This window comes from Ruegeria sp. HKCCD6119, from assembly GCF_013110585.1.
GTDB lineage: Bacteria > Pseudomonadota > Alphaproteobacteria > Rhodobacterales > Rhodobacteraceae > Ruegeria.
Window position 1 is genome coordinate 115,343 of sequence record NZ_WVQV01000007.1, and the last position, 56,362, is coordinate 171,704.

The 56,362-nt window shown below is 57.2% G+C and carries 58 protein-coding genes (2 of these 58 cut by a window edge); 23 read left to right on the top strand and 35 right to left on the bottom strand.

The features are described 5' to 3' along the window. The 5 genes in view from GS611_RS15490 to GS611_RS15510 are tightly spaced (at most 10 nt apart) and all read left to right on the top strand, a layout consistent with a single transcriptional unit that may run on beyond the window. Window positions 1-192 carry the end of a cupin gene (locus tag GS611_RS15490; RefSeq protein WP_171637126.1) on the top strand. The gene continues 774 nt to the left of window position 1, outside the view, so 192 of the gene's 966 nt are visible here — the last part of the coding sequence; its start codon lies off the left edge, out of view; its stop codon occupies window positions 190-192. After that, window positions 189-791 carry a trans-aconitate 2-methyltransferase gene (locus GS611_RS15495; RefSeq protein ID WP_170346854.1) on the top strand — a complete coding sequence of 201 codons (603 nt, stop codon included), beginning with the start codon at window positions 189-191 and terminating at the stop codon, window positions 789-791. Before GS611_RS15490 ends, GS611_RS15495 begins: the two co-directional genes overlap by 4 nt. A 10-nt stretch (window positions 792-801) precedes the next feature. Next, complete coding sequence (locus GS611_RS15500) at window positions 802-1,926, top strand: cobalamin-independent methionine synthase II family protein (protein WP_171637128.1); 1,125 nt, start codon at window positions 802-804, stop codon at window positions 1,924-1,926. Beyond that, the gene (locus GS611_RS15505; protein ID WP_171637129.1) at window positions 1,923-2,618 is read left to right on the top strand and encodes an alpha/beta fold hydrolase; all 696 of its coding nucleotides are present in this window, start codon (window positions 1,923-1,925) and stop codon (window positions 2,616-2,618) included. The genes GS611_RS15500 and GS611_RS15505 overlap by 4 nt, the downstream gene beginning before the upstream one ends. Continuing rightward, on the top strand, window positions 2,615-3,310 hold the full coding sequence (locus tag GS611_RS15510; RefSeq protein WP_171637132.1) for an RraA family protein: 696 nt from the start codon (window positions 2,615-2,617) through the stop codon (window positions 3,308-3,310). The genes GS611_RS15505 and GS611_RS15510 overlap by 4 nt, the downstream gene beginning before the upstream one ends. Before the next feature lie 280 nt (window positions 3,311-3,590). Here GS611_RS15510 and GS611_RS15515 read toward each other — a convergent pair whose 3' ends face one another. Continuing rightward, the gene (locus GS611_RS15515) at window positions 3,591-7,052 is read right to left on the bottom strand and encodes an indolepyruvate ferredoxin oxidoreductase family protein (RefSeq protein WP_171637134.1); all 3,462 of its coding nucleotides are present in this window, start codon (window positions 7,050-7,052) and stop codon (window positions 3,591-3,593) included. Window positions 7,053-7,180: 128 nt separating this feature from the next. On the opposite strand from GS611_RS15515, the gene GS611_RS15520 reads away from it, so the two are divergent. Continuing rightward, a complete protein-coding gene (locus GS611_RS15520; protein WP_171637228.1) occupies window positions 7,181-7,648 on the top strand; it encodes an Lrp/AsnC family transcriptional regulator in 468 nt (155 codons plus the stop codon). Window positions 7,649-7,842: 194 nt separating this feature from the next. On the opposite strand, the gene GS611_RS15525 is transcribed toward GS611_RS15520, so the two are convergent. From GS611_RS15525 to GS611_RS15550, 6 genes are all read right to left on the bottom strand, one after another. Beyond that, window positions 7,843-8,022, bottom strand: coding sequence for a hypothetical protein (locus GS611_RS15525; protein WP_171637136.1), 180 nt, complete (start codon window positions 8,020-8,022; stop codon window positions 7,843-7,845). Between the two features lie 85 nt (window positions 8,023-8,107). Then, window positions 8,108-9,772: a Na/Pi cotransporter family protein gene (locus tag GS611_RS15530; RefSeq protein WP_171637137.1), complete on the bottom strand. Its 1,665-nt coding sequence runs from the start codon at window positions 9,770-9,772 to the stop codon at window positions 8,108-8,110. A 241-nt stretch (window positions 9,773-10,013) separates the two neighbouring features. Then, entirely contained in the window at window positions 10,014-11,366 is a 1,353-nt protein-coding gene (locus GS611_RS15535; protein ID WP_171637139.1) for an aspartate aminotransferase family protein, read from the bottom strand. A 106-nt stretch (window positions 11,367-11,472) separates the two neighbouring features. Further along, window positions 11,473-12,921 (bottom strand): phosphonoacetaldehyde dehydrogenase, encoded by a 1,449-nt coding sequence (gene phnY, locus GS611_RS15540; protein ID WP_171637141.1) that lies wholly within the window; start codon window positions 12,919-12,921, stop codon window positions 11,473-11,475. Window positions 12,922-12,939: 18 nt separating this feature from the next. Further along, window positions 12,940-14,184: a phosphonoacetate hydrolase gene (gene phnA / locus GS611_RS15545; RefSeq protein ID WP_171637143.1), complete on the bottom strand. Its 1,245-nt coding sequence runs from the start codon at window positions 14,182-14,184 to the stop codon at window positions 12,940-12,942. Window positions 14,185-14,202: 18 nt separating this feature from the next. Further along, window positions 14,203-15,390, bottom strand: a complete 1,188-nt coding sequence (locus GS611_RS15550; protein ID WP_171637145.1) for a 2-aminoethylphosphonate--pyruvate transaminase — start codon at window positions 15,388-15,390, stop codon at window positions 14,203-14,205. 120 nt (window positions 15,391-15,510) lie between these two features. On the opposite strand from GS611_RS15550, the gene GS611_RS15555 reads away from it, so the two are divergent. Continuing rightward, window positions 15,511-16,401 (top strand): LysR substrate-binding domain-containing protein, encoded by an 891-nt coding sequence (locus GS611_RS15555; RefSeq protein WP_171637147.1) that lies wholly within the window; start codon window positions 15,511-15,513, stop codon window positions 16,399-16,401. A 24-nt stretch (window positions 16,402-16,425) separates the two neighbouring features. On the opposite strand, the gene GS611_RS15560 is transcribed toward GS611_RS15555, so the two are convergent. From GS611_RS15560 to glyA, 7 genes are all read right to left on the bottom strand, one after another. Next, a complete protein-coding gene (locus GS611_RS15560; RefSeq protein WP_171637149.1) occupies window positions 16,426-18,447 on the bottom strand; it encodes a putative 2-aminoethylphosphonate ABC transporter permease subunit in 2,022 nt (673 codons plus the stop codon). Next, window positions 18,444-19,559: a putative 2-aminoethylphosphonate ABC transporter ATP-binding protein gene (locus GS611_RS15565; protein WP_371732276.1), complete on the bottom strand. Its 1,116-nt coding sequence runs from the start codon at window positions 19,557-19,559 to the stop codon at window positions 18,444-18,446. Before GS611_RS15565 ends, GS611_RS15560 begins: the two co-directional genes overlap by 4 nt. Window positions 19,560-19,691: 132 nt before the next feature. After that, window positions 19,692-20,711 carry a putative 2-aminoethylphosphonate ABC transporter substrate-binding protein gene (locus GS611_RS15570; protein ID WP_171118362.1) on the bottom strand — a complete coding sequence of 340 codons (1,020 nt, stop codon included), beginning with the start codon at window positions 20,709-20,711 and terminating at the stop codon, window positions 19,692-19,694. Between the two features lie 269 nt (window positions 20,712-20,980). Then, window positions 20,981-21,820, bottom strand: a complete 840-nt coding sequence (locus tag GS611_RS15575; RefSeq protein ID WP_171637153.1) for a hypothetical protein — start codon at window positions 21,818-21,820, stop codon at window positions 20,981-20,983. Then, window positions 21,817-22,221, bottom strand: coding sequence for an FAD-dependent oxidoreductase (locus tag GS611_RS15580; RefSeq protein ID WP_371732281.1), 405 nt, complete (start codon window positions 22,219-22,221; stop codon window positions 21,817-21,819). The genes GS611_RS15575 and GS611_RS15580 overlap by 4 nt, the downstream gene beginning before the upstream one ends. 57 nt (window positions 22,222-22,278) lie before the next feature. Further along, complete coding sequence (locus tag GS611_RS15585) at window positions 22,279-23,034, bottom strand: DeoR/GlpR family DNA-binding transcription regulator (RefSeq protein WP_171637155.1); 756 nt, start codon at window positions 23,032-23,034, stop codon at window positions 22,279-22,281. A gap of 161 nt (window positions 23,035-23,195) precedes the next feature. After that, window positions 23,196-24,461, bottom strand: coding sequence for a serine hydroxymethyltransferase (glyA, locus tag GS611_RS15590; RefSeq protein ID WP_171637156.1), 1,266 nt, complete (start codon window positions 24,459-24,461; stop codon window positions 23,196-23,198). Between the two features lie 109 nt (window positions 24,462-24,570). Here glyA and GS611_RS15595 point away from each other — a divergent pair, with 109 nt between their 5' ends. The 10 genes from GS611_RS15595 to pqqE all read left to right on the top strand — a co-directional run bounded on the left by GS611_RS15595 (window position 24,571) and on the right by pqqE (window position 32,750). Next, complete coding sequence (locus GS611_RS15595; RefSeq protein ID WP_171637158.1) at window positions 24,571-25,455, top strand: LysR family transcriptional regulator; 885 nt, start codon at window positions 24,571-24,573, stop codon at window positions 25,453-25,455. 220 nt (window positions 25,456-25,675) lie between these two features. Further along, window positions 25,676-26,422, top strand: coding sequence for an ABC transporter ATP-binding protein (locus GS611_RS15600; RefSeq protein WP_171637160.1), 747 nt, complete (start codon window positions 25,676-25,678; stop codon window positions 26,420-26,422). Beyond that, entirely contained in the window at window positions 26,419-27,210 is a 792-nt protein-coding gene (locus GS611_RS15605; protein WP_171637162.1) for an ABC transporter permease, read from the top strand. The genes GS611_RS15600 and GS611_RS15605 overlap by 4 nt, the downstream gene beginning before the upstream one ends. Then, window positions 27,207-28,808, top strand: coding sequence for a HAMP domain-containing sensor histidine kinase (locus tag GS611_RS15610; RefSeq protein ID WP_171637163.1), 1,602 nt, complete (start codon window positions 27,207-27,209; stop codon window positions 28,806-28,808). The genes GS611_RS15605 and GS611_RS15610 overlap by 4 nt, the downstream gene beginning before the upstream one ends. Window positions 28,809-28,812: 4 nt before the next feature. After that, the gene (locus GS611_RS15615; RefSeq protein ID WP_171637164.1) at window positions 28,813-29,496 is read left to right on the top strand and encodes a response regulator transcription factor; all 684 of its coding nucleotides are present in this window, start codon (window positions 28,813-28,815) and stop codon (window positions 29,494-29,496) included. 102 nt (window positions 29,497-29,598) lie between these two features. After that, the gene (gene pqqA, locus GS611_RS15620) at window positions 29,599-29,700 is read left to right on the top strand and encodes a pyrroloquinoline quinone precursor peptide PqqA (protein WP_117873022.1); all 102 of its coding nucleotides are present in this window, start codon (window positions 29,599-29,601) and stop codon (window positions 29,698-29,700) included. Between the two features lie 23 nt (window positions 29,701-29,723). After that, window positions 29,724-30,620, top strand: coding sequence for a pyrroloquinoline quinone biosynthesis protein PqqB (gene pqqB / locus GS611_RS15625; protein WP_171637165.1), 897 nt, complete (start codon window positions 29,724-29,726; stop codon window positions 30,618-30,620). Further along, the gene (pqqC, locus tag GS611_RS15630) at window positions 30,617-31,366 is read left to right on the top strand and encodes a pyrroloquinoline-quinone synthase PqqC (protein ID WP_171637166.1); all 750 of its coding nucleotides are present in this window, start codon (window positions 30,617-30,619) and stop codon (window positions 31,364-31,366) included. The genes pqqB and pqqC overlap by 4 nt, the downstream gene beginning before the upstream one ends. Next, entirely contained in the window at window positions 31,366-31,638 is a 273-nt protein-coding gene (gene pqqD / locus GS611_RS15635) for a pyrroloquinoline quinone biosynthesis peptide chaperone PqqD (RefSeq protein WP_171637167.1), read from the top strand. The genes pqqC and pqqD overlap by 1 nt, the downstream gene beginning before the upstream one ends. Then, on the top strand, window positions 31,638-32,750 hold the full coding sequence (gene pqqE, locus GS611_RS15640) for a pyrroloquinoline quinone biosynthesis protein PqqE (RefSeq protein WP_171637168.1): 1,113 nt from the start codon (window positions 31,638-31,640) through the stop codon (window positions 32,748-32,750). The genes pqqD and pqqE overlap by 1 nt, the downstream gene beginning before the upstream one ends. A gap of 2 nt (window positions 32,751-32,752) precedes the next feature. On the opposite strand, the gene GS611_RS15645 is transcribed toward pqqE, so the two are convergent. The 7 genes from GS611_RS15645 to GS611_RS15675 are packed head-to-tail and all read right to left on the bottom strand — an operon-like array spanning window position 32,753 to window position 37,926. Further along, window positions 32,753-33,349 (bottom strand): ABC transporter ATP-binding protein, encoded by a 597-nt coding sequence (locus tag GS611_RS15645; protein WP_171637170.1) that lies wholly within the window; start codon window positions 33,347-33,349, stop codon window positions 32,753-32,755. Then, window positions 33,346-34,095, bottom strand: a complete 750-nt coding sequence (locus tag GS611_RS15650) for an ABC transporter permease (RefSeq protein ID WP_171637172.1) — start codon at window positions 34,093-34,095, stop codon at window positions 33,346-33,348. The genes GS611_RS15645 and GS611_RS15650 overlap by 4 nt, the downstream gene beginning before the upstream one ends. A gap of 6 nt (window positions 34,096-34,101) precedes the next feature. Further along, a complete protein-coding gene (locus GS611_RS15655) occupies window positions 34,102-35,067 on the bottom strand; it encodes an ABC transporter substrate-binding protein (protein WP_171637174.1) in 966 nt (321 codons plus the stop codon). Window positions 35,068-35,087: 20 nt separating this feature from the next. After that, window positions 35,088-35,336 (bottom strand): PepSY domain-containing protein, encoded by a 249-nt coding sequence (locus tag GS611_RS15660; protein ID WP_171637177.1) that lies wholly within the window; start codon window positions 35,334-35,336, stop codon window positions 35,088-35,090. A 15-nt stretch (window positions 35,337-35,351) separates the two neighbouring features. Further along, window positions 35,352-35,789 (bottom strand): hypothetical protein, encoded by a 438-nt coding sequence (locus GS611_RS15665; RefSeq protein ID WP_171170174.1) that lies wholly within the window; start codon window positions 35,787-35,789, stop codon window positions 35,352-35,354. 19 nt (window positions 35,790-35,808) lie between these two features. After that, window positions 35,809-36,780 (bottom strand): YVTN family beta-propeller repeat protein, encoded by a 972-nt coding sequence (locus tag GS611_RS15670; RefSeq protein WP_171205913.1) that lies wholly within the window; start codon window positions 36,778-36,780, stop codon window positions 35,809-35,811. A 12-nt stretch (window positions 36,781-36,792) separates the two neighbouring features. After that, on the bottom strand, window positions 36,793-37,926 hold the full coding sequence (locus GS611_RS15675; protein ID WP_171637232.1) for an ABC transporter substrate-binding protein: 1,134 nt from the start codon (window positions 37,924-37,926) through the stop codon (window positions 36,793-36,795). Between the two features lie 366 nt (window positions 37,927-38,292). On the opposite strand from GS611_RS15675, the gene GS611_RS15680 reads away from it, so the two are divergent. Genes GS611_RS15680 through GS611_RS15690 form a run of 3 tightly spaced genes read left to right on the top strand, consistent with a single transcriptional unit; the run spans window position 38,293 to window position 40,578 of the window. Then, entirely contained in the window at window positions 38,293-38,832 is a 540-nt protein-coding gene (locus GS611_RS15680; protein WP_171637179.1) for an SRPBCC family protein, read from the top strand. Continuing rightward, window positions 38,819-39,763, top strand: coding sequence for a YncE family protein (locus tag GS611_RS15685; RefSeq protein ID WP_371732278.1), 945 nt, complete (start codon window positions 38,819-38,821; stop codon window positions 39,761-39,763). The genes GS611_RS15680 and GS611_RS15685 overlap by 14 nt, the downstream gene beginning before the upstream one ends. Continuing rightward, a complete protein-coding gene (locus GS611_RS15690; RefSeq protein WP_171637180.1) occupies window positions 39,760-40,578 on the top strand; it encodes a quinoprotein dehydrogenase-associated SoxYZ-like carrier in 819 nt (272 codons plus the stop codon). Before GS611_RS15685 ends, GS611_RS15690 begins: the two co-directional genes overlap by 4 nt. Window position 40,579: 1 nt before the next feature. Here the strand turns inward: GS611_RS15690 and GS611_RS15695 are convergent, their stop codons facing one another. The 7 genes from GS611_RS15695 to GS611_RS15725 form a co-directional block, all read right to left on the bottom strand. Continuing rightward, window positions 40,580-41,134 (bottom strand): PQQ-dependent catabolism-associated CXXCW motif protein, encoded by a 555-nt coding sequence (locus GS611_RS15695; protein ID WP_171637181.1) that lies wholly within the window; start codon window positions 41,132-41,134, stop codon window positions 40,580-40,582. Then, complete coding sequence (locus tag GS611_RS15700) at window positions 41,131-41,973, bottom strand: substrate-binding domain-containing protein (RefSeq protein WP_371732279.1); 843 nt, start codon at window positions 41,971-41,973, stop codon at window positions 41,131-41,133. The genes GS611_RS15695 and GS611_RS15700 overlap by 4 nt, the downstream gene beginning before the upstream one ends. Next, window positions 41,957-42,460, bottom strand: a complete 504-nt coding sequence (locus GS611_RS15705; RefSeq protein WP_171637183.1) for a c-type cytochrome, methanol metabolism-related — start codon at window positions 42,458-42,460, stop codon at window positions 41,957-41,959. The genes GS611_RS15700 and GS611_RS15705 overlap by 17 nt, the downstream gene beginning before the upstream one ends. Before the next feature lie 69 nt (window positions 42,461-42,529). Further along, entirely contained in the window at window positions 42,530-44,332 is a 1,803-nt protein-coding gene (xoxF5, locus tag GS611_RS15710) for a lanthanide-dependent methanol dehydrogenase XoxF5 (RefSeq protein ID WP_171637184.1), read from the bottom strand. A gap of 134 nt (window positions 44,333-44,466) precedes the next feature. Further along, window positions 44,467-44,823, bottom strand: a complete 357-nt coding sequence (locus GS611_RS15715) for a cytochrome c family protein (RefSeq protein ID WP_171637185.1) — start codon at window positions 44,821-44,823, stop codon at window positions 44,467-44,469. Between the two features lie 55 nt (window positions 44,824-44,878). Then, window positions 44,879-45,712 carry an S-formylglutathione hydrolase gene (gene fghA / locus GS611_RS15720; protein WP_216598307.1) on the bottom strand — a complete coding sequence of 278 codons (834 nt, stop codon included), beginning with the start codon at window positions 45,710-45,712 and terminating at the stop codon, window positions 44,879-44,881. Window position 45,713: 1 nt separating this feature from the next. Continuing rightward, window positions 45,714-46,826, bottom strand: coding sequence for an S-(hydroxymethyl)glutathione dehydrogenase/class III alcohol dehydrogenase (locus GS611_RS15725; protein WP_171637187.1), 1,113 nt, complete (start codon window positions 46,824-46,826; stop codon window positions 45,714-45,716). A gap of 165 nt (window positions 46,827-46,991) precedes the next feature. Here GS611_RS15725 and GS611_RS15730 point away from each other — a divergent pair, with 165 nt between their 5' ends. Next, window positions 46,992-47,606, top strand: a complete 615-nt coding sequence (locus tag GS611_RS15730; RefSeq protein WP_171637189.1) for a hypothetical protein — start codon at window positions 46,992-46,994, stop codon at window positions 47,604-47,606. A gap of 30 nt (window positions 47,607-47,636) precedes the next feature. Further along, the gene (locus GS611_RS15735) at window positions 47,637-48,416 is read left to right on the top strand and encodes a pentapeptide repeat-containing protein (protein ID WP_171637191.1); all 780 of its coding nucleotides are present in this window, start codon (window positions 47,637-47,639) and stop codon (window positions 48,414-48,416) included. 5 nt (window positions 48,417-48,421) lie between these two features. Here the strand turns inward: GS611_RS15735 and GS611_RS15740 are convergent, their stop codons facing one another. Then, window positions 48,422-49,453 carry a quinoprotein relay system zinc metallohydrolase 2 gene (locus tag GS611_RS15740; protein WP_171637192.1) on the bottom strand — a complete coding sequence of 344 codons (1,032 nt, stop codon included), beginning with the start codon at window positions 49,451-49,453 and terminating at the stop codon, window positions 48,422-48,424. 122 nt (window positions 49,454-49,575) lie between these two features. On the opposite strand from GS611_RS15740, the gene GS611_RS15745 reads away from it, so the two are divergent. Further along, on the top strand, window positions 49,576-50,388 hold the full coding sequence (locus GS611_RS15745) for a quinoprotein dehydrogenase-associated SoxYZ-like carrier (RefSeq protein ID WP_171637193.1): 813 nt from the start codon (window positions 49,576-49,578) through the stop codon (window positions 50,386-50,388). A gap of 15 nt (window positions 50,389-50,403) precedes the next feature. Here GS611_RS15745 and GS611_RS15750 read toward each other — a convergent pair whose 3' ends face one another. The 6 genes from GS611_RS15750 to GS611_RS15775 all read right to left on the bottom strand — a co-directional run. Then, a complete protein-coding gene (locus tag GS611_RS15750; RefSeq protein WP_171637237.1) occupies window positions 50,404-50,757 on the bottom strand; it encodes a hypothetical protein in 354 nt (117 codons plus the stop codon). A 32-nt stretch (window positions 50,758-50,789) separates the two neighbouring features. Continuing rightward, window positions 50,790-51,464, bottom strand: coding sequence for a hypothetical protein (locus tag GS611_RS15755; protein WP_171637194.1), 675 nt, complete (start codon window positions 51,462-51,464; stop codon window positions 50,790-50,792). A 45-nt stretch (window positions 51,465-51,509) separates the two neighbouring features. Then, window positions 51,510-53,765 (bottom strand): PAS-domain containing protein, encoded by a 2,256-nt coding sequence (locus tag GS611_RS15760; RefSeq protein ID WP_171637195.1) that lies wholly within the window; start codon window positions 53,763-53,765, stop codon window positions 51,510-51,512. Window positions 53,766-53,767: 2 nt separating this feature from the next. Beyond that, window positions 53,768-54,925, bottom strand: coding sequence for an FIST N-terminal domain-containing protein (locus tag GS611_RS15765; protein WP_171637196.1), 1,158 nt, complete (start codon window positions 54,923-54,925; stop codon window positions 53,768-53,770). Between the two features lie 9 nt (window positions 54,926-54,934). Next, window positions 54,935-55,654 carry a response regulator transcription factor gene (locus GS611_RS15770; RefSeq protein WP_171637197.1) on the bottom strand — a complete coding sequence of 240 codons (720 nt, stop codon included), beginning with the start codon at window positions 55,652-55,654 and terminating at the stop codon, window positions 54,935-54,937. Between the two features lie 101 nt (window positions 55,655-55,755). Further along, a protein-coding gene (locus tag GS611_RS15775; protein ID WP_171637198.1) for a BatD family protein crosses the window boundary here: on the bottom strand, window positions 55,756-56,362 show its 3' portion. The gene runs 584 nt beyond the window's last position; the window shows 607 of its 1,191 coding nt (coding positions 585-1,191); its start codon lies beyond the right edge, outside the window — the gene reads right to left on this strand; its stop codon occupies window positions 55,756-55,758.

The following is a 56,362-nucleotide window of genomic DNA, read 5'->3' on the forward strand; positions in this document are numbered from 1 at the left end:
GTGGTTCTGATGCCGGCCAGCGGTCACTGGCGTGTTGCGATCGACGGGTACGAGACAACAATCTCGGTGGGCGACACGGCCTTGGTTCTTCCCGGCGAAACCTACGGCATTCAACCGTCGATGACCGGACAGGCGGGCCTGTACCGCATCACCGCAACCGATGACCCGGCAGGAGCGACCTGGACAGGATGAACGCGGACCCGAATGACACCCACGCGGTTTATGAACGGCAGGCCACCGAATATGACAGGCGCCGTTCCAAAGCCCTGTTCGAAGCGCGCTGGCTGGCGCGCTTCACGGCCAGCCTGAAACCGGGTGACCGCGTATTGGACCTGGGCTGTGGTTCGGGCGACCCCATCGCACGTTGGTTCATGGCCGAAGGGTTTGACGTCACGGGTATCGATTTTTCCGACGCAATGCTTGCCATTGCACGCGACCGTTGGCCCGATGGGGACTGGCGCAACGCGGATATGCGGAACTTTGAACTGGATCAACAGTTCGACGGCATCATCGCCTGGAACAGCTTTTTCCACCTTACGGCGGATGAGCAGAAAGACTGTATCGCCCGGATGGCGCGCCATTTGCGGCCTAAGGGAATGCTCATGCTGACCGTCGGACCTCGTGCCGGAGAGGTCAGCGGAACAGTGGGATCAGAGCTTGTCTACCACGCCTCGCTGTCCCCGGCCGGTTACGCCGGGTGTCTCGAGGAAAACGGGCTGCAAATGACCGGATACCTGGCCGAGGACCCAGAAGCCCAAAGCCACACGATCCTGATGGCACGAAAAATTTAAGGAGGTCCCCATGACCGTAAAAACAACACATGTTGGCTCTCTGCCCCGAACGCAGGACGTCGTGGATTTTATTTTTGCCCGCGAAAACGATGAACCCTATGACACAGGCGCCTTTGATGCCTGCATGGCCAACGCCGTGGCCGAAACGGTGCGCAAACAGGTCGAAGCCGGTGTTGATATCGTCAGCGACGGCGAAACTTCGAAAATCTCCTATGCGACCTATGTCAAGGATCGCTACACCGGGTTTTCGGGCGACAGCCCTCGTAACGCGCCGGCAGACTTGAAAATGTTCCCCGGCTTTCTGCAAAGACTGGCCGATGACGGCGGTACGCCACAATACGCAAGGCCGATGTGCACGGGCGAGGTGCGATCAAAAGGGCAAGGCGAGTTGCAAAAGGACATCGCCAACCTCAAGGCGGCCATGGCGCGGCACGGGGCCGAGCGCGGTTTCATGAATGCCGCGTCTCCCGGAGTGATCTCGCTGTTTTTGCAGAATGATTTCTACCCTACGCGTGAGGCTTATCTGGCAGCGTTGGCCGACGCGATGAAGGACGAATACGAAACCATCGTCGCCGCCGGGTTGGACCTGCAACTGGATTGCCCCGATCTTGCCCTGTCACGCCACATGCTGTTCACCGACCTGTCGGATGAGGCGTTCATCAAGATTGCCGACATGCATGTCGAGGCCCTGAACCACGCGCTTCAGAACGTCCCGCAGGATCGGGTACGGGTACATATTTGCTGGGGCAACTACGAAGGCCCTCATTGCTGCGACATCGCCATGGACAAGGTCTTCAGCACCCTGATGGCAACCAAGTCGCGCTATGTCCTGTTCGAAACGTCCAATCCGCGGCATGCCCATGAATGGACTGTCTTCCGGGACCGCAAGGCCGAGATTCCCGATGACAAGGTTCTGGTGCCCGGCGTGGTCGATACCACGACCAATTTCGTCGAACATCCCGAACTTGTGGCCCAACGGATTGACCGGTTCACGGAAATCGTGGGACCGGACCGGGTGATCGCGGGCAGCGATTGCGGCTTTGGCACTTTTGCGGGTTTCGGCGCCGTCGATCCCCAGATCGCCTATGCCAAGCTGGCGGCGTTGTCCGAAGGGGCAAAGCTGGCTTCGGCATGAAACCTCTGATCTTGTTGCCGGGCATGATGTGTGATGCCCGGCTTTTTGGCCCCCAGATCAATGCTCTGTCGGGCAGAATGCCCGTAATGACCTTTCCGTTGTCTCATCACGACAGCATAGAGGCCATGGCCCAGGATATCCTTGGAAATGCGCCGCCGGTCTTCGCGCTGGCCGGGCTGTCCATGGGGGGTATCGTGGCGATGGAGGTCACGCGCCAAGCCCCCGAACGTGTTTCCCGTCTGGCCTTGCTTGACACTAATCCACTGGCGGAAAAGCCAGAGGTAAAAGCGCGTCGTACGCCGCAGATGTCCGCCGTTCGCAAGGGTCAGCTGAGGACCGTGATGCGTGACGAGATGAAGCCCGGGTATCTGGCTGACGGACCGAACCGGGGGGCGATCCTGGATCTGTGCATGGCAATGGCCACCGACCTGGGCCCAGACGTTTTCATACGTCAGTCCAAGGCACTTATGAACCGACCGGACCAAAGCGAGACACTGACGGCCTATGCCGGACGGGCTCTGGTTTTGTGCGGGCATGAAGACCGGCTTTGCCCAGTTGAACGCCACCGACTTATGCATGACCTGTTGCCACGAAGCGCGCTTGAGATCATCGGCGACGCGGGCCATCTCCCGACATTGGAACAACCTGAAAAAACAACAGCGGCGCTGTCCCGCTGGCTGGAGGACACATGACACCGTCCCTTTTGTCTTTGCTTCGCAAAGTCGATACGCCAACTGTCTGCAATGCCATCGAGGTGGCACAGGGCAGGCGCGGGTTCGACAGGTTCACACGTGGCACCATGCTAAGCTCGGCCCCCGAAGGGCCTGCCATCGTCGGCTATGCGCGCACCGCCAAAATTGCTGCGGTCAATCCCCCGACCGAGCCGCCCGAAGTCATCAAAGCCCGACGTATGGCCTATTACAGGTACATGGCCGAGGCACCCGGCCATTCAATCGCCGTGATCGAGGATCTGGATTATCCCGATTGCATCGGCGCATATTGGGGTGAGATCAATACGACGGTTCACAAGGGTTTCGGCATGTCTGGCGCTCTGACCAACGGTGTCATGCGGGATCTCGGGGATTTGCCTTCAGGGTTCCCGGTTGTCGCTGGTTCCATCGGCCCGAGCCATGGTTTCGTCCACGTCCGCGAGATTGACACTCAGGTTTCGATTTTTGGTCTGACAGTTGACCCCGGTGATCTGGTTCACGCCGATCGTCATGGTGCATTGGTCATACCGAATGATGTCGTTGATCAATTGGAAGGTGCCATCCAAAAACTTTTGGCGACAGAACGTATTGTTCTGGACGCAGCCCGCGAGCCCGCGTTTGATTTCGAAGCATTCGAAACCGCCTGGGCCGCCTTTGAAAAAGCAAGGGTCTGATCGCAGGGGTCGGAAACAATGAAAGCCGGCTGGGTGAAAAGCACTTACAAGTCCCTTTCTCGTCAACCCAGAGCAAGACGGCCTCTGCCAACGCAATGCCCGTGACGAAGTGTTACCCACATCCGTCTGTCCGGTGGCCGCGTCGCGCCGCTGCTGGTGACGCCCGAACGCAAACCGGACCGTTTCAGATAGAAGTCCATTACACCGGAGTGTAAGGGGGTTCAGATCCGTTCAGCCCCGTGTACAATCCGCGTTTCCAGACAGGTTCCGGAAAGAACAATCAAACCTTGTGAAAAGCGGCGCCCTGCGCATCCCTTCGCTGTTCTCCGATCACGTTCAGCATGGCATCTACATCTGCACGTACGGTTTGTGTTGCCGCTTCGCGCACCGGGCCAAAACCGCGGATATCCAGCGGGGCTGACAGGATTTTCAGGCAGGTTTCCGCCTCCAGCTCGGGGCTGACTTTTTCAATGCGATCCAAGACAGCCAGAAACCAGGCCAGGGTTTCGTTTTCAAGCTTGCGGTCCCTTGAAAACCGGAATGGATCAAGCCAGCCGCCGCGAAGCCTGCGTGCACGCGAAAGGAGCCTCAGAACGGGGGTCATCCAACCACCAAAGCTTCGCTTGCGCGGTCGCCCGCGTTCATCCTTGCGACCGCTCAGAACCGGTGGCGCGAGGTGGTACTTGATCCGAAAATCCCCTTCGAACTCGGACCGCAGTTGTTTCTCGAATTGTTTCGATGTCAGCAACCGAGCAACCTCGTATTCGTCTTTGATTGCCATGAGGCGAAACAGGGATTTTGCCGCAAGCGAAAGCGCTTCCTCGCGTATCTGGTCAGGCAGTGCTGCGGACAGACGGGCCAGGCGATCCCGGTACTTTTGCGCATAACCGTCATCGTGATAGGTCGCCAATTCATCGGACCGGTAATCGATTATCTGCTGCGATGTTTCTTGCGAAAAGCTCTTTTCCCTCGCATTCAGCATCTGCGGGTTTGCAGCGATCACCCGCCCCAGATCAAAGGCCATTATGTTGGCCTCGATCGCGGTTCCATTGAGCTTGATCGCCTGTTTGATTGCAACCTCACTGATTGGAATGTTCCCCAGCTGCCACGCGACACCAAACAGCAAGGTATTGGCAAAGACCGAATCCCCCAGCAAATCCACAGCCAACTGGTTTGCATCCAACGCGAAGACATTTTCTTCGCCGACGGTCCGGCGTATCAACGCTTCTCTTTCGTCGACCTTGAGCTGGGCATCGCGGTGCAGAACAAGGTCGCCTGTTGGCATTTCCGCACGGTTCAGTACGACCTTTGTGCCCTTGCGATAGTGAACCGAGGCTTTGGGCGCCGAAGACACGACCACGTCACACCCGATGACGGCGTCGGCGCTATTGGCCTCAATTCGGACCTGATTGATTTCTTCGGGCGTGCGGGCAATGCGAACATAGCCGACAACCGTGCCGAATTTCTGGGCGAACCCGGTGAAATCCAGCACGCTGGTGCCTTTGCCTTCCAAATGCGCCGCCATCGTCAGAACGGCGCCCACCGTTACGACACCGGTGCCGCCGACCCCACCGACCAAAAGATCGTACGGCGCGTGCAGGTCAGGAAGCTGCGGGTCGGGAACCTTGGCAAGAAGCGACGGGATATCCAGTTTCTGCTTGGGTTCCTTTCGCCGCATTGCCCCTTCCACGGTAATGAAACTGGGGCAAAACCCGTTCAGGCAGGAAAAGTCCTTGTTGCACGAGTTCAGGTTGACCTTCCGCTTGCGGCCCAATGGGGTTTCCAGGGGTTCGATACTCAGACAGTTGCTTTCGACCGAGCAATCGCCGCAGCCTTCGCACACCGCGGGGTTGATGAAAGCAAACCGCTTGGGGTCTTCTGTTTTGCCACGCTTGCGGCGACGACGTTTCTCGGTGGCGCAGGTCTGCTCGTAGATTAAAACCGTCACACCTTGGATGTCACGCAACTCACGCTGCACGGCATCCATCTCTTCCCGGGGGTGAAAGCTCGTTCGTGCCGGAAAATCGCTGGAATCGAATTTCGTAATATCGTCTGAAACCAACGCGATCCGGTCCACACCTTCTGCGCGACAGGTCTGGGCGATCCCGGAAACGCTGATAGGGCCATCAACAGGCTGCCCCCCCGTCATTGCCACTGCGTCATTGTAAAGGATCTTGTAGGTGATGTTCGTACCCGCCGCCACGGCTTGGCGAATGGCAAGCGACCCGGAATGATACCAAGTGCCCTCGCCAAGGTTTTGAAAGATATGTTTGTTGCCATTGAATTTCGAGGCAACAACATGCGGCACACCTTCCCCACCCATCTGCGCATAACCGACCGTGTTGCGATTCATCCAACTTGCCATCACGTGACAGCCGATGCCTGACGCAGCCATGCTTCCATCGGGGACTTTGGTGGATGTGTTGTGGGGACAACCCGAGCAAAAATACGGAGCCCTGACCGCACCCGGAACATTCAGAACGGATGGCGGTTCGTCCGTCAGCGCCTTCGCCTTTTCAAGGAAGCCCTCTTCCGGGAAAAAACGGTCGAGTCGCTCTGCAACGACTGGGATCAGGTTCAACGGGCTCAACTCTCCGGTCCAGGGAATCAACGGATCGCCCGCTGCGCGGTGTTTTCCGACCATCTTTTCGGGTTTGTCCCCCGGCCAGTCATAGAAATATTCCTTGAACTGGCTTTCGATGATCCCGCGTTTTTCCTCGACGACCAGCACCTCTTTTTTACCACGGACGAAAGACAGCGCATCGCGCCGCGCCAAAGGCCAAACCATCCCGACCTTGTAGATGTCGATGCCCAAACGGCGGCATCCGCTTTCGTCGAGCCCCAGAAGGCGCAGCACTTCCATCAGGTCCAGATGGCTTTTGCCCGTTGTGACAATCCCGAATGGGGCATCCTTGATGTCATAGATGCGCCGGTCGATCGGGTTCGCCTCGACAAAAGCCTCGACTGCCCGCAACTTGTGTTCGATCCGCGTCTCGATGGCCGGGCTTGGCAAATCGGCGCTGCGCACGTGCAAGCCGCCCGGCGGCAGATCTATTTCCGGCAAGGTAAATTTACGGTCCGGCTTCAACCGCACGGATTGCCCGCTTTCCACGGTTTCCGAAATCGCCTTGAACCCGACCCAGGTGCCCGAGTATCGGCTCAGCGCGATCCCGTATTCACCGAACTCCAGGTATTCAGCCACGTTGGCCGGGTTCAGCGTTGGCATGAACCAGGTCATGAAGGCGACGTCGGACTGATGCGGCATTGAAGAAGACACGCAGCCATGATCGTCACCCGCGACAACCAGTACCCCGCCCTTCGGCGACGAGCCATATGCATTGCCATGGCGCAACGCGTCCCCTGAACGGTCAACTCCGGGGCCCTTCCCGTACCACATCGAAAACACGCCCTCGACCTCACAATCGGGATCAAGCGAGGCCTGCTGGGCACCAAGAACCGCTGTTGCGCCGAGGTCTTCGTTTACGGCCGGCATGAATGTGATCCTGGCCGCCTCGGTTTCCTCTTTCGCTCGCCACAGCTCCAGATCCAACCCACCAAGAGGAGACCCCCGATATCCGGAAATGAACCCGGCCGTGTTGTTTCCTGCTGCTGCGTCCCTGCGGGCCTGGTCTAACATGATGCGCACCAGAGCTTGCGTTCCCGTCAGGAAAACACGACCCTTTGAGGCTTTGTATCGGTCCGACAGGGCGTAAGTATCGAATTTCAGGGACTGGTCAGTCATGAACACCTCGCCTTTTTTTGGATATTTTACCGGAAATTTTTGAAGAATCTGTTCTGTCTTCCCGACGTTTCCTAGAATTCTTGAAAAATCATCTCTTCTTTTGTCGCGATTTGGGGTATTTTTCTCGGATGCTTCTCGACTCACGTGACTGCCAACTTCTCGCGCTGCTTCAAAAGGACTGTCGCATCTCAAATGCTGACCTTGCACAACGGGTGGGCATGTCATCCTCTGCTTGCTGGCGTCGAGTCCGTGTGTTTGAAGAGGCCGGCCTGATTTCGCAGTACCGTGCCGAATTGTCGCCTGAACACGCCGGGCTTTCGTTTCAGGCCCTGGTGCATGTTCATCTGACCCGGCACAATCCGGAACATCTTGAACGGTTCATTGCAGCGATCGAGAAGCGCCCGGAAGTCATGGAATGCTACGCAACGACCGGGCAGGCAGATTACCACATGCGGGTGATCTGCAAGGATATCGGGGCTTACAACGTTTTTCTTGAAGAATTCCTGTTTCGCCTGCCGGCGGTGGAAAGCGCGCAAACAAATGTCGTTCTGCGCGAAATCAAACGCAGCAACGCCCTGCCCATTCCTTCCTGTTGAGATCGGTTCCCGGGTGGGGCTTTCCGGCTGGTATCGGCTTTGTTGCAAAGCTTTGAACGCACCAAGCGAAAGATCCACTCGAACCCGTTCCCAAGCTACGATTTGGCCCGCCAAACTCCACGGAATTGATGTTCATAGAATTTTTCACGCATCAGGTCTGGGAGCGCCCCCAAAAACCGTCGCGCAATTCAGCTTCAAGGCAGGTAAAACGTGGTTGCCTTTTCGACCGCAACCTTTTGGATTCCGCCTTCTGCGCCGCCCTCTGGGCGGAAGCTTCCATCGACGCCGAACAGCCGCAAAACCGAATTTCGAAACTGAAGCCATTTTTTTGCTTCGCGTTTCGATTTTCCTGTTTTCTTTTCCTGTGCTTGCATCGAGTCCGGCTCCTGTTCGCTGCCGTCATCCCGAGTGTAGCATCGTTCCTTTGCTTTTTCAGATTTTTATCAGAGAACCTTACGACTATTTCGCAATTTCGTCGATCAGCCGCGTCTCGAGGAGCTGGCCATTCTGGTACAGCACCGGGTAAGCAATAGATGCGATATGGCTGTTGAACTCCCGGAACGCCCGCAACGTCTCAAGATGAATATCACTGGTTTCGAAGCTTTCCCGTGACCCGTGCTGCAATCGGCGCAGATGTCGTTTTCGGCTTTCACGTTCCACCCGTTTGATTTCGGTCTTCTCAAGGCTCAGCAGGCGCGCGCTTTCCAGATCGTCTGAAATAAGCACGTTTGATGCCAGCTTCATGTTGGCCAGAATGCCCTCGTGCATCTGAACGAGTTCCGACCAGCCTTCCTGCGAGAAACTCGAGCCTTTGGCCCGCATTTCACCCGCCAACACGGTCAAACGCTTGGCCACGACATCACCGGCCGTCTCCAGCCGGATAGCGAACTCCATCAGGTCGCGTGCGGATTTTTCATCTTTTTTTTCATATACATCCGGTGGAATCGCCGAAACGAATGCCCTGATCCCGGACAGGCAATTGTTCACGTCCTCGTCGATGGCCTGTACCGCTCGAATCTGTTGTTTGTCGCCACTGCGATACAATTCCAGGCAAGGCCGGAACATGGTTTCGACAAGGTCGCTCATCCGCAGCAGCTCACGTTTGAGGCTTGGTAGGGCCTGGCTGGGATTTGCCACATTGCCTATGTCCAATGCGCTGGCCGGTCGTGCCGGTTGCGGAACCAGTTCCTTCTTCTGATCCGGCAAAAACCTTTCGAACAGAACTTTCAATCTCCCGCAAAATGGCAAGGCCAGAAGCAGCAGTGACAGGTTGAACAAAACATGCACATTGACCAGCATCTGCCCGCCTTGCGGGTCTCCTAACAACCCGGTCCGCAAAGCCATGTTGGCGGCAAACAAACTCACCAAAGCCCAACTGCCACGCAATGCCAGGTTGGCATATGGAATGCGCCGGGACTGGACTGGCATGGCGCGGGTGAGCCAGACCGGAATGAAGGCAGAGCCGAAATTCGCGCCAAACACCAAAGACATCCCGGCGGCGAACGGGATCGCTCCGATCTGCACAAGGGTGACACACATGAGGATGGCCGCCACCGAGGAATGCATGACGAAAGCCAAGGCGCCCCCGACCAGAAACGCGGTGATATAGTCGCGCGCCAGATAATCCGCCACCGCGGGCAGAAACGCGCTGTCCCGAATGGGATCCATTGCCTCGCGAAGGAACCGAAGCGAGATCAGGATAAAGGCCACGCCCATCAGGATGCGCCCCATTTGCCGGGTTTTTTTTGCGTCGGTCTTTACGAACAGATACCCCCCAACCGCCAACAGCATCGGAACAAGCCAGTCCAGCCGGAACGAAAGAATCTGGATGATCAGCGCCGACCCCAGATCGCCGCCAAGCACAATCGCAAGGCCAGCAGGAAAACTGAGCATTCCACTGGCCGCAAACCCCGAGGTCAACAGAGCAACAGCCGCCGAGCTTTGCAACACGACCGCCATCGTCAGCCCAACCACCGAGGCCTGAAGGTAGCTGCGTTGTTGGGTCATTACCCGCTGGAAAGACGCCCCATAGCTGCGCTCGATCCCGGTTCGCACCATACGAACCGCGTAAAGCAGCAGCATCGTCGCCCCGGCAAGGCTGATAAGGAAGCTGACAATTGCCATACTCTACCCCGTTATTCTTTTTGGCCCAGCTTGTCGCGGCGCATTGAATTATTCATGTTACCGGCCGCGATAGGGAAGGGATACATCCCATTTTGGCCTACAAGGCGTAAACTCCTGTGAGCTTCACCGCAAGCACTTGACCGCGCTTTGACGGAACATCCGTCACCTATGAACTTGGCCAAGGCCCCTGGAAGGGCGCGGCCCCTGATCCTCTATTGTGACACGAGATCGGTAAGGGGCGTCAACTCTCGGCCTTGATTGCAGCAATTACGATGTCGATTGCACGGTCCAGTTCCAAACGCGAGATCGTCAGCGGCGGTGACAGTGTCAGAACGCACCCCTGGCTGATCTTATAGCTCAGACCGGCCTCGAGACAGGCATAATAGATCCGTTCGGCGCACGCGTTCCCCGGTGTTTTGTCGGCGCGATCATCGACGATTTCGATCCCGAACATCAGGCCCCTTCCCCGGATGTCTCCGACAATCGGAACGTTCTGAAGTTCATCCATCAAGCGACCAATGGCATGTTCACCCAGTTCGGCTGACCGACGAACCAGGCCTTCGTCTTCGATGATCTGAATTGTCGTCAAAGCGGCACGGGCGGTGACCGGGTTTTTTTCGTGCGTGTAATGCCCGATGGCAAAATCTCCGCAGACATCTAGTTGCTTACGGGCGACACAGGCGGCAATAGGCAGGATGCCGCCGCCAAGCGCCTTCCCAAGTGTCACGATGTCCGGGATGATCTCGTCATGTTCAAAGGCGAACATCCTGCCCGTCTTGCCAAGACCCGTCGGGATTTCATCCATGATCAACAGCGCCCCGTGACGGTTGCATGCCTCGCGCACCGTCTTCCAGAACCCCGGCGGAGGGACATAGGGCACGGCACGCATCGGTTCCGCAATGACTGCCGCCACATCTCCTTCGCGCTCGAGGACATATTCGACCATTTTCGCACAAGCCAGCCCGCAGGTTTCGGGGCCCGCATGATTGTACGGGCATCGATAGCAGGCAAAAGGGGCGACATGTTCGGTACCGGACAAAAGGGGCCCCGCAATGTGACTGCGAAAGGTCGCCTCTCCGCCGACACTTGCGGCGCCGAAACCCGCGCCATGGAAGGCATCCCAGAAGCTGATTGTTTTGAAACGACCGGTGGCGGCACGCGCGATCCTGAGGGCAACCTCGTTGGCGTCGGATCCGCCAGTGGTAAAGAGCATTTTGCCCAGATCACCAGGCACGATCTCTGCCAGTTTTTCAGCCAGCTCCACCGCCGGATCATTGGTAAAGCGGCGGGGCGCAAAGGGCAGATCGTCAAGCTGTGCCTTTATGGCGGCTACCAAGCGGGGATGGCCATACCCGATGTGGTGTACCGAGTTGCCGTGGAAATCCATGTACCGGCGGCCCTCGATATCTTCGATCCAGAGCCCTTCGGCCTTTGCAATGGTGCTGACGCAGGGTGAGGACAGAGATTGATGCAGGAAAACGTTCGCATCGCGTTTGAGCAATGGCGATGATTTCGGCCCCATCGATTTTTGCAGCCACGCCTTGCGCGCCTCGGACGTGTTTGATTCCCCTTCAGTGTGGACAATTTGTGGCATCGCCGCTCCTCTTTGCCGTCATCAAAAGATGCGGACCCCGCAAGGCCCGCCAGTACCAGGGAGGAACTGTGTTGCCCTTTCCGCAAAAGGAGTAAGGGCAACAGACTCAGTTAGGCCACGGCAGCGAATAGGTTTTGACGTTGGTGAAAAACTTCATCGCTTCGATGACGCCTTCCTTCACCCCGTTTCCACTGTCCTTGATGCCGCCAAAGGGCGACATTTCAATGCGGTAACCCGGCTGTTCCCAGATGTTGCAGGTGCCGACGTTCAACCCGTTGATGAAGGCAATCGCCCGGTTCAGATCATTGGTGCAGACACCCGAAGACAGGCCGAACTCGGTTCCGTTTGAAATTGCCATCACCTCTTCGTCGTTGTCCGGCACACGAACGATCGGCACGATGGGACCAAAGGTTTCCTCCATCACCAGCTCGCTGTCATGGGGAACCTTGTCGACGACGATTGGCGGCAGCAGCGCCCCCTGACGACCGGGGTGGTACAGAATTTCAGCACCCTCTTTTTCCGCCTGAAAAACGCGGTTTTCAAAAATTTCGGCGGCCTTGTCATGGATCACGCATCCCAATTCGGTTTCCGGGTCTTGCGGATCGCCGAACTTGATCTTCTTGGCCTTTTCAAGAACCAGCGGCACGAATGTATCGGCCACACTTTCCTGCACGAGAATGCGCTTGACCGCCGTACACCGCTGGCCGGAATTTCCGGTAGCCCCCGCCACCGCAATGGCTGCCGCCTTGTCCAGATCGGCCTCACTCAGGTCATTCAGAACGATCAGAGGGTCGTTGCCGCCAAGTTCCAGCGCCTGACGCTTGTAGACGCCCTTTTCGGCGATCATCTTGCCGACGGGCACACCGCCGGTGAAGGTGATGATATCGATGTGCTCATTGGTGATCATTTCGTCGCCAATGTCGGCGGGCCAACCTGTCACGACCTGGAACATCTCGGGCGGCAAGCCGGCCTCGTAGAGAATGTCCGCCAGTGTCAATGCGGTCAGCGGCGTCAGCTCGGTCGGTTTGCAAACCATGCAATTGTTGGTGGCAATCGACGGCGCGATCTTGTGGCTGACCATGTTCAGCGGGTGGTTGAACGGCGTGATCGCGCTGATTGCTTTCACCGGTTCTCGGGTGGTGAAAATCTTGCGGGCCTTGCCATTGTGGGTCAGGTCGCAGGAGAAGATCTCACCATCATCCTTCAGTGCCTCGGCCGCCGCGAATTGATACACGTCTTGCGCGCGCTTGGTTTCGTAGATCGCATGCTGGTGACAGATCCCCAACTCCAGCGTCAGCCATTTCGCAAGATAGTCGCGCTTTTCGCCGATCAGCTCGCCTGCCCGTTGCAGGATCTGGCTGCGCTCGTATCGGGTCAGCTTGGGTTTGTAATTCGCCGCAATCTCAAACGCCCGGCGCGCATGTTCGGCTGTACCGGCTGGAACGTGACCCACAACCTCGTTTGTGTACGGGTAGAGAACGGGAACGGTGTCATCGGTAAAGACTATTTCGCCGCCGATCCGCATTCCCTCGTTGCGTACTTCGATTTTCGACATGGTCTGATCTTTCATAGCTTACTGTGCCGCCGCTGTTGTTGCGTAGAAGAAGGCATCGAAATTGCGCAGCACGGGTTGGTTTGGCAGGTCGATGACACGGTTCACGATGAAGGGAACTTCCTGCTCGGTCAAACCACCATGGCTGCGCAACGGTTCTTTGAGTGCTGCCAGATCGTGGCGATGCTCGGACGTGCCGATGCAGATGTTTTCACCGGAAACCATCACGATGTCGCCAATGCGGTCGCCTGGCAATTCGAATTGCTCGATCGCCTCGGCCTTGGTCAGCACATGAGTGATGCCGCTGGTCGCCTTGAGCTTGCTGATGATGTCGTCCTGGTCTGCTCCGTCAGGCAAATAAGCGGTTGCAAAAGACCCCAACGCGCCATGATGCACGACGTATGGATCGGTAATCGGAAGAATGACCCGCGCCGCATCCTTGCCCAGCCATTCGTCCATCAGGTCTTGCACGTACACCACCGAGGGGGATCCATCCGCCAAATGCTTTGGCTTCATGCCGTGATCCGCGGTCACCACGATGGCCGCACCCAATTCATCCAACTCGCCAAGATACCGGTCGAACATGGCATAGAAATCGAGTGCGCCTTTTTGATCGGGTGCAAACTTGTGCTGGATATAGTCGGTCGTCGACAAATACATCACGTCGGGCTTGAACTCTTTCAGCAGCTTGACGCCAGCGGCAAAGACAAATTCGGAAAGCTCTGCCGAGTAGACCTCGGGGACGTCCATGCCCAGCCATTCGCTGGCGTTGTCGATGCCATGTTCCGCCAGCGTCGTTTCACCCGACCGTTCGGAAGAAAACGCAACCGCCCTGCCCTCGTCAAATTTCAGCCCGGCCCCCAACAGCGCGCGCAGCTTGTCCTTGGCGGTTACCATCGCCACGCGGAAACCTGCGTCGTAGAATTGGGAAAAAATGGTCGGCGCACGCAGGAAGCGGACATCATTCATCATCACTTCCTCACCGCTGTCGGGGTCGATGAGGTAGTTGCCGCAGATGCCATGCACGATCGGAGGGCGCCCGGTGGCAATCGAAAGATTGTTGGGGTTGGTGAAGGACGGGATAACGGAATGGGCCAGTCGGTCCGTGCCCTCTTCGCGTATCCGCTTGAGATTGGGCATCAGCCCTTTCGCAATCGCGACATCAAGATATTCGGGCTCGCATCCATCAAGGCAGATGGCAATGGCAGGCACCTTCGGCGTCGGATAGACGCGCTCATTTGCTTCGACAGGGGTTTGAATGGTCATCTGTATTTTCCTTGATGATTAAGCGGCCAGCTTGGCGCGTTCTTCCAGTGCCCGAAGAGGAGGAGCGGCGTTTGTCACGCCCATTTCTTCCAGGGATTCCTTTGCTGCGCGCACGACATTGCGCATGACGTCTTCGTCCATCTGACCGATGCATCCGACGCGGAAACTGTCGACGACGGTCAGCTTGCCCGGGTAAATAATGAACCCTTTGTCCTTCATCAGGTTGTAGAACTGATCGAATACGAATTTCTCATCGGCGGGGCAGAAGAACGTGACGATGATCGGGCTGAGCCAACGATTGTCCAACAGCGTTTCGAAACCCAGTTCACGCATGCCCGCAACCATGACGTCCCGGTTGCGGGTGTAACGTGCGCCGCGGCCGGCAACACCGCCTTCAGCGGCATGCGCCCGAAGCGCTTCGATGAAGGCGGCGACCACGTGCGTCGGCGGGGTAAAGCGCCACTGACCGGTCTTGTTCATGTGCGCCCATTGGGCGTGCACATCCAGAGACAGGGAATGACTGTTACCCTTTGCGGCTTTCAGCTCGTTCTTGCGCGCCACAATGAAGCCAAAGCCAGGAACGCCCTCGATGCACTTGTTCGCCGAAGACACCATGGCTTCATATCGAATATCCGAGGGCCTGAGCTCGATCGCGCCAAAGGCAGACATCGAGTCGATCAACAGCTTGCGACCGGCTGCATATGTGGCCTCGGATATTTCCTCGACGGGGTTCAAGATACCCGAACTGGTTTCGCAGTGAATGGCAACAACATGCGTGATGGCCGGGTCATCCGCGAGAATGCGCGCAACCTCGTCGCCCCGTGGCGGCAGGTAATCGCCCTTGTCCAGCACGATATGGTCCCGGCCCAGATACTGTAGCGTCTGCGCAGAACGTTGCCCATAGGCGCCATTGGCCAGTACCAGCGCCTTTCCTTCCGGCGGAATAAACGACGCCAGCATTGCTTCGACCGAGAAGGAGCCGCTGCCCTGCATTGGCACGCAATCGAAGGCGTCGGCACCTTCACCAAGCAGGTCCAGCAGGCTTGACCGCAGCTCTTTTGTCATGGCGCGAAAGTCGTCGTCCCAGCTGCCCCAGTCCTTCAGCATGGCCTCTTTTACGGCATAGGACGTTGTCAAAGGACCGGGTGTCAAAAGGTACGGTTCGCCGAGGCGCGGTTGCTCGATTTTTGGATGGGATGGCGTCATTACCGGGCTCCAGAACAGCGTTTTCACAAACACCATTGCAGCAACGGTTGCTATATGTGAAATTGCAAATATCAATCTAATTATAAGTGCAGCCTATGCACAAATCATTGGGGACCGGTGATGCGACACAGCCAGCTCAAAGCCTTTCATTACGTGGCCAAACATGGCGGGTTTTCCCGCGCGGCCGAGGCGCTTTTTCTGACGCAGCCGGCAATTTCCGAACAGGTTCGAAAGCTGGAACAGGATCACGATCTGTTGTTGTTTCAGCGCGAACGAAAACGCGTGAACCTCACCCCCGAAGGCGAACAGCTTTACCGGTTCACAAAGCAGTATTTTGAGATCGAAGATCAGATCGAGGACTACCTTTCGGAAACCAAGGCCGCAATCGACGGGGAATTGCGGATCATCGCCGATTCAGCGCATCACATGACGTCTTTCCTGGGGTCGTTTCAAAAGAAGTACCCCAAAATCACCATCACCGTGCGGTCCGGAAACACCGAAGAAATTTTGGAAGAACTTCGGTCGTACAATGCCGAGATTGGTGTTGTCGGCAGCCTGTCCCCCGGCAAGGACATGGATGTGTTGAACCTAGGGTCCACTGAAATCGTGGCCTTTGCCGCCCAAGGCGTGCTTTTGGCATCCAAACCCTCGCTTTCTTTGGAAGAACTGGCCGATCTGCCGCTGGTTTTCAGAGAGCACGGGTCAAAAACACGTCAGAAATTGGAAGAAGAAGCCGAAAGGCGCGGTATCACGTTGAATCCTGCAATCGTTGCGGAAGGGCGCGAGGCCGTGCGCGAGCTTGTGGCCTCGGGGGCAGGCATCGGATTTGTCTCTCAGGCAGAGTATGGGCATGATGATCGGTTGCGACAAATCAAGCTCAAGGACGTGAAGTTGCAAATGGGTGAAAGCATGATTTCGCTGTCGCAACGGCGCAACGTAAAGATCATCCGGGCCTTCATGGACTTTGCCCAGCGCGCGCTGGAAGAAAAAAGCCCCCGCGCCGATACCTGACCGGCGGGGGCACGGTTCCTTTGGCTACCGGCTTCGCCAAGCCTGAGTGCGCTTCAGGATGCCTTTTGAAGCAATCAGGTGAACGATCCGGGCAGCGGCGTTGGTGTAAAAGATCATCATGCCCATCGCCGCCGCAGGCGCGATATCCCCGGCATCATCCATGTTCAGCACCGCGATGGACGCAAGCGTCGTTTTGGGAGAATAGAGGAATACCACTGCCGACACGGTCGTCATCGCATTGACGAACAGATAGATTGAGATGTCCAACACCGCTGGCAGACAAACCGGAACCGTTACCCGTGCAAACAGCTTCATTGTCGGCTGTTTGAGCGAGGCAGACACTGACTCAAATTCTCTGTCCATTTGCTTGAGCGCGGTGACGGCCGTCAGGTGCGATACGGTGTAGAAATGCGTCACAGTGCAAATCACCAAAATCGCCATCGTGCCGTAAATCCCGTTCAGCGGATTGGACGGGTTGTTGAAGAAGAAGATGTAGGACAGCCCCAATACCATTCCCGGGATCGCCATGGGTAGCATCGCGAACATCTGGAAAATAGACCGGCCGGTTCTGAACCCGTTTGATTTTTCAACCAGATAGGCCCCGAAGAACACAACCGTCGTGCCGATGACTGCCGTCAGCAACGCCAGTTTGATCGAGTTGAAATACGACCCCCAGCCGCCGCCGTCCATTCTGTTGAACTGATAGTTCTTGAGGCTCAGACTCAGGTCGTAGGGCCAGAACTTGATCAGCGCCGCAAACTGACACACAGCCAGAAGACCAACGATGAACAGGCCGATCAGGCTGCAATAGATCAGGAATATGCGGTCAGCTTTCGGGTTTGGCGTCGCCTGATATGGCACGGAACGCGCCGAAAGCAGCGCAACCTGCTTGGACTGAACCATCCGGTCGATGGCAAAAGCCAGAATGGCCGGAATGACCAGAACCACAGAGACCACGGCGCCCATTTCAAAGTTCTGCTGGCCGATCACCTGTTTGTAGATATCCACAGCAAGCACGTTGAATTGACCACCGATGACCTTTGGCAATCCGAAATCAGTGATCACCAGGTTGAACACGACAAAGGCCGCCGAGATCAGGCCATAGCGGGCCCCGGGGATGGTTACGGTCCAGAAGGTCCGCCATGGCGTCGACCGCAAGCTGGCCGCAGCTTCATACAGGCGCGCGTCAGATATCGCGAGCGCGGTCGATATGATCAGAAACGCGTGCGGAAAGGTAAAGAAAACCGATCCGATCACGATGCCTATGGGGCCGTAAATGCTGGCACCGAACAGCAACTCCTTGATCATGCCCTGATTGCCGAACAGGTAGACCAACGCGATGCCCGGCAAGAGCGACGGAACCAGGATCGGTGCCATCGCGATAAGGCGAAAAACACCCTTGAACCGCATGCAGCTTCGGTTCAGCGCATAGGCGAACCAAAACGCCAGTGTCACCGTCACAATGGTGCTGACGACCGAGATCCAAAGCGAGTTCTTGATCGAATTGAACAGTGCCGGTGTCGAGAAATAGTTGATGAAATTGTCCAACCCTCGCGACTGGACCGGCCGCATTTGCACCCGGCGGAACGTGTTGGAATCAAGCTCGACCCAATCGGTGCGTTCATTCAATGTCGATCCGACCAGAAAGCGCCCGGTATCCGTCGTGTTGCGGATCTTGTACATCACCGGGCTGCGAAAGCTGAAATCAGGAAAGAATCCGGTCACAGGCAAGCGCCCGTCCGAACCCGTCACCAGATCAGAGTCGGAATAGACCCCCAATTGCCTGTTCAACTCGTCTGCCGACAGGATCGTTCCGTCGAAGACGCCTGCGTCGTCACTTACCTGAAACTCGTACTGGGACAGCTCGACCCGATAGGTCGAAAACGACTTGGACAGCATCGTGTAAAGCGGCAACGCCAATGTCACGACCAGATACAGCGCGATCACCATCATGCTGCCGCGCATCAGGATATCATCACGGCTGAGCTTGGGCTTGATGTCCGGCCCGACAGGCAGGCTGTCCTGATTGGTAGAAACCGAGCTCATGCCTTGGCCTCCGGCGCTTCAAACGCCATAAGGCGGTTCTCGGGAAGCTCAATCACCACGCTGCGCCCCTCTTCCAGTTCCAGACGACGCACGGCATTGATCGAGAAATCCGCGATCAGTTCCGATGATCCGAACTTCTCGTTGTTCAAGCGGCAGCGCCAGAACGAACCCAGGAACTCCATCTCATCCAGCGTCACCTCTATGCAGTTCCGATTGCCGCCCGTGTCGAGATAACCAGCTTCATGAGGGATGATGTCTTCGGGTCGAATGGCCGCGATGATCGGAGTTCCATCGTTGAACTTGTGGCTGAGGCAGGCAAAGGTCTTTTCCCCGACGCTCAGACGTCCGCCTTTGGTGACCTGCGACCGGATCTGGTTCATTTCACCGATAAAGTCGGCAACGAACAGATTGGCCGGATCCCGGTAGATTTCGGTAGGGGGCCCCACCTGTTCGATCACACCATGATTCATGACCACGATGCGGTCTGCCATCGCCAGCGCTTCTTCCTGATCGTGAGTCACCATCACGGTGGTCACACCCAGCTTGCGCTGCAACTCCTTGATCTCGTGCCGCAGATGAACACGCACTTTGGCGTCCAGCGCCGACAGGGGTTCGTCCAGCAGCAAAAGTCCGGGGTTAGTCGCAATGGCACGCGCCAGCGCAATCCGTTGCTGCTGACCACCTGACAATTGCGCCGGATATTTCTTGCCCTGATCCGGCAGACCAACCAGGGTCAAGAGTTCGTTTACGCGAACAGCGATATCCGATTTGCTGCGGCCGGTGTTTTCAAGGCCAAAAGCGATGTTCTTTTCAATCGTCAGATTTGGGAACAACGCGTAGGACTGAAACACGATCCCGAAATCACGCTCGGACGGGGGCAGATTGGACACGTCCTTGCCATCCTGCATGACCGTACCCTTGGTCTGCAAATCCAATCCGGCGATTGCCCGCAAAAGAGTGGTCTTGCCGCACCCGGACGGGCCGAGGAAACAGACAAACTCGCCCTCGTTGATTTCCAAAGAGATGTCCTTGAGCGCCAGAAAGCTTCCGAACGCTTTCCACAAATTCTGGATGCTGAGATACAGTTCACCGGGTGGTGTTTTCTGAAGCACGGGAGAAGTCCTCACATCTGCACCTCGGGCGCGGCCGGTCCTGGCCGGTTGAAACCGGGTGAGTAAGTTGTTTTTCGGGGAACAAGAGACTGGTGTGCAGGAGAGGCACGAAAACCTCTCCTGCCAATGGGGTTACTTCGCTTCGGACTTTCCGTCATAGCGAGACTGCCATTCCTTCAGGATTGCCGCGCGATTGTTGGCGGCAAACTCAAAATCATTTTCGATCATTGCATCCAGAAGACCCTCTGGGAAGTGCTCAACCGGTTTTGCAACGCCCGGATAGGCGACAACTGCATAGCCGGTGTTGTACATCTCGTTGGCTTCTTTGGTGACGGTGAAATCCACCAGCTTTTGCGCGGCCTCCAAATTGGCGGTGCCAGCAACAATTGCGGTGGCTTCCATGTCCCATCCGACGCCCTCGGAAGGCACGATGATCTCAAGCGGCGCGCCGTCGGCTTTGGACTTTGCCCCGCGGAACGCAAAGGAAATGCCAATCGGGATTTCGCCTGCTGCGGCCAGTTTGCAGGGTTTTGAACCTGAATGGGTGTACCGCGCGATATTCTCGTGCAGCGCATCCATGTATTCCCAACCACCTTCTTCACCGAACATCTGCAACCAGCTGGACACGTCAAGGAAACCGGTGCCCGATGAGTTCGGATTGGGCATGATCACCTGATCTTTGTACATCGGATCGGTGAGATCCTTCCAGGATGTCGGCGGGGTCAACCCGGCCTTTTCGGCCTCGACGGTATTGTAGCAGACGGATGCAACCCAGGCGTCCATGCCGACCCAGGCAGGGGGGTTGTCGCCATCAACAAATTTTTTGTCCAGCTTTTCCACACCGGCCGGCGCATAAGGCTCCAACATACCTTCTGATTTCAGCAGCAGCAGCGACGTGGCGGCCAGGCCCCAAACAACGTCTGCCTGCGGATTATCACGTTCTGCCAGCAATTTCGCCGTAATGATCCCGGTCGAGTCGCGAACCCAATTGATCTTGATATCAGGGTGGCTTTGATTGAACGTCTCGGCATACCGGGCCAAGTCTTCCGCCTCGACTGCGGTATAAACTGTAAGTTCCGTTTCCGATGCCGCCGCCGTCGCCGTCAGCGCACCGATAGTCAGAGCTGCGAGAAGTGATGCTTTGTGTTTCATTGTGATCCTCTGTTGGTAATTATGTTGTTTTCGCCATTCTTGCGCGGCGTTAGAACTCGATTATTGTGCACCGATTGTTTGACAGCAGTTTGACAGATAAAAACGCCAATAAAAATCGATTATATCTTCGATGTCATAAGCATCTCCTATAGATGAAATCCGCTCGCCCCGGAAGATCAGCGCGGAACTGGCCATGACGATCAACAGATCATCAAGGCATGTCAAAGGAGCTTAATTCTCAAAACTTTCCCGCGGCGGCGCAAGAACGCTCAACGTGTCATCGCAAGGAGTCCGATCCCGATCGCGACAATAGTCGCTGCAAGAAGCCTGTTGGATTTCGGCCCTTCGCCGAACCACATCACACCAATAAGCGATGCAAAGATAACCGAACTTTCCCTAAGCGCGGATACAACGCCCAAGGGCGCGACCGTCTTCGCATACAGCACCAGCCCATACGCCACGCCAGAGATGACGCCGCCTGTCAGACCCGCCCAGACATAACGCCTAGGCAGTGCGACGAAACGCTGCCATCTGGTTGCGAAGATAAATCCGGCGACAAAAATTTCCGCAACGAACAATGCCGCAATGTATCCCAGTATATTCCCGGACAGCCGGATACCAATGCCGTCCACAATCGAATAGGACGCTATCATCAGGCCCGTGCCAAACGACGCCGCCACGGCGACCCAGCTTGTGTTTCGGCCCAGCCCGACCAGGGACAGGCACCCAATCCCAGCCGAGATGCAGACAATGCCGACCCACGCGATCGGCGGCAGAAACTCACCCGCGAAAAGAATGGCACCCACCGTGACCAGGATGGGCGTCATCCCGCGTGAGATCGGGTACACCACCGACAGATCCCCATGTTTGTACGCGGTGTTGAGAAACCAATAGTACCCCCAGTGGATCAGGGTCGAGCCGATGATAAAGGGGAACGCCGCCCAAACCGGCAAGCCGATAAAAGGCAACGCAATCAGCGCAGGCACGGCGTGGCCAAGCGCCACCAACCCCAAAACAACCGCTTTGTCGGGCGCGCCTTTGACAACCGCATTCCAGAGCGCGTGCAACACGGCTGCGGTCAATACGATGAGAACTGCCTGTAGTGTCATTGTGGCCCGACGATATGAACTGAATATTTGTCTTGCGTCAGATTTCGACTTTCAGCGCGCTTGTTTGCGCGCGCATGCAGTGACTTGACCAAAGCTTGATCTGTATCGCGGCAGCAACGGTTTAGGGGGCTCAATCCCGCTGGGCAATGCGACCCCGGCGAGGGGCGGATCAGGTTGGTCATCGCGGGTTGGTTGCACAACGGACCAACCAGACCAGCCACATGCCATGTGGTGCCACGGCTTGGTTGCCCCTGCTCAATAAGCACCACTTCACGTTGCCACTTTCCGGTCAGATGATACGCAACCGTGCAGCCAATGATGATGCCTCCGACAATGACATGCTGCGCTGTGCGAAAGTTTGGTGTCAGCCATCGGGTCGCTCCGTACTCAGGGATTCGGATTTCCCTTCACCCTATTTGTACTTTGCAAAATTTGGCAATTGCTTTCCTGTCTTTGCGTTATGCTTTCACAATATCTACGGGTTGGCTTTGCAGCGCGCCAGCTATGCTGTTTGGCAACTCCTCATCCACAACCAGAGTCGCTTTCACCGGCAGAGGTTTCATCACAATCGGACCAACCACGTCGAACTTGCTGCTATCAGCCAGGATCAGCGGCCGCTGAGCCCGTTGCATCATCATATGACGCAGGTTGGCGCCTTCCAGTGAGAAATCCGTAAACAATGCCCGAGAGCTCACACCGCCGACCCCGATCAACGCATATTCCGTATTGTATCGCGACAGGTGGTCGAGCGTGTCCAAACCCAATGTGACATTCTCTGAAAAATCCAGCCGTCCGCCCAGCAGCGTGACTTCGGCGGCCGCCGACGCCAGCACAGATGCAATCGTCAAATCATTGGTATATATTGTAAGGTTTTGTCGCACAGCAGCCAGAGCCTGCGCCGCCGCCACTGTCGTTGACCCGCTGTCGATTATCACGCTGGCCCCGTCCGGAATCACGCTTGCCACATAGACTCCAATCCGTTCCTTGCCTTGCGGGTTGGTTTGAGCCCGGTCGGCCATCGGAGGTTCCCGCCTGCGAACACTGGTCGCGCCGCCCCGCACCTGATGAAGCTTGTTCTCCAGTGCCAACTGTTCAATATCCTTGCGCACGGTTTCCCGTGACACACCAAGCCGTTCCGTCAGCGAACGGATCGAGACCGCTGGCTGGCGCGAGACTTCTTCCAGTATGATGGCGTGGCGTTCAGGTGCGAGCATTGGCCGGCCCTTTGGTTTTGGATTGCACGAATATGCCAAAATTTGCAAACATGGTACAGCCCAAACACCCAATCAGGCATGCGTTGCCATGGCGCAGCGGTGACGCGCTCACACCAATGGTCCAAAGCGGTCAATGGAACCTGCCACCGGGCACGCAGTGACTACGCTGGATAGATGGGGAACGATTTGCACAACGTTGCGACCGAGGCTTTGCAGCGCGGAATTGTCGCGTCGGTATCACCCGCGGCCTCAGCTTCGATCAAATCCGCAATCACGTTTGCCAACTGGTCGAACTCGGCCTCTTTCATGCCGCGGGTCGTTGCCGCGCTCACGCCCAGGCGCAATCCAACCCATTCTGACGGTCGCGTGCTGTCATTGGGGATCGCGTTTTTGTTGGTCGTGATATTGGCCTTTTCCAGAACGGCCTCGGCGCGTTTGCCTGTGATACCCTTGGGGCTGAGATCCACGAGCACCAGATGCGTGTCAGTACCACCGGACACGATACGCAACCCCCGGGACTGCAAGGTTTCTGCAAGTTTGGCGGCGTTGGCTTTGACCTGCGCTCCGTAGTCCTTGAACTCATCCGTAAGCGCTTCGGCAAGGCAAACCGCTTTGGCCGCCAGAACCTGGCTGTGGATCGAACCCTGAACGCCGGGGAAAACCGCAGATTGCAGCCTCTTGAACCAGTCCTCGTTGTTGGTGAGGATCAGCCCGCCACGAGGACCACGCAGTGTTTTTGTCGTGGTGCACGTCACAATGTCCGCATGCGGAAAAGGCGAAGGATGCACGCCCGCGGCGACCAGTCCGGCAATATGGGCCATGTCCACATGAAAATGCGCACCAACCTTCCTGGCGATTTGCCCCATGCGCCCGAAGTCGATTTCCCGTGGATAGGCAGACCCACCCGCGATCAGCAGCTTTGGCCGGATTTCCTCGGCCAGTTTTTCCAGCGCATCGCAGTCAATGACCTCGGATTCGGCATCGACACCATAATGATGCGGTTCGAACCAGCGACCCGACAGGTTGGCCTTCAGGCCGTGACTCAGATGACCGCCGGCAGCCAGATCCAGCGACAAAACCCTGTCGCTAGGCTTGAGCAGCAGAAAGAAAACAGCAAGGTTCGCCTGGCTGCCGGAATGGGGCTGAACATTGGCATAGTCGCATCCGAACAGTTCCCTGGCGCGGTCAATTGCCGCCTGCTCGACGACGTCGACAAACTGACCGCCCCCGTGGAACCGGTTTCCCGGATACCCTTCAAGCGTCTTGTTGGTCATCTCATGCCCGAGAGCATCCAGCACCGCGCGGCTGACGATATTTTCGGACGCGATCAGCTCAATTTGGTCCTGCTGGCGCTTTTTCTCGTTTGCAAGAGCTTCTGCGACGACGGGGTCGGTCATCCCAACTGGGTTTTCAAAGTGCCGCGACATCTGGGCTCCTCCGATGCGATTGCGATTTCTCCAAAATTCCAGAGTTCCACTGGCCGAAGCAAATCAGTATTGCTATTTATTTGCCGCAGAAAAACTAAGGCTTAAATGGATGTCACTTTCCCCTCGTCGCCCGAAAGGCCCACATCTCAATGCTTTACGAGCATTCGAAGCGGCGGCTCGGCTTGGAAGTTTTGCCGCTGCGGCAGACGAGCTATCCGTTACACCGGGCGCGATAACTCAGCACGTCAAGGCCCTTGAAGCCTGGGCCGGCACCCAACTTTTTGTCCGAAATGCCCGCGGGGTCGAGATGACGGCGCTTGCCGAAGAGCTTTTGCCCGGGTTCACCCAGGCGTTTGATCAATTGGGAATGGCCGTGCAGGAACTTCGAACCAAGGCCCTGCCGCGCAAGGTCAAGGTCGCCGCGCTGCCGTCGATCGCGCAATTGTGGCTGGCGCCCAGACTTGGAACGCTCAGACAAATTGCCCCGGATTTGTCCGTGTCTGTTGTGGCCCTTGAAACGCCGCCAAACCTTACGCGTGAACCATTTGACATGACTTTGTTCTTTTCCGGTGAACCGATCAGAATCAACGAAATCAAAATAGCCGAAGATGTGATTTTCCCGGTTTGCGCCCCCTCGGTCGCGGATCGATTGAAATCTGTTTCAGATCTTTCGCAGGAAACCCTTCTCCATGACGGGGCATGGGCAAATGATTGGGACAATTGGCTGAACAGCCAACCAGATGGCGCACGTGTACCGAAGACGGGAACCGTGCACTCGTTGTATTCCGTCGCGCTGGAAGAGGCGCGTCATGGCGGTGGCGTGTTGATGGCGCACGAAGTTCTGGTTCAGAACTTGCTGGACAATGGCGATCTGGTTCGCCCGTTTTCGGCCTCGTTGAAGCTTCCTCGCGCAATGGTGGCCAAATTCACACCCTCTTTCAGCAGATCCCCCGTATTTAAAGAGTTCAGATCGTTTTTGCTGAACGCAAACTGAAAAGCGGTACCCGCAAAACGGGGTGTTCGCGCCGATCAGGCCCGCCTTCCCCTGACAGTCTCGGCTGGCCAAATTTGGCGACGAATCCTTCGGGCGATACCATCAAATCCGTGAAGCTTCACATACTTAAGTCGTGGTCCGGCCTCGGACTGGAAGGTTGAGAAACGCGCCCCGACGATGCAAGCTGCTGTCAAGAACCATGGTTCGGGACGGAGGAAGAATGTCAGACGCGCGCCCCTCGGCGGAAACCGATCCTGGTCTCGCCGTACGCGACCTGAGCTTTCATTATGGCGCCAAGGCGGCTTTGGATGCTGTCTCTTTTGACGTGTCGGCGGGGATGTTCTGCGGTCTGCTCGGTCCGAATGGGGCCGGAAAATCTACACTGGTGTCGCTGCTCACGCGATTGCTTGTGGCGCCGGACGGTGAAATCACGGTCGCGGGCCATGATCTGCGCCAATCCCCACGCAAGGCGCTGGCAAAGCTTGGCGTGGTCTTTCAGCAACCGACACTGGATCTGGGTTTGACGGTGCGCCAGAACATGGCCTATTTCGCAGCTCTGCATGGGTTGTCGCGATCCGAAGTCCCTGGCCGTATCGATGCGGCGCTGGATCGGCTGAACATGCGCGACCGCGCCGGGGAACGAGTGCGCGATCTCAATGGCGGTCATCGCCGCCGGATGGAACTGGCTCGTGCCCTGCTGCACGAACCTTCGGTGTTGCTGTTGGACGAACCGACCGTTGGGCTTGATGCCGCGGCTCGGCACGCGATAACCGACCATGTGCACGACCTGGCGGAACAGGGGCTGTGCGTCTTGTGGGCCACGCATCTGACAGATGAAATGCGCGACGACGACCAGCTGCTGGTTCTTCATCGCGGTCAGATTCTTGCCAGTGGGCAGGTGGGCCGCCTGCGGGGGGATCAAACACTGTCCGATTGGTTCCTGTCCCGAACCGAGGTCCCGACATGAACGGATTCCTGGGAGTCGCCCGCGCCATCATCGGACGCGAGTTTCTGCGTTTCATCCATCAACGCGAACGATTTCTGGCAGCCCTGGTCCGGCCAATGGTTTGGCTTTTGATCTTCGCAGCAGGGTTTCGCGCGGCCCTCGGCCTGTCGATCATTCCACCCTACCAGACCTATATCACTTACGAGACCTATATCGTCCCCGGCCTGTGTGCTATGGTTCTGTTGTTCAATGGGATGCAAAGCTCGCTCAGCCTTGTCTACGACCGCGAGATGGGCTCGATGCGCCTTCTGCTGACCAGCTCGTTCCCGCGCTGGTGGCTTTTGTTCTGCCGTCTGCTGGGATCAACGGCGATATCCATCCTGCAAGTCTATACGTTTCTCGCATTGGCCGCTGTGTTCGGCATTGTACTGCCGTTACCCGGTTATGTCGCGGTTTTGCCGGGGCTGGTTCTGGGTGGTCTGATGCTGGGCGCGCTGGGGCTGGTGCTGTCCAGTTTCATCAAGCAGCTGGAGAATTTTGCCGGGGTGATGAACTTTGTCATCTTCCCGATGTTCTTCCTGTCCTCCGCCCTTTATCCGCTGTGGAAAATGGCTGAAAGCTCGCCATTGCTGCGTGATATCTGTGCGCTCAATCCTTTCACGCATGTGGTCGAGTTGATCCGGTTTCTGCTTTACTTGCAGATCAACTGGGGGGCCCTGCTGTGGGTTCTGGCGTCAACCGCGATACTGAGCGCGATCGCCGTTTGGGGGTACGAACCGGCCCGGGGCCTGATGAGGCGGAAATCATGACGGCCGCGCCACAAACCGCAAAGCGGAGTCTGCTTCTGAAAACACGCTTGGGCCTTGGGGCCGTTGTGCTGGGATCAGGCACCCTGCTGGCGGCAGCAATCCTTTACTTCGGGATGCAGACCGTCGCCAGCCGCCTGGAAACGGCACTGGCATCGGAAACCCGCATGGCACGATATGCTGCTCTGTCGACCCAGGCGGCCACATTTCTTGTGATCGCAACCGAGTCGATACAGACCGGCCAAACGGTCGAGTCTCGACTCGATCGCCTTTCGCCGATCCAAGACCAAATTGGGGCAACGTTTCTGAACCTTCGTTCCGATGTGGAAGATGCCGTTGCCGCGGTTCAATCCCTGGGGCTGGACGAACAATCGCGATACGGAACCCAATCCCTGGGTCTGGCCAGAATGGAGGCGCTGCTGGCCAGCACGCTGGAAGGGCTAGCCGACGCAGACGCCGATCAGGCCCAGCTCCGTGCCTATGTCGACTCGTTTGCGTCGGCGTTTGATCCCCTTCTCAGCCAGGCGGTGAATACCGAGGTACTGTTTCGAAACTCCGTCATGGCGGGAATCGAAAGGACCCGCTGGGTTCTGACCTGGGCGGCACTGGCACTGGCACTGTTCGCCTTGCTCAGCACGGCGTGGTTCTATTTTGGCCTGGTGCGACCGCAGTTCTCTCGTCTGGATCGGCTGCGCAACGCGGCGGTTCAGGTCGGCCGATCCGAATTCGCAATTTCGCTGCCTCAAACCCGCAATGATGAGATCGGCCAGTTATATGGCGAGACCAACCGCATGGCCGCTGCATTGAGAAAACGCCAGGCCGAGGTTGACGCAGAATGGGCCCGGTTGAACGAGACCATTGCCCAGCGAACCCGCGAACTGAGCGCTGCAAATGAGTCCCTGTCCAAGATCGACGAAAACCGGCGCCGCTTTTTTGCTGATGTCAGTCACGAACTGCGCACACCGCTGACGGTCATCATGATGGAAGCTCAGATAGGCCAGAGGGATAACCAGACCGCGCCAGAGGCGTTGGCAACAATCGAAAGCAGCGCCGCAAAACTGAACCAGAGAATCGATGATTTGCTGCGCGTCGCCCGTTCCGAAACCGGTGAGCTGGCTCTGGAACCAACCAACGTTGCACTATGCGATCTGATGCAAACAGTTGTGAGCGACATTCAACCTGAAATCGACGGCGCCGACATGCAGCTTGAAACGGGCGACTTCCCGGATTGTTCGTTGCACTGTGACCTGAACTGGATTCGTCAGGTCCTGCTCAGTCTGATACGCAATGCGATCCGACATGCGCGGGACGGAAAGGCGTTGTTGCTCTCCGGTCAATCGGTTGATGGTGGCGTTCAAATACAGCTGACCGATAACGGCCCCGGAATTCCCGACGGTGCCCAAACCCGGATCTTCGAGCGGTTTGTACAAGGAGGGGCAGCAAACAGTCAGGGTTTCGGTGTCGGGCTGGCACTGGCCAGGTGGGTTATAGAGGCCCATGAAGGAACCATTTCGGTGGCAAGCCCGGTTCCGCGTGAAGACGCCTTGGGATCAAATGCCGGTACAAATGTCTGCATTCGACTACCTCTGGCGGAGGCATAGAAAAATGGTCTCCAGACTGCTGATCATAGATGACGACCCCAGAATCACGTCGGCCCTTGTCCGGGGCCTGTCGCTGCACGGCTACTCAGCCGAGGCTGAAAACCGCGCCGACCAAGGGTTGGAGCGGTTGAAAAGCGGTGTATTCTCGGGCGCGATTGTCGATGTCATGCTGGGAACCGACAGTGGTATCGAACTGGTCCGGGCCGCGCGTCTTGCCGGGGTCGGAATCCCGATATTGATGTTGTCTGCCCTTTCCGATGTCGATCATCGTGCCGCCGGGCTTGAAGCCGGGGCCGATGATTACGTCATTAAGCCGTTCAGCTTTGATGAGCTTGTCGCCCGGTTGCAGGTACAGGAACAACGCGTGCTGTCTCAGCGCCCGGACCCCGCGCGCCTGTCGTCGCGGGACAGAACACTTTCGATCCGCGAGACACGCATTGCGCTCACCGAACGTGAATTCGAACTGCTCACACTGCTCAACAGCAAGGCCGGATCGCCAATATCCCGAGGAGAACTGTTTGACACGCTCTGGTCACAGGACGGGTCCAGTAACGAAAACGTGGTGGACGTCTACATCGGATATCTGAGAAAGAAATTGGGGTCGGATGATTTTGGATTTGAAATCAAAACCATACGCAATCAAGGCTTCTGCCTTCAGGGAACTGCTCCACTGTCAGATGACGCCTGAGTACCGACCAAAGTCTAAATCCTTCTTATGAATTAAGAGTCGCACGGGCGCATGAGACCTGCCACATTGCTCGCAAGCACATTCTAGGAGGAGGACCCTGATATGGCTTGGAACAGACCTGTTATTCGCGAAATCGAATGCGGCATGGAAATCAACATGTACGGCCCCGATCATGACGATGAGCGCGGTGGCGGCCTGATTTGATCAGCTGCAAGCGCCAACATTAAATGACGTTGCGCGCAATAATACTTGGGGCCGCTGCTGGCGGCGGCCTTCCGCAATGGAATTGCGGATGTGAAAACTGCAATCTGGCCCGAAGCGGACATATCCCGGCGCAGACGCAATCATCACTCGCGGTCTCACCCGATGGCCAGAACTGGGCCATCCTGAACGCGTCTCCGGATATTCGAACGCAGATCGGCAATACGCCTGTCCTGTATCCGTCCGGGTTGCGAGAGGTGCCGATTCAATCGGTGCTGGTGACAAATGGTGACATCGACCATGTGGCCGGCTTGCTGACGCTGCGCGAGATGCAGCCATTCACGCTGTTTGCAACCCAGAGCATTCAGGACGTCATCGCGCAGAACCCGATTTTCGACGCCTTGAACGCCTCGGTCGTGACTCGCGCGTCGATCTCGTTGAATCAGACGTTCGATCTGGTTCCCGGCTTGCAGGCAACATTGTTTCCGGTGCCCGGCAAAGTGCCTCTGTATCTGGAAGGGGAACATGTCGAAACCGAATTGGTTGGCGAACAAACCGTCGGAGTGGCGCTGAGCGCGCAGGGGAAGACGGCATATTACATACCGGGCTGTGCCGCATTGACGCCCGAGCTGCGCGCCCGACTTGACGAGGCCGATCTTTTGTTTTTCGACGGCACGCTTTGGCACGACACGGAAATGGTGCAGGCCGGGTTGGGTCAGAAAACGGGCAAGCGCATGGGCCATATGTCGATGGACGGCCCCGATGGATCGATCGCTGGTTTCGCCGATATGAAAATCGGCCGGAAAGTGTTCATCCACATGAACAACACCAATCCGGTTCTGCGCCCCGACAGCGCCGAGAACGCCCGGGCAAGGGCGAAAGGCTGGACGATAGGCCAGGATGGCATGGAGATAACGCTATGACCCAAAGCCGAAAAGAGTTCGAGGCCCGACTTCGTCAGATCGGAGCCGAGCGTTACCACGACCTTCATCCGTTTCATCATCGCCTGCACGGTGGTCAATGCACGCCTGACGAAGTGCGGGCTTGGGTGATCAACCGCTACTATTATCAGCATTCCATCCCGATGAAGGACGCCGCCTTCATGTCGCGTGTAGAAGATCCTGCGCTGCGCCGAGCCTGGCGGTCGCGGATCGAAGATCATGACGGCACGGAAGACAACGAAGGTGGTATCCGGCGCTGGTTGCGACTGGCCGAAGCCGTCGGTCTGGATCCGGGCTATGTCGCCTCATGCGACGGCGTATTGCCTGCCACCAGATTTGCGGTGGACGCTTACGTGCGATACGTCCGCGAAAAATCGTTGCTGGAAGCGGTTGCGGCCTCACTCACTGAATTGTTTGCTCCCAAGATTCATGCCAACAGGATCGAAGGCCTGCTTCGGCATTACGATTTTGCGGATGACAGCTCGCTTGCCTATTTCCGCAACCGCCTGAAAGAAGCCCCCAAGGATGTGGCCTTTGGTCTGGCATGGGTATTGGATCATGCCGACACCGCTGAAAAACAGGACGCGGCAGCCAAGGCACTGATATTCAAAACCGATGTCCTCTGGTCGCAGCTGGATGCCCTGTGGGGCGCCTATGTCGAACCTGCCCGAATTCCTCCGGGGGCATGGAAGCCGGACACCGGTTTACGGATGCGGCAGGCGTCGTAATGTTGGCGCAGGAGGTCCCCTTGCTACCGCGTGGTGTCCGCATCCATTTCGATTCCGTGCGAGAACAATGGGTTCTGCTGGCACCTGAACGGGCCGTGACGTTGGATCAGATCGGACATGCGATTCTGAGCGAAGTTGACGGCCAACGCAGCTTTGGTCAGATCACCGCGAGACTGTCCAGGAAATACAACGCCCCGGAAGAACAGATTGTCGAAGACAGCTCGGGGTTTCTGGATGCCCTTCGGGCCCGTCGCTTTCTGGATGTCATCTGATGCAGGTAAAACCCCCTCCCCCCATTGCCATGCTGGCCGAGCTGACGCACAGATGTCCGTTGTCCTGCCCCTATTGCTCCAACCCAGTCGAAATGGCCAAACTCGACAATGAAATGGATACCGAAAGCTGGGCACGTGTTTTCAGAGAAGCGGCGGCACTTGGTGTCTTGCAATTGCATCTGTCCGGTGGCGAACCCGCATCCCGCCGCGATCTGGTTGCGCTGGTCAATGCCGCGCGTGAGGCCGGGTTGTACACCAACCTGATCACGTCGGCGATCGGCCTGTCCGAGCGACGCCTGTATGAGCTGGACGAAGTCGGCCTGGACCATATCCAGCTTTCTCTTCAGGGCACCGACGCCGCGATGGCGGATAAGGTAGGCGGCTATCGCGGCGGGTTTGACCGCAAGATGAAAACGGTCGAATGGATCAAGAAGATCGGGTTTCCGCTGACCCTGAACTTCGTGCTGCACCGTCACAACGCCCACCAACTGCCGCGGGCGCTGGAACTGGCACAGGAGATGGGTGCCCGGCGGATCGAAGTTGCAACAGTGCAGTTCCACGGCTGGGCCTTGCGGAACAGGGATGCGTTGATGCCGACGCGGGAACAGGCGCAACAGGTGACGCGACAGGTGGCCGAGGCCAGGAAAGACCTCAAGGGGCAACTGGTCATCGATTATGTTCCAGCAGACTATCACGACGACTACCCCAAGCGATGCATGGGCGGCTGGGGGACAACCGGGCTGAACGTGGCGCCAGACGGTCAGGTTCTGCCCTGCCATGCGGCTCAGTCCATCCCGCATCTGACATTTGACCGGGTACAGGACAAACCGCTTGCGGATATCTGGTTCCATGGCAGCGCGTTCAATGCCTATCGCGGAACGGATTGGATGTCGGACCCGTGCAAAACCTGCGAACGCAAAACCATTGATTTTGGTGGCTGCCGCTGTCAGGCCATGGCCGTTATCGGAGACGCAAGCGCCACTGATCCGGTTTGCATCAAATCACCCCACCATCAGACCCTGCAAAACCAGGCAAACGAACATGCCGCCAAATCGGATGCACCCTTCACATATCGTACCGCACCCGGTGCGGCGAGAGAGCCTGCGGAATGACCCTATCCAAGAACCGCACCGCTGGGCCCGGGTACCAGGGTCAGGATCCGGTCGGAAAGCCGCCGTGCTTCGGGTTTGGAATGCGTCACGAACAGGGTCGCCGGGCGATGCCGCGTGATGAGGTCCTCGGTCAGAGTCAGCATCGTCTCGGCCGTTTCGGTATCCAGTGATACAAAAGGCTCGTCCATAATCAGAAATTCAGGCTGCCCGGCAAAGGCGCGCGCCAGAGAAAGCCGGCGCTGCTGACCCAATGACAATTGACCGGGAAACAAATCCCCCTTTCCGTCCAGGCCGACGTCTGACAGCGCGGCGTCAATGTCAGCCTTCGACAGGTCACCATGGATCAGGGCGAGATTATCGAAAGCCGAACGCCATGGCAGCAAAGTGGGTTCCTGAAACACAATGGCAAGCCGATCCGGCCGCACGATTTGGCCTTCGAAATCCGGGTCAATGCCTGCCACCAATCGCAGCAGCGTCGTCTTTCCGATGCCCGATGGTCCGGTCAGCGCGACCGTTTCCCCAGCGGCGATGTCAAATGCAATGGGGCCCAGAACGGCGTGGTGTTCAAAGCGCTTCCTTTGGATGTCAATTCGGATCATGCAGTTCTCCACCGTCGAGCATTGCGCTCCAAAGGTTGAAGAACCAGCCATTCGACAACCAGCATGACAGCAATGAACGAAAACGCGTAGACCAGCACCATTGCCACATCGAACAGCTGAAAATACAAATGGATCTGAAACCCGACACCGGATGAGCGCCCAAGAAACTCGACCACGAGGACGATTTTCCAGATCAGAGAAAGCCCGGACCGTGCGGCAGCTGCGATAAACGGGGCAAGCTGCGGCAGGATCACATGGCGCTGTCGCCTTTGCCACGGCATCCGGTAGACCCGTGCCAACGCATCCAGATCCGGGCTCAGCGCCCGGCCGCCCTCTCGGAGGATCGTTGCGACATTGGGGATTTTGTTCAGCGTAACCGCCGTGATCGCCGCAGCCTCGGTCAATCCGATCCAGAGGTAGCACAGCACGATCAGAACCAGCGCGGGCAGGTTCAGGAAGACAACCAGCCATGGATCAAGCCAGCGGTTCAGCGCATCCGATCGCCCCATGGCCAGGCCAATGATCGTTCCCAATGTCATCGCCAGCACGAAGGCCCAGATCACGCGGGACAGGGTCGCGCCAAGGCTGCGCAGCAACTCTCCTGATGCAAGCTCTTGATGAAACCGGGGGATCAGGTCCCAGGGTTGCGGCAGTATCTGAGGGTCTGCGGTCAGCGACGCCGCAACAATCCACAGCGCCACAAGGCCTGCGATAGACAAAAGCGGCGTGAGGCGCGCGTTTTGCATCTGATCCTATTCCACGTCAGCAAAAAGACCCTGTGGCACTGTCGTCGCAGCGCCCACCAGTTCAGCCCCGCCCAATTCGGCCATAAGTTCCAGCATCCTGTTGGCCGCGACCGCATCTACCGGGCGGCGATCGGGAATACCGGCGATCCAATCGAGCTTGACTTGTTCAAACTGTGCATCGGACTTGACGTTCATCCGCGGTCTGATCGCCTCCCATGCCTTGGGCGAATTGGCCAGCAGGTCCTTGGCGTCGCGGCTGGCGGCAAACAGGCTTTGCGCAAGGTCGGGGTGTTCGTTCAGAAAACTCTCTTTCAGGTAATAGCCCAGCAAGGGCGTATTGGTGTCGAGCCCCAAGGCCTGCCCGGCATCCTCAACCGAGATCAGTTCTTTCATGCCGGACGCTTTCATCTTGGCCAGGAAATGCCAGAAATTGATCGCCCCGGCATAATCGCCGTTCAAAGCAGATTTGAAGATCAGAGGCGGCGCACCGAACACCTGTTCGGTGTCGGCTTTCAAGTCCATCCCGTATTCCTTTGCTGCATAGGCGCGCAGGATCAGCCAGGATTTATCCAGCGGTCCACCCGCGATGCCGATCTTGCCGCCCGACAGGTCCTTCAAACTGGTTGCCGGGCTGTCAGCGGGCACAACCACCCCGCCCACGGCTTTGGAATAAGGGATGAACACATAGTCCTTGCCGGCAGCCCTTTGACGCGCAACCCAAATCCAGTCGGCAACTGCCAAATCAGCCTCATCCCCCTCGACCGCGATACGCGTCGCGCCATTGTCGGCAAACGGTTGAACATCAAGGACAAAGCCATGTTTCCGATCCAGACCGTTCCGGCGAATGGTCTCAAGCTCCCAATTCACCGTTCCGATCTTGAGTACGGCCGCGCGAATGGTCGGCAGGGTCTCGGCGGCCAAAGCCCCCGAACTGAGTGCAAATGCAAGGCCCGCGGCAAGAAGTTTTAACATGACCCGATCCCGTTTAATCGCTATTCCGCCTTTCGGCTGATTTCATTCAAGTCTTTGTCCAGTTTGATGTCGAACTGGTTGCCGCCCTTGCAGATGACATCGTCCAGATCATAACCATCATCTTCAACCTCGATGTCATCCGGGTCCATCTGACACTCGACAGAGACAAGATAGGCCTCGATCTTTGCCACCGTTTCGGCGTCAATGTCGTCGGCGAAAGCCGGGGCCGCCAGAAGCCCGACGGTTATCAACATTCCAAATCTTTTCATGACGTTATCTCTCCGTTACTGAATACTCACCGTAATGCGTTGCGTGTCACCGGTGGAACCGGGGATGCGAATTTCATGACTGCCGGGTTTGATCGCGATAAACGACAATTCGGCGACGCCGGCCTTGTCAAACTCGATGCTGTCCACCGCCATAGGACGGATCTCGATCTTGTTTATCACGATCTCATTCATCCAGATCGCGCGAAAGAAAGACGGCCCCTCGATGGCCAATTCCGCCGAACCGTCAGCGGTGATCTCAAGCTTGTAATACGCGCCGGATTGCAGAACCACGTCCTCACCCAACGGTTGCCCCGAAGCAAGCGTCAGCTTGATGGTTTCCCCGCGGTTGCATTTCGCCAGAAGCCCGGCAAATCCCAGATCATCGCAAAGAGGTGCCGCCGATATCGGCCCACCGAGCGCCGCGACCATGGCCGCGATCATAAGTTTCTTCATTCCTGTCCCTCCCAGAACTTCAGTCAATGGTCACCACACCCCAGGGCTGTTGCCCGACCTGCACCGATTTGATCGCCTTTTCAGAGGCGACATCGATGATGGTGATGTCGTTTGAATTGCCATTCGTGGTCAGCAGATATTTTTCGTCCGGTGTGAAGTCCAACTGCCAGACCCGCTGCCCCACCAAGATATAGTCCAGCACTTCAAGACTTTGCGCGTCAACGACGGCAACCCGGTTTGCGGGCCCCAAAGCAACGAACAGGCGTTTGCCATCCGATGTCACCTTGGCACCGACAGGCTGCAACCATTCCGGCTGCACGCCCGCTACTTCGAAGCTGATCTTGCCGACAACCGTCGGCGTTCCGTCTTCTGCAATATCCATGACCGTGACGGTTCCGCCGATTTCCGATGTCACGAACAGGCGCTTTCCATCCGCTGTATACTGGGCATAGCGCGGGCGCTGGTCGACCAGGACATTATGCTTGATGGAATAATCCTCGGTGGAAATGAAATGCGCCATGTTCGTGGTCTCGGACGTGTTGACCACGAACTTGGCATCGGGGCTGATCCCCATGCCCTCGGGCTCGACGCCGACCGGAACCTCGGCCAGAATGGTGCGTGTTTCAGTGTCCGTGACCGTCACCAGATTGTCGTCCTCATTGGCGATATAGAGCCGCTTGCCCGAGGGTTCGAGAATGAAAAGCTCGGGGTCCGGACCAGAGGGCAAACTGGGAAGTTCTTCATAGGTTTCCGTATCAAATACCCGGATGATATTGTCATCCGAGGCACAGACATACAGCGTGCCGCCATCCGGACTGACGGTGATCCCGCGCGGTCGGTTGCCGCCTGGAAATTCGGTGATCACCTCCCAGGTTTCGGTATCAACCACGGTAATCGTATTGCCCCGCTCGTTCGAGACAAAAGCCTTGCCCGCAAACACGGGACCCGCGGTCAGCGCAGCACAGGCAACAGTCAACAAAAGTCGTTTCATCAATACCTCCGGTTACTCAAATGCGCGACAGCTGGATTCCGCCCGATCCAATCCCATCGTATCGAGCGGTGAGACCTGGTGCAGAAACCCCTCTTGCGGACTGACGCTGACAGTGATCGACCCGTCATACAGAAGGATCGGCTGACGCAACTGCCCGTTCCATTCGCGGAATGTCACTTTCTGTCCTTTGAATGCGGCAAGCTCAAACTCGTCCGACAGAGCATAATCCCGAACACCTTCGGGCTCTGCCGTACTGGCGCGGGTCACGGCCTCGCCGATCACGCGCAGTGCAAGCCAGGTGTTGTAGTCTTCGGGGCGGACATAACGGCCTGTCAGATCCTCGAAACGGGTCTGGAACTGGGTCGCGCCCCATGCCTCATGCGCGCCGTGAAACGTCGTCGGACGCAAGCCGCCTGACCCCATCACCGGGCGCGGAGTCCAAAGGTGATAGGACAGATAGCGCGCGAAATAATCAGTTTCGTCTGCGGCAATCACAACGTCATGGTCTCGCGCATCTTGCGTGTCCAGTGGCAATTGGCGCTGAACAAGGACATGACCTGAATCCGTTCTACGAGACCCACCGGTATCCGCAAAGGTTCGATCTTCTGCAATCTTCGCGCCGAACTTTTTGGCTGCGCGGCGATACGCGTCTGCAAGCTGGACATCCTCGGGGTTGGATCCGGCCAACAGGAACCAGTCGCCCCATTTCTTCCAGACGGCAAACTGTGCAACCGCATCGGCCTTCATGGCGCGGGACGGGGCGATATGAAGCAGGTTGCCCCGGCAGTTTGCGTCGCGAAGATCGACATCAGGTGCAGACACGTTGAAAACAAGCGCCCCGGACTCTGCCGCCTTGTCCGTCAGGCGCAACATGTCAGGCGCTTTGGCCAAAAGGACGATCAGGCGCACGCCTCCGGCAAGGATCTGGTCCATTGCGGCGTCAGCCTCTTCCGGCAGAACGGCCATCGTGATGGTCTCGTAGGTATGTCCCAGAAATCCGCCCGTGGTTCCGTTATCCTCATCCCCAAGCGCGGCACCGGTAAACCCCAGGTCGTCCGGTTTCAGATCATATCGCGAGATCGGCAGAAGCGACGGATAGTCGATTCGCAGCACTGCAGCCTTCACATCCAGCGCCGCGGCGTTCATCGCGGATGCACACCAAAGAAGCGCCGCAAGCAGCGGCAGCAGGCGAGTATTCAAGATGTCCTCCCGTTGCCTGAAAGTCAGAGTTCAGATTGAAACACCCGGAGCATAGCGCCCCGAAAAACGGAACCGATACTTTTGGCCGTGTTGTAAAACAAAGCCTATCAGCTTCATCATTGAGCTCGATTCTTATTTTATAAGAATGCGCGTATACGGTTGATCTTACTGCGGTTTCCCGCGACACCCGCCGATTTTTCAGGGAGTGTGACGGGTGACTGGCGAGGTGCGCCCGGCCGTCAGGTCTGACAGAAGAAACGCCGCGAGCGCGCAGCGTCTGCCAACGCTCTGCGCATTCAGGGAGGACATGGAATGCATCGACGATTTCTTCTTGCCGCAACCGCCGCTCTGCTGGTTCCGGGTCTGGTTTGGGCCCACGGGCCGACCCGGCAGAAAGTCACGCTGACTGCCGAGGTCGCAGCCTCACCAGAGGAAGTCTGGGCCGTTGTCGGGAACTTTGATGACATGTCGTGGCATCCGGCTGTGTTTGCGACCGAAGGAAACGGCGGCAACGAGGTCGATGCGACCCGATTGCTGACACTTGGCCAGGAAGGCGGTCCGACGATCAATGAAATTCTGTACAAGTACAGCGCGGAAAAAATGAGCTACTCCTACCGGATCACCGAGGTCGCGGTAGAGGTGCTGCCTGTCACCAACTATTCGTCGCATCTGACGGTAAAACCGCGCGACGGAGGTGGTTCGATCATCGAATGGCGCGGTGCCTTCTATCGCGGGTATCCAAACAACGATCCTCCGGCCGAGTTGAATGACGAAGCCGCCATTGCCGCCGTGACCGGCGTCTATCAGGCGGGTCTCGACGCGTTGATCGAGCGGTTCGGTGCGGCAAGTTAGCCAACTGCTGATGTTGTTTTTGGCGCTCTCTGGCAGCCCGACACTGGCACAGACAGCATTCATCACCTGTCAGAACGGTGAGGAACTAAGCCGGATGGATCTTGCGCGGATGCAGGAAACGGCCCGCTGGCCCCTTCCTGGCAAGCCTGCGGGTGTGGCGGTTGGTCTGGATGAGACGCTGTTCACCGTGTCCCCGGACAGCAAGATGGTCAGGCGTTTGTCTGCCGAGACCGGTGAAACGATCGCACAAGTTACGCTTGAAGGGGGGCCGATTGGAATCGCACTGGATCAGGATCGCGGGCGGGTTTTCGTCTCGGACTGGTACAACGCCCGACTGTGGGTGCTGGACAGTGAAACTCTGAAAGTTCAATCCGAGTTGCCCACCGGAGCCGCCCCGGCGGGTATTGCGATGTCGAAAGACGGGCGTTTTCTGGCGTCGGCCGACAAGGACGCGGACCAGGTGTCGGTTTTCGATGCCGACACTCTTCAGCCTCTGCACCGCAGCCCGGTTGGATCACGCCCCTTCGGGCTGCGTTTTGACCCGGATGGGCGTCTGTTCGTCGGCAATGTCGGCAACAATGATGTCAGCGTGGTCGATGCGGAAACCGGCGCCGTTCTCGCAACGGTCCCGGTCGGGGAACGCCCGTACGGTATCGCTTTCGCCCACGGCCGGGCGTTCGTCACGAACCAATATGCCAATACGCTCAGCGTCATATCTCTGGAGACGCTCGAACATGAAGGCGTGGTTGATGTTGGAGAATACCCCGAAGGCATTGATGCGACGGCGGGCGAAGATCTTCTGGTCATCGCAAACTGGTTCGACAACACCGTCAGCATCGTGGACCCGCAGGCACTGTCAGTGGTAGAAACTATGGAAACCTGTGATGGGCCCCGTTCCTTTGGCAGGTTCCTGCAAGGAGGACGACCATGAAAGTTTCTCATCTGATTGCAGTCCTGTTCTGTGTGCTGGCGGCTCCGGTTTGGGCATCCAACGAGGCATGGGAAAATGTCCGAGCGATGTTGTATGGCGACCGACTGATGCAAAACGGAGATGCGTTCATCGCGATTGATGCCCCCTATCGCACGCCCGATGATGCGCGGGCTCAACTGGCGGCTCAGGTTGCGGCCCCTCAGGGGACGAAAGTGGCCAAGGTGACGTTGGTGCTGGACGAAAACCCGATGCCGGTTTCTGCCGTGTTCGAGTTGGAAGAACCATTGCCGGGTTTCTACTTCGACGTGACCATGCGCGTGAACGGCCCGACCCCGATGCATGTCATCGCCGAAACCACGGATGGCCGCCTTTGGGTATCGGAAACTTTCGTCAAAACCTCGGGCCTTGGCGCTTGCGCGGCACCTCCCGGAACTGATCCGGAACTGGCGTTGGCAAACCTTGGAACGATGGAGGCCGAACTGGTGGGCCGCGTCCCTGCGTTGAACACGCGGGCACGATTGTCCAGCCTGGGGGCGAACCGGGCCAACAAGATGGATCTGAACATTGATCACCCGTCGCATTCCGGAATGCAGATGGATCAGATTTCCCTGCTGTTCATCCCGATGCGATATGTAGAGACCGTGGATATAGATCTTGATGGCGCGGGGTATGTCCAGATGACGGGGTCGATTTCACTGTCCGAAAACCCAAGGGTCGGCATTTCCGTTCCAAGCAGGGCGCAAGCGGTTGACGTGACCATGACGGATACGGACGGCACGGTCAGTCACTTACACAAAAAACTGGCGGGTTTTTAGATCAGCCGCCTCCGGCAACGGGCTGGCCCGGGGCTGGCTTTACCCGTTCCAGCGGATAGCCCCACAAGGCCCAGCCGTCGGTACCTTCCGGGAACCAATAGACTTTGGTGTATCCCCATTCGATTGCGCGTCGGGCGGCATTCCAGCTCATCCAGCAATCTTCCAGACAAAAGAACACGAGACCGTGGTTGATATCGCCATCGGTGCTGGCCTCTAGACCGGTACGAAAATAGTCTGTCGTAACATCGGCAATTGCGCCGTAGCCGACATTGGGCAACCACAGTGATCCCGGAATGCTGTCGCGCGGCTTGTCGCGCCAGATCGTGCCTTCAGGCAGATTGGCCGGTTTGGGCGGCTGCGGCAAAACGTCGATGAACGCGACGCTTTGTTCCTGCCATAGGCCGTACGCCTCTTCCGGGCCGATGACCGTCCCGCCGGTTATCTGATCCGGCACCGGCGCGCGGTAGTGGTCCATGCGATAATCACCTGGTTCGGGAACTGTCTGCGCTATTGCGGCAGTCGAGATCAACGCAATTGCCACCGATGCGCGCATCATTGCGACAGGTCCAGAACCTCGGTCCCCAGATCATTCACCAAGGGAACACCGGCCTCGGCCAATAACGAATTGATCCCGCCCTGGTTACGCCGGATCAGGGAATTCAGCTGTCTTTGCCATACCTTCTCACCCTGCCGCACGCCCATGGTGATGCGATAGAACAGGCGCGGTGGCAGCTCTTCCTTGACCAGCGGGATCACCTTGAAATCAGGATAGTCTGCCTTGACCAGTGGTCCGCCCAGCGGACCCCAAAGAATGGCCGCATCAATCTCACCTGTTTGCAGGTCATCCAGCATGTCGATGGCCGGGCTTTCCACACGTCGGTCAACGAAGAGGTTATAAGGCTTGGCTTGCCCGATCAGCCCGTTCCGCGCCATATGAGCCGCGGGTGGTGTACCCGCCACGATCCCGATCCGTTTCCCTTTGAGCAGGGGAGCGTTCAGCCTGTTCACCTGGGCCAGATCACTGTCCATCGGCACGATCAGCGCATAGGCGGACGTGTAGTAGTGGTTGGTGTTCTGCACCAGCTCATGACCTTGCGCATAACCGATCACCACATCGCAACGTTTGGCGGCCAGCGTGTTCCGTATGAAGCCCGTTGCCTGCGGAAACCAGACATATTGCACGGGCAATTCCAGCTTTGCGGCAATCAATTCGGCCAGTTTGTTTTCAAATCCCGATCCATCCTCGGATGACATGGGATAGTTGGCTGGATCCGCACAGACGCGAAAAGCCGTTCTTGAAACCAGGTCAGACGTCTGCGCCGACACGGGCACTGCCTGACAAAGCCAGACGCAAAGTCCGAAAATCGGCAGGCAGGCCTTAGCCCATACACGCATCTTCATCCTCGCGGATCACGTCGGATTTCGCCTCTTTCTTGGGCGGGCGGCCACGCGGGATCGCGCCCGATCCATGAGCCTTCAAGTATACATAGATGTCATCCAGAAAGCACATCACATTCGGGTTGTCGCCAAATCCCGGCATTACCGAGTTTTCAGCGGCGTTCACCACTTGGCGGCCATTGGTGACGACATCAACGAAGTCGTAATAATCCATTTCCAACGCAGACTCCTTCAGAGCCGGCGCATAGGTCGAGCCCTCGCCATCCGGGCCGTGACAGACATGGCATTCCGCGTGATAGCGCCGGAAGCCCGAAAATGTCATCCAGTCCACGGTTCCATCCTCGGCCACGTTGAATGTCGGGATATCGTCTTCGGTGTAATACCGTCCATCTTCGGAATACGCGACTGCCAGATTGTCAGCGATCGCGGCAACAGGAAGGCACAATGCAAGAATTGAAGCCAGAAGACGTACAGAATGGTTCATGGAACGCTCGTTTCTTTTCAAGTGAATACCGGCGCGGCCCGATTGAACCGCGCCGGCCAGATCTTTGGCTTAGTTCGGCAATGCGAACACGGTCAGCTGACCGCCCAGCGCGGTATAGTCGCTGAGTGCGGCATAGCCACCCACGGCGCCCAGACCGTCATTCGGGTTGGTCAAACCAGCCGCCAGACCGATACCGGCCCAGCCACCGACACCGGACAGGATGCCGATATACTGCTTGCCACCTTGCTCGTACGTCATCACGTTGCCGATGATGCCAGAGGGCGTTTTGAACTTGTACAGTTCTTCACCTGTTTCTGCATGAACAGCCTTCAGATACCCTTCGAGCGTTCCATAGAAGACAACGTCACCCGCTGTCGCCAGCGCACCCGACCAGACCGAGAACTGCTCTGGCAGTGACCACTTGATGCTTCCATCAGTGTTGTCCCAGGCAATGAAGTTGCCCATGCCACCATGGCTGTCTGGTGCCGGATACATCGCCAGAGTTGCACCCACATAGGGCTGACCAGCGGTATAGGACACGCGGAACGGCTCATAATCCATGCAGACATGGTTGGTTGGCACATACATCAACTGAGTCTTCGGCGAATAGGCCGCAGGCTGTTGGTCCTTGGTGCCCAAAGCCGCCGGGCAGATACCGGTCGAGTTCACGTCCTCGCCGTTCTGTTCCGTCGAATACTGCGCAACCACGGCTGGGCGGCCATAGGTTTCGCTGTTGGGATCCATGTCGACGCCAGTTGTCCAGTTCACAACCGGGTCGAATTTTTCGGCCACCAGCAGCTCGCCCGTCACGCGGTCCATGGTGTAACCAAGACCGTTGCGGTCGAAATGGGTCAGCAACTTGCGCTGCTCGCCATCAATTTCCTGTTCCGTAAGGATCATTTCATTGATGCCGTCATAGTCCCATTCATCATGCGGCGTCATCTGGTAGAACCATCTTGCCACGCCGGTGTCGATGTCACGCGCCATGATGGTCATCGACCAGCGGTTGTCGCCCGGACGCTGCGCCGGGTTCCAGGTCGACGGGTTCCCGGTGCCATAGTACATCAGGTTCTCGTCCAGATCCGCGGAATACCAGCCCCATGTGGTGCCGCCGCCGATCTTCCACTGATCGCCTTCCCAGGTGTTTGTACCCGAGTCCGCGCCAACCGGCTTACCCAGATGGGTGGTCTTTTCCGGATCAACAAGAATGTCCGAATCCGGCCCCATGGAATAGGCCCGCCAGACCTGCTCGCCCGAGTTCATATCATAGGCCGTAACAGACCCGCGCACACCGAATTCGCCACCCGAGATACCGACGATGACCTTGTCCTTGATTGGCAACACCGTGGCCGTGTTGGTTTCACCAATCGCCGGGTCGCCATTCTGGACTTCCCAGACGACATCGCCGGATTTGGCATCAAGCGCCACAACCTTGGTGTCGGCCTGATGCAGGAAGATCTTGCCATCCGCATAAGCCACACCGCGGTTCACCGTGTCACAGCACATAACCGGAATCACGTCCGGATCCTGCTTGGGCTCATACTTCCAGACGATTTTGCCCTCATTTGCCAGATCCAAAGCATAGACAATGTTCGGGAACGGCGTGTGGACATACATCATGTCACCAATCACCAGCGGTGAACCCTCGTGCCCGCGCAGAACACCGGTCGAGAAGGTCCACGCCACTTGCAGATCACCTACATTGTCTGCGTTGATCTGATCCAGTTCGGAATAGCGCTGATTTTTGTAGTCACCCGTCTGGATCGCCCATTGTTTTGCGTTCTCCATCTGGGCAACCAGGTCGTCATTTGCATAGGCCGTGGTGGCCAGTGCAATGGCAATCCCGGAGGTCCAAAGCGATAGATTTTTCATTCAATCTCCTCCCTTTCGTGCAGCGATCTCTCTCTGCATTGCAACACCTCACCCAGGTCGGATTACGGTGTCTGTTGATGCTCGCCCCGACCGACGGTTTTCCGGTCGCTTAGGTGGGAGAGCAATGCGATCTCCTACGACCCGCTGTCCTCAAAGGTCGCAAGATATGCTATGATGTTGGCCCGATCGTCCTCTTTTCGCAGCCCGGCGAAGGTCATCTTGATCCCCTTCGCGTAGTCGCGCGGTTTCGTCAGAAACGCGTCCAGTTCTTCGGGTGTCCAAACCAGCCCTTCTTCGGACAGCGAAATCAACACCGGTGAATAGCCAAATCCTTCTACGGTTGCGGCCTGACGTCCAACAATGCCGTTCAGCATCGGCCCCACCTTGTTTTCAGCCCCCTCGCCCACCGCATGGCAGGCCTTGCACTTGCGAAAGACTTTCTCACCCGCTTCGGGGTCGCCTTCGGCACTTGCGAAGGCGGGGGAAAGCATGAGGCAGGTTGCTGCGAATACCGTTCTGATCACTATCAATCTTTCCTTGCTATTTTCATTGGCTGAGACGTTCCGCGTGCCATTCGACATGGTCGCGCGCAAAACTGTTCACGAAGAAATACGAATGGTCATACCCTTCCTGAATTCTGATCTGTCCGGGCTGGCGGCGCTTTGCCATCATGTTTGCCAACGCTTCGGGTTTGAGCAGATCAAGGAACTGATCATCCGCGCCCTGATCAATCAGCAGGTCACCTTTCCAGCCGTGCTCTTCCAGCAGCAGGGTGGCGTCATGCGCGACCCAGGTGTTTTCGTCGTCACCCAGATAGCTGCTGAGCTGTTTACGGCCCCAATCCGACCGCGTCGGGTGCGCAATCGGCGCAAATGCCGAAAGAGACCCGAATTTGTCGGAGTTGCGTATCGCGATCGTAATCGCACCGTGCCCACCCATGGAATGGCCCGTGATCCCGTGACGATCCTGCACAGGGAAATTCTTTAGTACGATGTCGCGCAGTTCGTCGACGATGTAGTCATACATCCTGAAATGGGCCCGCCACGGGTCCCGGGTGGCGTTCACGTAAAACCCGGCCCCCTGCCCCAGATCATAGGCGTCATCATCGGCAACATTGTCACCACGCGGGGACGTATCGGGAAACACAACCGCAACACCGTAATCCGCGGCCGCCTCCTGAAATCCGCCTTTGGTCATCGCGTTTTCATGGGTGCAGGTCAGGCCGGACAAGTACCACAACACCGGCACCGGGCCGGATTTGGCCTGAGGCGGCAGGTAGACGGCAAAGGTCATCTCGCAATCACAGGTCTCGGACGCGTGGGAGTACACGGTCTGCTCCCCTCCGAAACTGCGGTTTTGCGAGATGGTTTTCAAACCCATGTCAGTACTCCACGACCGCGCGGATCGATTTACCCTGATGCATCAGGTCAAAGCCGTGGTTGATTTCATCAAGCGTCAGCTTGTGCGTGATCATGGGGTCGATCTCGATCTTCCCGGCCATGTACCAATCCACGATCTTCGGAACATCCGTCCGGCCCTTGGCACCGCCGAACGCGGTTCCGCGCCATGACCGGCCGGTGACCAGCTGGAACGGACGCGTTGAAATCTCGGCGCCAGCGGGTGCCACCCCGATGATGATGCTTTCACCCCAACCTTTGTGTGCGCATTCCAAAGCGGTCCGCATCACGCCGACATTGCCGGTCGCATCAAAGCTATAATCCGCACCGCCGCCGGTCAGTTCGACCAGATGCGCCACGATATCACCGCTGACGTTCGAGGGGTTCACGAAATCGGTCATACCGAAATGAGTCGCCATTTCGGCCTTGCCGTCATTCAGGTCGACACCAACGATCTGATCACAGCCCGCCATGCGACAGCCCTGAATGACGTTCAGGCCGATCCCGCCCAGACCAAAGACCACGCAACGCGAACCAATTTCGACCTTGGCGGTGTTGATAACGGCCCCGATGCCGGTGGTCACGCCGCAGCCGATGTAACAAATCTTGTCAAACGGCGCATCCTTGCGCACCTTGGCCAGCGCAATCTCGGGCACCACGGTGTGATTGGCAAAAGTCGAACAGCCCATGTAGTGGTGGATCGGTGTGCCATCCAACATGCTGAACCGGGTCGTTCCATCCGGCAACAGACCGGCACCCTGAGTCGCCCGCACTTTCTGACACAGGTTTGTCTTGGGGTTCAGGCAATATTCGCATTCGCGGCACTCGGGTGTGTACAGCGGTATCACGTGATCGCCGACGGTTAGGCTGGTAACGCCTTCCCCGATCTCCAGAACAACCCCGGCACCCTCATGGCCCAAAATTGCAGGGAAAATCCCTTCGGGGTCATCTCCGGAACGGGTAAACTCATCCGTATGACATAGACCGGTCGCCTTGACCTCGATCAGGACTTCACCTGCTTTCGGGCCGTCCAGCTCAACCTCCATGATTTCCAGAGGTTGGCCTGCCGCCACAGCAACCGCCGCGCGTGTTCTCATCTCCGTCTGTCCTCCCATGGCACCGGAATCAACCGCAGTCCGGCAGCTTGGGTCGAGTATGGGGGCGAGCACCACGTGCAAACAATTAAGACAATGGTGTGTATTGGGCTGAATGGACTTCGCGCGCACATTTCATGCATGATGTCCGCGTGGAGGAAAGCTGTGATGTCAAACGGCAAGCTGATTGTTTTGGCGCTGGCCTGTCTGGGTGCGGCTGGCCCTGGCTTGGCTGCGGATTTCTCCGATCCAACATGGCCGTGCATTCAGCGCAAGGTCGAGGACCTTTCGCTGGGCCTCATGTGGCCGTATCAGGTTGTTGACGGCGAAACCGCTAAAAACACTGCCGACATCGACGAAATCGCCGGGCTGTTGGCCCTGAGGCGGATCGAACTGGAAGACCTTCGGCCCCAGGTTGCAGAGTTCGCCGCGCGGTACAATGGGGATCCGGATATTCTGGGTCAGGTGTTCCAGCGCGTCTTTGACACCTTGTCCAAAAGGCGCAAGCACATCATCGCGGGGATCGGAGAGTTTTCGCTCAAGCAGATCGATCTGGCAGAAAAGATTGATCTGGCCAGGGTGGAAATGGACCAAGCCCTGTCTTCCGACCCGCCCGACCATGACCGCGTTGACGCCCTGGAAGAGCAGCTGGATTGGGATCAGCTTATCTATTCTGACCGTCAACGCTCGATCACCTATCTGTGTGAAACGCCGCAAATCATCGAGCGGCGCCTGTTCGCGATTTCGCAAATGCTGCAACAATTGACCTCAGACCAGGGTTGACGCAGCGCCCTCGGGGGCAAGGAGGGACACATGAAACACGTATTGATCATCTTTCTGACGCTGTCGCCCCTCTCGGCCCTGGGCCAGTCCCCGCTCAGCGGCGTTGACATGACCCTGCCCAAAATGACCCAAGCGCAAATGACCCGCGCCGATGTCGTGGCCCAGCTTGCGGCTGCAACGGCCGACGCCCCTGCCGATTTCACCCGGGTCTGGCTGAACAATCTCGACTTGTCCGGGTTGGATTTCAGCAACGCAATCCTGCGGGCGACGTCATTGAACGGCACCAATTTGTCGGGATCCACTCTGGACGGGGCGATTCTTAGCCAATCCTGGATGATCGGCGCCAACCTTTCAGGCGCATCTCTTGTCGGGGCCGAGCTGTTCCAGACCCAGCTCAGCCGGGCGGATCTGAGCGATACGGATTTCACAAACGCCAGAACAGCCGCCGATTTCACCAAGGCCAATCTGAACCGGGCGGTATTCAAAGGGGCGGATTTTTCGGCCGACATGCGCAACCAATCCATGGGGCTTATGCGCGGTGTTCTGTCCTCGGCTCGTGGATCGGACGTGGATTTCACTGATGCGCAAATGTCCCGCGCCGATCTGGAATTTGCCAAATTGCCTAACGCCAATTTCACCAATGCCGATTTGTCGATGGCCACATTGGGCGGGGCTGACCTGACAGGAGCCACTTTGTCCGGTGCCGATTTTACGAACGCCGATTTGACGGCAACGCGGCTGACTGATGTTCAAGGCGCAGATCAGGCCAATCTGAACGAAGCGAAAAACGTGGATCGGGCCATTCGCTGACCGGGCTATTCCCATTCGAGTTCAGTGAATGCGACCGTTGCATTGCGCGGGTTGTAGGTGTCAAACAAGTCCCAGTGCACTGCTTCTTCCTGAGCGATCGTTTCAACCGCATCCCCCAACCGCTGGCCACTGTCGATTGCTTTGCGTGTGTCGCTTTCCAGCACGTTCAAATAGCGCATGATATCCTCGGCCCCTTCAGGCCACGCCAGGATCGGCCCACCATGGCCCGGTACGATTTGGGTGACCTCAAGCCCGGTCAACTGTTTCAAGACGCGTTGCCAGCCTATCAGTTGACCATCCAATGCCGGGGTGTGCCGGTGAAATACAAGATCGCCGGTGAACATGACGCCGGTGTTTGCATCCATCACGGTCAAGTCATTCCCGGTATGTGCCCGGGGCCAGGCCCGCAGGATCAGTTTGCGCCCACCCAGATCAATCTCGTGCGTGGTTTCGACGGCGATGTCGACGGAAATCGGCCCAATGCCCACATAGGCGCTTTCGCCGATCGCGGCGCTCAGGCTTTCGACATAGTTGCCCAACCGGTCCAGCAACGCTCTCTCCAGCCCCACATGGCCAACAACCTGCGCACCTGAAAGGACCAAAGGCTCTGTACCCAATGTGTGATCGGGATGCATGTGAGTCAAAATTACGTGACTGACTGGCTTGTCCGTCTCGGCCCGAATGGCCCGCCAGACAGCCTCGCCTATCCATGGTGCCGTTCCCGTGTCAATCACTGCGACACTGTCCTGGCCAATGACAAACCCGATATTGGACACGTCGCCCAGATTGTCCGCGTCGGGTTCCGCTATCAAGCCGCGATGCACGAACAGACCCGGCGCAGCTTCTTCAAATTCCAGAGCCTGGCCAATGGGTTGGCAATAAGGCGCGCCGCTGCGCCGATCGGACAGCGGCGGAGGAGTTGATTTCAGCTTCTGCTCGCATTCAGCCTGGGATCGGGCTTCGTAACCCGGCAAAAATTGTTCTCTGCAAGGCTCTGCCGCGACCTGCGCGCATAGCAAAATTACGGCTTCAAACATGGCAGCCCTCCGACCGGAACATTGGCACAGATCTCTGCCCGAACCACCGCGCCTTTCGTCGGCATGTATTTTCCCCGCATTTTGTGGCACATTCTTGGCCACCGGTTGCCGGAGGAGACACCATGGCCAGAGCACTAGCACCCGCAGCGATCCTTTCTCTTGCGCTGTCCCTGCCTGCATGGGCACAGCAGCCGATCAAAAATCCGCTGGTCGACAGCGAAACCTGGAAGGACCTGCAATACGATGTCGTGGGCGACGCCCAGATCGGGAACGCGGACACGCTGCTTTCGCTGGACGCCCCATACCGGGCGCATGATGCCGCAACGGTGCCGATCGTTTTGAAACAGCTTGATCCCGATGCCCAGATTTCTGCTGCCACCGTCGTGATCGACGAAAACCCGGCCCCGATCGCCGGCGTCTTCAGCTTTTCACCGGCCATGGGTCAGTTGGATTTCGAGATGCGCGTTCGCGTGAACCAATATTCGAATGTTCGCGTGATCGCTGAAACGCCGGACGGGCTTCATATGACAGGCCGGTTTGTCAAAGCATCGGGCGGCTGTTCGGCACCGGCCAGCAAAGACCCAGAGGTCGCATTGGCGTCCATGGGCAAGATGAAGCTGCGCAGCTTTGGGGAAGAGGCGCAGATTTCCACTTCACGCCGAGAAGCTCAGATCATGATCCGCCATCCGAACTATTCCGGCCTGCAACGCGATCAGGTCACGCAACTGTTCATCCCCGCGCATTTCATCGACCATATCGAAGTCTGGCAGGGCGATGAGTTGCTGTTCACGATGGATGGCGGCATCTCGATCTCGGAAAACCCGGCTTTCCGTTTTGCCTACAATGACAACGGCTCGACCATGTTGACGGTCAAGGCAACGGATACCGAGGGCAACACGTTCGAAAAAGACCTGCCCAAAGCAGCGGCCAGCTGACGGACGGGCCTGCGTTTATCGGAAACAGACAACCTCGGCTTCTGCCTGCGCCCGGCGCAGGTCAGCCACCATGTTTTCGGCCAGTACCGCGCTTTTGAAAAACGCCATACGCTCTCCCCCGACCCGACGCATAGACAGAACAGTTTCCGCCTGTTCATAATGCTCATACGGCAGGATCGAAGCGATCAAATCGATCGAGCATGAACACCTATCCAGCATCTCGCGGGTTTGACCGTTGGTGACCATACATGCAAACACGTAATCCGCGCGCGCCGCGGTCGGGTAGTCATTGAGCCGATCCGCAACGCTTTGTGCTGACGCTGCAATGGGCGCGGCCAGAATGCCCGCGACCAGGGCCGTAAAGGTCATGCGGCTGCGTTCCCGAATTTGGCCTGACGTTTTCATTCGCGACCCTCCTGCATTCCTTCAAACCGCATTTCCGATCGATAAACGGCCGTGCCGTCACGTTCGGAAACAGCTTCCGCCACAAGGCTCAGATACCAGCCCGGAACCTCTTCTGACACCGTGACGCGAAGAACCAGGTCTCCGAACCCTTGCATCCGGTCGCGGTTCGGATCCTCGGCGAAAGGACGCATGAAAATGGTCCGAACGGGGATGGTTCTGCCACCAATCGCCGCCTCGCCTTCGACGATCTCGGCAGGTTGAACCAGCGCATCCTTGATACGGTTTCGGATGTAAAACGGGCTGCCTCCGGCGGACTCGGCCATATCCCGGATGGCGCTTTCATAGAAAACCATGATCATCGGATTGCCGACGCTGGCCGGAAAAACACCCATGGCGCGGTGTTTGTCATCTTGGCGAAATTCCAGATGGGCCATCTCGTTCCCGTCATCCAAAAAACTGAGAGAGATAAGACCGGTATCGCGTTCCGCCGCATCGGGTCTTAGCCGGTTTGTGACGGTACGCTGATAGATCAATTCCTTATCACGTTCGATTGTGTCCAGAACGCCATTTTGGAACAGCAAATCATAGGCTTGCTCGGCATCAACCGATGCCGCGGAAACGGCTTTCAAACTCAGAAACAAAACGGCGATGCCGCAAAGAAGCCTTCTCATATCCTGGCCCTCCCAAGGATGAGAGTATGGGCAAATCGCCCCATGTCATCGCCGACTTTTGTCGGTGTTGAGCGTTTGCGCGTGCAGGGCATTCTGTATCTTCCAAAAGATCAAGGACCGCAGCCGAGGCAGCTTGACCGGTTTCGCCATAACCGAAATTTCATGCCGCAATCCGTCTTTGCGCAACGCTTCGCTGCGATCAGCCGTGATCAGAATCGCCGGAACTTGAGTCTGCGTCATCTCTCGGATCCGGTGAATGGCCATCACGCCAGTTTCCCCATCATCCAATTGATAGTCGGCCAGAATGATATCCGGGGGCATTCCTATGTCTTTTATGAATTGCAGCGCTTCCTTCGGCGACCGAGCCGGCAGAACACTGGCGCCGTTCTGTTCCAGCCACTGGGTTGTTCCAAAAAGAACATCGCGGTCGTTTTCAATCACCAGAATGATGAAATCCAACGGCACGTCGCCCGTATTGGCCAGAAGATCCAAGGGTTCGATGGTGCTTGGCCAACTTTCGACCCTGTCCATTTCTATGCTGAACACTGAACCAATGCCAGGTTTGGACCGCAGCGACAGCTTGTGACCCAACAGCCGGCAGGCGCGGTCCACGACGGACAAACCCAGCCCCATGCCGGACCCCAATGGCACGTTTTCGGCCCGAGTGAATTCCTCGAACACGCGTTCCTGGTCTTTGCGTGCGATACCGATACCCGTATCCCAGACCTGCAAAATGACCTTGTCGCCGCGCCTGCGGCACCCCACCAGAACCCGACCACCCGGTTCGGTATACTGGATGGCATTCACGACTAAATTCTGGATCGAGCGCAACAGATAGACCGGGTCGGATTTCACGATTTCCGAACACGGAACCACATCAAGCGTCACATTCTTGCTCTCGGCCACCAGCGTTTGGTCGCCCTGTATCCCTGCAATCATCGTAGCAAGGCTAACTTCTGTGGGTGAGACCGTGTCCGGGTCAGCGGTTTCAAGCCGCGATATATCCAGCAATGAGTGCAACAGTTGTTCAGCAGATCCAAACGCACCGTCCAACCGCTCCATCATCTCATGAAGCTCTGTCTCACGCGTGATCTCCAGCAGGGTCGAGATCATGAGTTTTGCGGCATTGATCGGTTGAAGCAGGTCGTGGCTGGCGGCCGCAAGAAATCGTGTCTTGGAAGAAACCGCAGCTTCGGCGCGTTCCTTTGCGATCCGCAGCGCCTCTTCCACCCGCGCTTTTTCTTCGTATTCCTGAACCAGCTTGGCGTTGGCATGGGTCAACTCTGCCGTGCGTTCCATAACCCGGTTTTCCAGGGTTTCGGTCGCGCGTGCTTCGAACGTTACGTCTTTCAGCTCGACCAGAAAACCACCATCCGGTAGCTGGTTGACCTGAATGTCCAATACGCGGTCTGATCCGTCGCGCACACGTTTGCGCAACCAGCCACGGCTTTTCAGCTCGTGTTGCCACTTGCCGATCCTGAGTTCATCATCGGCCTTGATCAGCCCACGCGCCCGCATCAGATCCAAAAGCGTTTGCACTGGCATATTTGCCTGCAAGACGGATAGCGGCAGGTTCAGTATTTCCCGGAACCGCGCATTGTGCATCATGATCTTCGTATCTGACGAAAACGTGCAAACGCCTGAGCTCATGTTTTGGAAAACCGCCTTAAGGTAGTCCTCCTGACGGTCAATAAGGGTTTCTTTCTCATCACGGTTTCTGCGAACAACGGATGTGATATCGGTCAACAGAATGACCACATTCTGAGGCGACGTGTATTGTGCGCTGAGTTGATACCAACGATCCCTACGCAGTTCGATCACGTCGCTGGACACCATCCCGGTATGGCAATTGCGCTCAAGCGCATCCAGCATTTTCGATATGCCATTATCGGACGATACGAATTCAGGACTGTTCTGCACCAACAGAAAAAACCGACCCAGGCTGAGGCCGGGCCCGACAACATCAGACATATCCGGGAAGATCGCCTGAAACAGCTCGTTGCACAGGTTCAAATCACCATCCGTGAACAGCGCAAACCCTTCTTCCATGGAAGACAGGGCCTTGACGAGGCTCTTGCGGGTTTGTTCGCGTTCGTATCTGGCGCTTTCAAGTTCGGTGGTCGCGCGTTCCAGATCGCGACTCTGCTTCATCACCTGCTGCTGCAACTCTATCGCCGATTGAAACGCCAGAAAGGCGGACGGGCCTACATCTTTCTGACGGTTGGCGCGCCGCATCAGCGCATCAATGATCTTGGCCTGTTTGGATATCTGGATCTCTGGCGGGTCGTCAGGATTAAGCATGATCAGCTCAGTTCCCGCTTTTCGGGTTCAAAGAAAGCGACCCCTACAAAGGTCTGGTTCATGTGAACGCCGGATTGCTGTTCGCCGTAGGTGTTGAAGCCAACCACCCGGTGGGATTGCAAAACATCCGAAACCTGTTTGCTCAACTGCTTCTGTTCGATTTCGAGTTTCCGCAGAATACAGTCGAATCCAAGAATGAAATCCGGGGCCGTCCCGGTGTTGTCGCGCACATTCAACCCAGCTTCGAGCGTTTCAATAATCTCCTTCCCGCGCCCCAGTGTCATGATAAGGCCGTCATCGATCGCCGCTAGAAAAGACAGGGATCCCCCCTCCATCGGTTCACGAATGGCACGTACATAGTAATTGAGGTTCTGTCTGAGAAGCAGCGGGTTTTCCGCGAATACCAGTGGCGAAAGATCTTCGGCCGCGCACCCGACCAGTCGTGCATATTCCTGCGCTGCCGGCGCCCCGTTGATCTCATACACCACCCGTTCTTCCGGGTTGGCGTCGGTGATGATGATCTCTGACCCGATGGGCAGGAAATGATCAAAACCGATACCCTGAAAACCAAGGTTGGTTTCAATCAACAACAGGACGGCAGCATTGTTGTGCGCGCTGCCACCGTGAAAAACGAACGTCTCTTCATATTGAAGGCCATCCCCGGCAGAGCCGCCAAATATCGGCAATCCATCCAGAACGGTTTCCAGCGTTGAAACCAGCAAGTCTTCCTGCTTGGACAATCCATCCGTAAACACCAGCGCCAGCCTGTTCCACCCCGCCGTGTGGCGGAATCTTTCGGCCAACCGCTGCGCTGCGGCAGCGATCTCCATTGAATTGAGCGGCCTGAGCGACTCGAACAAAATGGACGAACACCGAAAGTTGGACTTTGGAAAGGCCAACAGCAAAAGCGCATGGGATTCATAACCCGATCGCGTGATTTGACCTGCGGTAGTGCAGCCAAATACTGGAACACCCGCAAGTCTTCTGTTCAGGCAACATGACACCTCTGCCGGGTCAAGAGTGCTGGGAATAAAGGCCAGGACAAAGCAGGACGACAGACTGTCGATTTCCGCGCAGGCTTCTTCAACGGCGGTCGTCGGGTCCAAATCATCGGAACGGCCAATCGCAATGAAATTTGGTTCATGCTCCAGATCCCGCATGTGTCCCCCCTAGTGTTGAAGAAAGGATTTGACCTCCGGTTCGTGTCGCGACTGTCTGGCGACAACCGAGTCGACCAGAACAGCGGCCTGGGTCCGGTTGCGCACCCCAAGGCGGCGCAGCAAAGCGGTGATATGTGCCTTGACCGTCGCCTCGGCCAACGACAGCTCATATGCAATCTGTTTGTTGGATTGGCCCACGCAGATAAGCTTGAGAATTTTAACCTGCTGCGGCGTCAGTGATGAAAGCTCGGGGCTGGATTGGTAGACGGTGCTTTCGGAGGGCTTCAGCTCTTCGACGCGGTTGTATTCGGTGGGTACGTATCTCCGCCCAGAGCTGATCTCCTGAATGGCGTGTTTCAGGGTTTGCGCCGGCGTATCTTTCGGCAGAAATCCCATCGCACCGTGGTCCAGCAAAGATCTTACCAACTCTCCGGATGCCAGTGACGATATCACCAGAACCGGCGCATTCGGACAGCGCTGCCGTAGCTGCTGAAAACCCGAGATACCCGTTACGTCCGGCAATTTCAGATCGAACATGATCAGATCGGGCTTGAAGCCTGCGCCAAGTATTTCAAGTGTCTGCTTCAGCGTGTTGGCTTTTTCAATTCGGCAGTTCTCGAAGCTCAGCTGCAACGCCGCGGCCAAGGCATCGCTGAACAGCGGATGATCATCCACGATAAGCACGCTGGACACCTGGTCCACCGGTTTAGGGCATCCCGCAATGTGCATTGCTTCTCCTCCGACAGGAAAGGTACAGCATTTCCCGATCAGTTCAACTGTTTCATTTTGAGACACGCGAAAGATACCATAGATAACAAATGCTTGATGACTCAGCCGGTCTGGTTCCCGAGGAAGACCCTGGCAAACGCCTTCAAATCGGGCGCCGCAGCATTGGGATCAAAATACTGCCTGTCAAAGTCTTGCATGTGTTTGAGTCGACTGGATGAAGGGCCGTCGCGGCGCAGGATGGCAGAAGCCGCTTGCCGCAGCCTGTCTGCGCGGCCAGCCCTGGCACTGCGTCGCAATTCCCGGGCCAACGGATCAAAAACCCCAAAGCGACGCAGTGCCCTTGAAACGGCCAGTTTGTGACCGGACATTCCAAACCCCAAACCGGCCAAAAAAACTACAATGGCGGTTGCGGCCATTGGCCAACCCAACAGCGTTGCTGCTGGCGCATCTGCCTCTGCGCCGCCAAGGTTTACGTCTTCGATGGCCGTGCCATAGGCAATGCGTTGTGGTGAGATGACAACCTCTCGGGTTTCACGGGCCACGGTATCAAAGTAACTGAATTGCAAGGGTTCAACGATGCCGGATGTGTCGTTTGAAGGGCGTATGGTCCAGCGCCAGAACGCATGGGTGACCGGCCCTTCCGGGGTCAGTTCGACAAGCCGTTTCTCAGGATGCGGGAAGATCAGGGCCGAAGGCGAAGTCAACTCG

Coding starts and splice junctions, on each gene's coding strand:
- GS611_RS15495 (WP_170346854.1), top strand. CDS start 189: ATGAACGCGGACCCGAATGACACCCACGCGGTTTATGAACGGCAGGCC.
- GS611_RS15500 (WP_171637128.1), top strand. CDS start 802: ATGACCGTAAAAACAACACATGTTGGCTCTCTGCCCCGAACGCAGGAC.
- GS611_RS15505 (WP_171637129.1), top strand. CDS start 1,923: ATGAAACCTCTGATCTTGTTGCCGGGCATGATGTGTGATGCCCGGCTT.
- GS611_RS15510 (WP_171637132.1), top strand. CDS start 2,615: ATGACACCGTCCCTTTTGTCTTTGCTTCGCAAAGTCGATACGCCAACT.
- GS611_RS15515 (WP_171637134.1), bottom strand. CDS start 7,052: ATGACTGACCAGTCCCTGAAATTCGATACTTACGCCCTGTCGGACCGA.
- GS611_RS15520 (WP_171637228.1), top strand. CDS start 7,181: ATGCTTCTCGACTCACGTGACTGCCAACTTCTCGCGCTGCTTCAAAAG.
- GS611_RS15525 (WP_171637136.1), bottom strand. CDS start 8,022: ATGCAAGCACAGGAAAAGAAAACAGGAAAATCGAAACGCGAAGCAAAA.
- GS611_RS15530 (WP_171637137.1), bottom strand. CDS start 9,772: ATGGCAATTGTCAGCTTCCTTATCAGCCTTGCCGGGGCGACGATGCTG.
- GS611_RS15535 (WP_171637139.1), bottom strand. CDS start 11,366: ATGCCACAAATTGTCCACACTGAAGGGGAATCAAACACGTCCGAGGCG.
- phnY (WP_171637141.1), bottom strand. CDS start 12,921: ATGTCGAAAATCGAAGTACGCAACGAGGGAATGCGGATCGGCGGCGAA.
- phnA (WP_171637143.1), bottom strand. CDS start 14,184: ATGACCATTCAAACCCCTGTCGAAGCAAATGAGCGCGTCTATCCGACG.
- GS611_RS15550 (WP_171637145.1), bottom strand. CDS start 15,390: ATGACGCCATCCCATCCAAAAATCGAGCAACCGCGCCTCGGCGAACCG.
- GS611_RS15555 (WP_171637147.1), top strand. CDS start 15,511: ATGCGACACAGCCAGCTCAAAGCCTTTCATTACGTGGCCAAACATGGC.
- GS611_RS15560 (WP_171637149.1), bottom strand. CDS start 18,447: ATGAGCTCGGTTTCTACCAATCAGGACAGCCTGCCTGTCGGGCCGGAC.
- GS611_RS15570 (WP_171118362.1), bottom strand. CDS start 20,711: ATGAAACACAAAGCATCACTTCTCGCAGCTCTGACTATCGGTGCGCTG.
- GS611_RS15575 (WP_171637153.1), bottom strand. CDS start 21,820: ATGACACTACAGGCAGTTCTCATCGTATTGACCGCAGCCGTGTTGCAC.
- GS611_RS15585 (WP_171637155.1), bottom strand. CDS start 23,034: ATGCTCGCACCTGAACGCCACGCCATCATACTGGAAGAAGTCTCGCGC.
- glyA (WP_171637156.1), bottom strand. CDS start 24,461: ATGTCGCGGCACTTTGAAAACCCAGTTGGGATGACCGACCCCGTCGTC.
- GS611_RS15595 (WP_171637158.1), top strand. CDS start 24,571: ATGTCACTTTCCCCTCGTCGCCCGAAAGGCCCACATCTCAATGCTTTA.
- GS611_RS15600 (WP_171637160.1), top strand. CDS start 25,676: ATGTCAGACGCGCGCCCCTCGGCGGAAACCGATCCTGGTCTCGCCGTA.
- GS611_RS15605 (WP_171637162.1), top strand. CDS start 26,419: ATGAACGGATTCCTGGGAGTCGCCCGCGCCATCATCGGACGCGAGTTT.
- GS611_RS15610 (WP_171637163.1), top strand. CDS start 27,207: ATGACGGCCGCGCCACAAACCGCAAAGCGGAGTCTGCTTCTGAAAACA.
- GS611_RS15615 (WP_171637164.1), top strand. CDS start 28,813: ATGGTCTCCAGACTGCTGATCATAGATGACGACCCCAGAATCACGTCG.
- pqqA (WP_117873022.1), top strand. CDS start 29,599: ATGGCTTGGAACAGACCTGTTATTCGCGAAATCGAATGCGGCATGGAA.
- pqqB (WP_171637165.1), top strand. CDS start 29,724: ATGACGTTGCGCGCAATAATACTTGGGGCCGCTGCTGGCGGCGGCCTT.
- pqqC (WP_171637166.1), top strand. CDS start 30,617: ATGACCCAAAGCCGAAAAGAGTTCGAGGCCCGACTTCGTCAGATCGGA.
- pqqD (WP_171637167.1), top strand. CDS start 31,366: ATGTTGGCGCAGGAGGTCCCCTTGCTACCGCGTGGTGTCCGCATCCAT.
- pqqE (WP_171637168.1), top strand. CDS start 31,638: ATGCAGGTAAAACCCCCTCCCCCCATTGCCATGCTGGCCGAGCTGACG.
- GS611_RS15645 (WP_171637170.1), bottom strand. CDS start 33,349: ATGATCCGAATTGACATCCAAAGGAAGCGCTTTGAACACCACGCCGTT.
- GS611_RS15650 (WP_171637172.1), bottom strand. CDS start 34,095: ATGCAAAACGCGCGCCTCACGCCGCTTTTGTCTATCGCAGGCCTTGTG.
- GS611_RS15655 (WP_171637174.1), bottom strand. CDS start 35,067: ATGTTAAAACTTCTTGCCGCGGGCCTTGCATTTGCACTCAGTTCGGGG.
- GS611_RS15660 (WP_171637177.1), bottom strand. CDS start 35,336: ATGAAAAGATTTGGAATGTTGATAACCGTCGGGCTTCTGGCGGCCCCG.
- GS611_RS15665 (WP_171170174.1), bottom strand. CDS start 35,789: ATGAAGAAACTTATGATCGCGGCCATGGTCGCGGCGCTCGGTGGGCCG.
- GS611_RS15670 (WP_171205913.1), bottom strand. CDS start 36,780: ATGAAACGACTTTTGTTGACTGTTGCCTGTGCTGCGCTGACCGCGGGT.
- GS611_RS15675 (WP_171637232.1), bottom strand. CDS start 37,926: ATGAACGCCGCGGCGCTGGATGTGAAGGCTGCAGTGCTGCGAATCGAC.
- GS611_RS15680 (WP_171637179.1), top strand. CDS start 38,293: ATGCATCGACGATTTCTTCTTGCCGCAACCGCCGCTCTGCTGGTTCCG.
- GS611_RS15690 (WP_171637180.1), top strand. CDS start 39,760: ATGAAAGTTTCTCATCTGATTGCAGTCCTGTTCTGTGTGCTGGCGGCT.
- GS611_RS15695 (WP_171637181.1), bottom strand. CDS start 41,134: ATGATGCGCGCATCGGTGGCAATTGCGTTGATCTCGACTGCCGCAATA.
- GS611_RS15700 (WP_371732279.1), bottom strand. CDS start 41,973: ATGCGTGTATGGGCTAAGGCCTGCCTGCCGATTTTCGGACTTTGCGTC.
- GS611_RS15705 (WP_171637183.1), bottom strand. CDS start 42,460: ATGAACCATTCTGTACGTCTTCTGGCTTCAATTCTTGCATTGTGCCTT.
- xoxF5 (WP_171637184.1), bottom strand. CDS start 44,332: ATGAAAAATCTATCGCTTTGGACCTCCGGGATTGCCATTGCACTGGCC.
- GS611_RS15715 (WP_171637185.1), bottom strand. CDS start 44,823: ATGCTTTCCCCCGCCTTCGCAAGTGCCGAAGGCGACCCCGAAGCGGGT.
- fghA (WP_216598307.1), bottom strand. CDS start 45,712: ATGGGTTTGAAAACCATCTCGCAAAACCGCAGTTTCGGAGGGGAGCAG.
- GS611_RS15725 (WP_171637187.1), bottom strand. CDS start 46,826: ATGAGAACACGCGCGGCGGTTGCTGTGGCGGCAGGCCAACCTCTGGAA.
- GS611_RS15730 (WP_171637189.1), top strand. CDS start 46,992: ATGTCAAACGGCAAGCTGATTGTTTTGGCGCTGGCCTGTCTGGGTGCG.
- GS611_RS15735 (WP_171637191.1), top strand. CDS start 47,637: ATGAAACACGTATTGATCATCTTTCTGACGCTGTCGCCCCTCTCGGCC.
- GS611_RS15740 (WP_171637192.1), bottom strand. CDS start 49,453: ATGTTTGAAGCCGTAATTTTGCTATGCGCGCAGGTCGCGGCAGAGCCT.
- GS611_RS15745 (WP_171637193.1), top strand. CDS start 49,576: ATGGCCAGAGCACTAGCACCCGCAGCGATCCTTTCTCTTGCGCTGTCC.
- GS611_RS15750 (WP_171637237.1), bottom strand. CDS start 50,757: ATGACCTTTACGGCCCTGGTCGCGGGCATTCTGGCCGCGCCCATTGCA.
- GS611_RS15755 (WP_171637194.1), bottom strand. CDS start 51,464: ATGAGAAGGCTTCTTTGCGGCATCGCCGTTTTGTTTCTGAGTTTGAAA.
- GS611_RS15760 (WP_171637195.1), bottom strand. CDS start 53,765: ATGCTTAATCCTGACGACCCGCCAGAGATCCAGATATCCAAACAGGCC.
- GS611_RS15765 (WP_171637196.1), bottom strand. CDS start 54,925: ATGCGGGATCTGGAGCATGAACCAAATTTCATTGCGATTGGCCGTTCC.
- GS611_RS15770 (WP_171637197.1), bottom strand. CDS start 55,654: ATGCACATTGCGGGATGCCCTAAACCGGTGGACCAGGTGTCCAGCGTG.